Source organism: Dermacoccus sp. GAS27A (assembly GCF_044909235.1).
Lineage (GTDB): Bacteria > Actinomycetota > Actinomycetes > Actinomycetales > Dermatophilaceae > Dermacoccus > Dermacoccus nishinomiyaensis.
Window position 1 is genome coordinate 111,690 of record NZ_JBIYDW010000006.1, and the last position, 57,671, is coordinate 169,360.

The following is a 57,671-nucleotide window of genomic DNA, read 5'->3' on the forward strand; positions in this document are numbered from 1 at the left end:
CTACGTCGCCGAAGGCATAGCCCGCAACCCGGCTGCGGGCCTAGTAGTGCGCGCCGTCGCGACGGACACGACCGATGCTCCGACGTTCGAGCTCGCCAACGGAGTGGTCGTGCCCCAGGCCGGCGCGATCGCCGACGTCGTCGACGCCGTGCACCGCTACGAGGCCAGCACGATCATCGTCGCCGGCCATAACCGCATCAACCGCAAGCAGCTGCGCGAACTCGGCTGGCAGCTCGAGGACACCACCATCCGCCTCGCCCTCGCCAGCCGCATGACGGACGTCGCAGGCCCCCGCATCCATTGGCACCCCATCGAAGGGTTGCCGCTCATGAGCGTCGAGATGCCCCGCTACAGCGGCGTCAAGTACTCCCTCAAACGGGCCTTCGACCTCGTCATCGCCACCGGGATGGTCGTCCTCGTCGCCCCGATCCTGTTCGCCATCGCCATCGCCGTCCGCCTCGACAGCCCCGGGCCCATCTTCTTCCGCCAGACCCGAGTAGGCGTCAACGGAACGCTGTTCAAGATGACCAAGTTCCGCTCGATGGCCGTCGACGCCGAAGCGCGCCTCGCCGGACTCGAACGACAGAACGAAGGCTCCGGCCTACTGTTCAAGATGAAAGACGACCCCCGCACCACCCGCGTCGGCGCCTTCATCCGCCGCTACAGCCTCGACGAACTGCCACAACTGTTCGACGTCATCGCCGGCAGCATGTCACTCGTCGGACCACGCCCCCCACTGCCCCGCGAGGTCGAAGCCTACGACCACCACGTCCACCGCCGCCTCAACGTCAAGCCAGGCATCACTGGACCCTGGCAGGTCGGCGGACGCTCGAACCTCTCCTGGCAAGAATCCGTGCGCAAGGACCTCTACTACGTCGAGAACTGGTCCCTGTCCGGCGACCTCGTCATCATGTTCAAGACCCTCCGCGCCGTCCTCGCACGCGACGGCGCGTACTGACATTCCCTTGTCTCGCCTTCCGGCCGGCCCCCGAAGGGGGGTCAGAACGTGGTTGTCGGGACGACGAACGCCCCACGTCGACGACGTGAGGCGCTCGAAGGTGCGATGAGGGCCGTCAGACGGAGAGCCAGTCCTGCCAACCGGCGTGAAGCACGAGCCACGCCATGAGGCCGTAGCCCGCCTGGCCGGGGTGGTAGCCGTCGCTGGCGGCAAGATCCGACTGCCACTGATCGTGCCCGAGCAGCGGGCGGAAGCAGTCGACATACGTCACGCCACGACGCGCGCAGACGTCCGCGTGCGCGTCGACGAGCACCTCGAGCTTCGCGTTCATCTCCGGGTCGCTCGTGGGCGGCGGGCCGACGACGAACGTCGCGATGCCGTTCGTCGACGCATCGTCGAGGATGTTCGCGAGGTTGAGGCGCGAACGTGCTGTCGTCAGACCCTGCGCGGCGTCGTTCGTGCCGAAGCCGATGACGAGTCGGCGCTCGTTGCAGTTCTTCCACCGCAGCGCCGCCTCACCCCGCCAGCGCGCGAGGACGTCAGAGGAACTGTCGCCGCGCACGCCGAGGTTGTACGTCGTCAGCCTGACGCCCTCGTGCGGCGTACGCGCGACGACCCGCGAGACCCACCCCAGGGCCTTCGGGTCGCCGTAGCCGTTGACGAAGCTGTCGCCGACGAAGACGAGGCCGACACGGCGCTCACCCTCGGCGACGTGGAAATCGGCGCTCGGCCGGAACTCGGGCTCGCTGCCTTCGGTGGGGTAGGACACGCTACGACCGCCTTCACTCACTCGTCATCGTCGTCGTCGAGCCGTGCCAACCATGTGGCGAGGCGCTCGACGGGGATCTCGAACTCCGGGTTGAGGTCGACGAAATGACGCAGCTGCTCCGCGAGCCACTCGAACGTCACGTCTTCTTCGCCGCGGCGCGCCGCGAGCTCCTCGATACCCCGATCCGTGAAATACACGCGCCCAGCTTATCGTCCGTCAGCTCGGTGCCCACCCCGCAAGCGTCGCGCGCCCACGACGAAGCGGTGCCCACCCCGCGTGGGGGAGGGCACCGCTTCATCAGGAACGCACCATCAACGGCTGCTCACGTGAACCTCAGCGCGCGAACGCCTGCTCCATGAGCTCCGCGTTCTGCGCGGCGTGACGCTTGTTGTTGCCGGTCGCGGGCGACGCGGACGCCGGACGCGACACGACGCGCAGACGTCGCGTCTCGCCGTGGCTCTCGAGCAGGTCGGGCAGGTTGAAGTACATGAACGGCCAGGCGCCCTGGTTCTTCGGCTCGTCCTGCACCCACACGATCTCGGCGTTCGGGTACGCCGAGACCGCCTCGGCGATCTCCTTGGCCGGGATCGGCGCGAGCTGCTCGACACGCACGATGGCGGTCGTGTCGTCACCGCGCTTCTCACGTTCCGCCTCGAGGTCGTAGACCACGCGGCTCGAGGCGAGCAGCACCCGCTCGACCTTCGAACCGTCGAGCTGCTTCTGGTCCTTCAGCACCGGCTCGAACTGGCCCGAGGTGAAGTCGGCCGGCGAGCTCGTCGCGGCCTTCACGCGCAGCAGCTGCTTCGGCGTGAAGACGATGAGCGGCTTGCGCGGTCGCGCGTGCGCCTGGCGACGCAGCAGGTGGAAGTACGACGCCGGCGTCGACGGGTAAGCGATCGTCATGTTGTCCTCGGCGAACAGCTGCAGGAAGCGCTCGATGCGCGCCGAGCTGTGGTCCGGACCCTGACCCTCGTAGCCGTGCGGCAGCAGCAGCACGACGGAGCTGCGCTGCGCCCACTTCTGCTCCGAGCTCGAGATGAATTCGTCGATGATGGTCTGCGCACCGTCGACGAAGTCACCGAACTGCGCCTCCCACAGCACGAGCGCGTCGGGACGCTCGACCGAGTAGCCATACTCGAAGCCCATCGCGGCGTACTCGCTGAGCAGCGAGTCGTAGATCCACAGCCACGCCTGGTCATCCGTGAGGTAACGCAGCGGCGTCCACTCGTTGCCGTTCGCCTTGTCGATGAGGACGGCGTGACGCTGCACGAACGTGCCGCGTCGGGTGTCCTGACCGGACAGACGCACCGGCGTGCCGTCCATGAGTAGCGAACCGAACGCGATGAGCTCGCCCATGGCCCAGTCGATGCCGCCGTCCTTGACCATCGCCGTGCGACGCTCGAGCAGCTGCTTGAGCTTCGGGTGCAGCGTGAAGCCCTCCGGCGGGTTCGTCCACACCGCGCCGATGCGCTCGAGAGCGGCCTCGGTGATCGCGGAGGAACGGCCCGAGGAGTAGGCGCTCTTCGCGTCGTCCTCGAGCTGAGCGGACGGGCGCTCGAGGCCGCCGTGGCCCTCGGCGTCGGTGCCCTGGCTGGAATCGGACGAAGCGCTCTGCGCGGCGCTGTCGGCAGCGGCCTTCTTCGTCGCCTCCTTCGTCTCGACGAAGACGCGCTCGAGCTGCTGCTGGTAGTCCTTGAGCAGTTCGTCGGCACGCTCCTGGTCCATGTCGCCGCGGCCGACGAGGGCCTCGGCGTACAGGCGACGCACGGACTTCTTCGCCTCGATCAGCTTGTACATGAGCGGCTGCGTCATCGACGGGTCGTCGCCCTCGTTGTGACCGCGGCGGCGGTAGCACACCATGTCGATGACGACGTCCTTGTTGAACGTCTGGCGGTACTCGAACGCGAGTTCCGCGACGCGGACGCAGGCCTCCGGGTCGTCACCGTTGACGTGGAAGATCGGCGCCTGCACCATGCGCGCGACGTCCGTCGAGTACGTCGATGAACGCGACGAGCTCGGCGCGGTCGTGAAGCCGACCTGGTTGTTGATGACGACGTGGATCGTGCCGCCGGTTCGGTAGCCGCGCAGCTGCGACAGGTTCAACGTCTCGGCGACGATGCCCTGGCCCGCGAACGCGGCGTCGCCGTGGAGCAGGATCGGCAGCACCGTGAACGCCGTGCCGGCGAGGTTGATGCGGTCCTGCTTGGCACGGGCGATGCCCTCGAGCACCGGGTCGACGGCCTCGAGGTGGCTCGGGTTGGCGGCGAGGTAGACCTTCGTGTGGTTGCCCTCATCGGAGACGAACTCGCCCTCGGTGCCGAGGTGGTACTTGACGTCACCGGAGCCCTGCACCGAGTTGGGAGCGGCGGTGCCCTCGAACTCGCGGAAGATCTGGCCGTACGACTTGCCCGCGATGTTGGCGAGCACGTTGAGACGGCCACGGTGCGGCATGCCGATCGCGGCCTCTTCGAGGCCGGCGTCCGCGGCCTCCGACAGGATGCGGTCGAGGATCGCGATGACGGACTCGCCGCCTTCGAGGCTGAAGCGCTTCTGGCCGACGAACTTCGTCTGCAGGAACGTCTCGAACGCCTCGGCTTGGTTGAGCTTGCGCAGGATGCGCTCCTGCTCGTCCGACGTCGGCTTCGAGTACGTCTTCTCCAGCTTGTTCTGCATCCAGGCCCGCTCCTCGGGGTTCTGGATGTGCATGTACTCGACGCCGACCGTGCGGCAGTACGAGTCACGCAGGATGCCGAGGATCTTGCGCAGCTTGAGGAAGTTGGCGCCGCCGAAACCGCCCGTGGCGAACGTGCGGTCGAGATCCCACAGCGTCAGGCCGTGGCTCGTGACGTCGAGGTCGGGGTGACGACGCTGCTTGTACTCGAGCGGGTCGGTGTCGGCCATGAGGTGACCGCGCACGCGGTAGGCGTGGATGAGCTCCTGCACGCGCGCGACCTTGTTGATGTCGTCGTCGTGGTTGGCAGAGATGTCCTGCACCCAGCGCACCGGCTCGTAGGGGATGCGCAGCGACTCGAAGATCTCGTCGTAGAAGTTGTTCTCACCGAGCAGCAGCTGGTGGATCTGACGCAGGAACTCCCCGGACGTCGCACCTTGGATGATGCGGTGGTCGTAGGTCGAGGTGATCGTCAGGATCTTGCTGACGGCGTTGCGGTTGAGCGTCTCCTCGCTCGCGCCCTGCCACTCGGCGGGGTAGTCGAGTGCGCCGACACCGATGATGGCGCCCGCGCCCTTCATCAGACGCGGCACCGAGTGCACCGTGCCGATGCCACCGGGGTTGGTCAGCGAGATCGTCGTGCCCGCGTAGTCCTCGAGCGTCAGCTTGTTGTTGCGCGCCTTCTTGACCATCTCTTCGTACGCGGCCCAGAACTGCGCGAACGTCATCGCCTCGGCGCCCTTGATCGACGGCACGACGAGCGTGCGCGAACCGTCGGGCTTCTGCAGGTCGATGGCGAGGCCGAAGTTGATGTGCCCCGGCTGGTGCAGGACGGGCTTGCCCTTCTCGTCGACCGAGAGGGAAGCGTTCATCTCCGGCATGACGCGCAGCGCCTTGATGATGGCGTAGCCGATGATGTGGGTGAAGCTCACCTTGCCGCCGCGGCCGCGGGCGAGGTTCGAGTTGATGACGATGCGGTTGTCGATCAGCGCCTTCGCAGGGACGGCGCGGACCGACGTCGCGGTCGGGACCTCGATCGAGGCCTCCATGTTCTGCACGATCTTGGCGGCGATGCCCTTGAGCGGGGTGTCCTTGTCGTCCGCCGCCGGCACGTCACCGAGGGCGCCGTCGCCCTGGTCGCGCGGCGTCGGCAGCGGTGTGTGGCCCTCGGCCTGCTTCGGGTCGAGCTTCTGCGGCTCGCTCTCGGCGGTGCGCGTCGGCTCGGCGGCCTGCTGTGCAGGCGCCTCCTGCTGGTCGCGCGGTGCCTCGGCGGCCATCGGCTTCTCGGTTCGGGGAGCGGCCTTAGCGCCCGAGCCCGACGTGGACGTGGACGTGGAGGCCGGCGCCGAGGAGTTCGACGAGCCCGGCTGATAGGTCGCGAAGAACTCCTGCCATGCGGCATCCACGGAGTTCTTGTCCTTGCTGTACTGCTCGAAGAGTTCCTCGACGAGCCACTCGTTCGCGCCGAAGTCGTCGTGCTCAGAGCTGGGGGACTGGGATGACACGCAGATGCGCCTCTTTCATTCGCGTCGATTCACGTACACGTGCGGGAGGCGTCCCGTTGCCCCCGCCATGACGCGGCGCGTGGCCGTGTCAGGCAGGAGCGAGGTGAACCACTCCACTGCCGTGTGGTACACGGCATACGTTGCCACCCTATCGCTCCCGCGCCGCCGCCGCGAGAGGCGGTCGGTGGTGAGGTGGCCCACCCCGGCGCGAGACTGCGCGGGCCTCGCCGGTCGAGGCCGGCCCGGGGGGTGGAACGAGCCCGGTGAACGGCTGCGCCCGTGGTAATTTCACTGCGTCATGACGCAGTGGATATTGATCCTCCTCGGAGTTGTCCTCACGCTCGGAACGGCACTGTTCGTCGCCACCGAGTTCTCTCTCGTCGCGCTGGATCGTCACTCCGTCCAGCGCGCCATCGACGACGGCGACGAACGCGCCCGCCCCGTCCTCGCCTCGCTGCGCGGGTTGTCGACGCAGCTGTCGGCCGCGCAGGTCGGCATCACCCTCACGACGCTGATCCTCGGCTTCATCGTCGAACCCAGCGTCGGTGCGTTGCTGCGCACCCCGTTGGCGGCCATCGGCGTCACCGGCGGCGCGGCCTCGGCGACCTCGACCGTCCTCGCGATGGTTCTCGCCTCCGCCTTCTCGATGATCTTCGGTGAACTCGTCCCGCAGTTCCTTGGTATCTCCGCGCCTCTTCGCGTCGCCAAGATCGTCGCGCGGCCCGTACAGGTGTTCGCCGCCCTCTTCAAGCCGCTCATCGTCGTGCTCAACGGATCGGCGAACCTGCTGCTGCGCTCCATGGGCATCGAACCGCAGGAGGAACTGTCCGCCGCCCGCACGCCGCAGGAGCTGAGCTCCATGGTGCGTCGCAGCGCCGAGGCCGGCACGATCGAGGAGGGCACCGCGCACCTGCTGACGCGCTCGCTCAACTTCGGTGAGCGCACCGCGTCCGACGTCATGAGCCCGCGCGTGCGCTGCGAGGCCGTCGATCGCGACGCGACGGCGGATGACGTCGTCCGGCTCGCGAGGTCGACGGGCCACTCGCGCTTCCCGGTGCTGGGGGAGGACTGGGACGACGTCCACGGTGTCGTCCACGTCAAGAAGGCCATCGCCGTGCCCGTCGAACGCCGCGGCGATGTGCCCGTCACCGCTCTCATGGTCAAGCCGACTTTCGTGCCCGAGACGATCACGCTCGAACCGCTGCTCGTGCTCCTGCGTGGCGCGGGGCTGCAGCTCGCCATCGTCATCGACGAGTACTCCGGAACCTCGGGCCTGGTGTCGCTCGAGGACGTCATCGAAGAGATCGTCGGTGAGGTCAGCGACGAGCACGACAAGCTGCACGACGCGAGCCGTCACCTGCCCGACGGGTCCTGGACGGTGCCCGGGCTGTGGCGCCCCGACGAGGTCGTCGATCGCATCGGCGCGCCCGTGCCCGACGATCGCGCCTACGAGACGCTCGGTGGTTACGTCATGCAACAGGTCGGCCGCATTCCCGAGGTCGGGGACGAACTCATGCTGCCGGGATGGCGCCTGCGCGTCGTGTCGATGGACGGCCGGCGTGTCAACCGCGTCCGGTTCACCCCGGCGGTGCAGGGGCAGTCGATGGACGATGTCATCGGCGGCGCAACCCGGGCCGGTGAGGCCCGATGATGCTCTGGATCTCGCTCCTGCTGCTGCTCGGCAACGCGTTCTTCGTGGGCGCCGAGTTCGCCGTCATGGCAGCGCGGCGCTCGCAGCTCGAACCGATGGCCGCGGAGGGCTCGAAGCGCGCCTCTGCGGCGTTGGAGGCCCTCGAGAACGTCGCCTCGCTGCTCGCCTGCGCGCAGCTCGGCATCACGGTCTGCTCGGTGCTGCTGGGTGCCGTCGCCGAGGACGCGGTGCACCACCTCATCGCCGGCCCCCTCGAGGCGACGGGCATGCCGGACGGGCTGACGCACGTCGTCAGCCTGCTGCTCGCGCTGCTCATCGTCGCGTACTTCCACGTCGTGCTCGGTGAGATGGTGCCGAAGAACCTCGCCATCGCCGGGCCCGACCGGGCAGCGTTGCTGCTCGCGCCCGCACTGCTGTGGGTGACGAAGGCGATCCGCCCGCTCGTCACGGTGCTCGAGAACGTCAGCAAGGCCATCGTGCGACGCATGGGCATCGAACCGCAGGACGAGGCGGCCTCGACGTTCTCGACCGAGGAGGTCGAGATGATCGTCGAGGAGTCGCACCGAGAGGGTCTGCTCGAGTCGGGGCAGGAGCGCCGCGTGCGTGAGGCGCTGGAGTTCACCGACAAGGTCGCGAGCGACGTGGCCGTGCCGCTCGACTCGCTCGTCACGCTCTCGTTGGGCGCGACGCCCGCCGATGTCGACGCGATGGTCGCCAAGCACGGGTTCTCGCGCTTCCCGGTCATGACGACGTCGGGGGAGCTGCGCGGTTACATCCACCTCAAGGACGTGCTGTACGCGCAGGACGAGGCGTACACCGAGCCTGTTCCGCCGCGCCGCATCCGGCTGCTCGCGACGGTGCGTCCCGGGGACGAGGTCGAGGACGTGCTCGTCACGATGCAGAACTCGGGCGCGCACCTCGCGCGCGTCGTCGGTGACGACGGGCGCACGAGCGGTGTCGTGTTCCTCGAGGACGTGCTCGAGGAACTCGTCGGCGAGGTCGCGGACGCGACGCAGCGCTTCGACGCGCGCGCGTTGGCCGGAGCGTCGCGGGCCGAGTCGGCGTCGGTCGTCCGGGCTGACCAGGCGCGCCCGCGCGCGTGATGATGCCCGCCGTCGCCGGGAACTGCTGGTAAGGTGTCGTCTCGCGCTCATGGAGCGCATGCCCCCTTAGCTCAGGGGATAGAGCACCGCCCTCCGGAGGCGGGAGCGCAGGTTCGAATCCTGCAGGGGGCACAAGACGAACGGAGGCCCGATCCATCCGCGCCAAGCGCCGCCGGATCGGGCCTCCGTTCGTCTTGTGTCAAGCTCGAAAAATTCGGGAGGACGACGAGCGTAGCGAGGAGGACGGGTCCTGCAGGGGGCGTTGTCGTAGCCTGCGATCAAGCTGGCGTGGCATACCCTGGCCCGGTGATGTCGGCAGATCCTTGGGTAGCGCTGGATCGCGACGTCGGGGTGTCCGTCGCCTTTTCCGTGGATGCCGACGGGCGGGTCGTCACCCCTGCGCCGCGTGTCGCGGCGTCGCGCGAGCGCTCCGCCACCCATCGAGATGACTTGGGCAGGGCTCAGCGGATCGCCGCACTCATCACCGCGCACCTGGGGCTGTCGGCCGTGGCTCGACCCTCTGGTGGAAACATCGAGGTCGACCTGTCGTCGGACGGGTGGCTCGGTCGCTGCGGGGCCGAGACGGGCATCATCGCCGGCGCGGCCACAGACGTCCGCCGCGCCCGCCCGCCGCTGCGCGCCTTCGGCCAGAGCCTCACCTGGGACGCCGTCGCACAGGACGTCGGCCGCGACGCGCTCGTGTGGGCGTCGCTGCTCAGTGCGTCCAAGACGCCACCGCTGACGTTGGGGCAGCGCCTCGACGACCTGTCGAGCCGCCGCGACGCGAACCTTGTCGCTCGTGCCCGCCGTGCCCAGGCAGCCGCGATGATACGGCTCGAGGCCGCGACCGAACTGCTCGACAGCGGCGCCCTTGACGCCGACACCTTCGACGTAGAGCCCCTGGCCTACGCAGACGGCGCCGACACCCCGGCCCGCGACGACCTCGCCGTCGACGGTTCTGCCGCTCTCTCTCGTTCGCCGGACGGTGGGGACCACGTCACCCCCGCACCCTTGCGGGTGGCTGTTCTCCTCACCTCCCGGGCGTTTCACGACGCGGCGCGCACCGGCCGCACCCGTCCTGCGTTGCTCGCGATCGACGATCTGGCGGTGGCGATGCTGCGTCACGTCGAGGCTGCGCCCGTCACGCGGACGGATGTGCCCGCGCTGAGCGCGGCCCGTAGCATCGTGCGAGAAACCCTGGACGCTGCCTGCGTCGCAGCGCCCGTGCCGTACTGAACGCGTCGATCCTCGATGCGGCCGGCGGCGGTGGGCGTGCGATCGCTGCGGGTCCGATCCGCGCGCAGCGGGGGCTGCCGGGCCGTCTCGGCGCAGCGCCGTCCCCCTCGCGAGAAGGCAGCAAGGAGACCACGTGAGCGTCAGGTCGGCCGCCCCCACGGGCGCCCTCGAGCAGATCGTGTGGCCGCGCACCGCGCGCCGCCGTGATGACGGCGTCGTCGAGATCGCCGGCATCGGCCTCGACGAGATCGCCGAACGTTTCGGCACGCCGGCGTACGTCATCGACGAGGCCGACGTCCGCAGCCGGGCCCGTGCCTACCGTGAGGCGTTCGCGCGTGCGTTCGCGGCCATCGGCACCCAGGCGGACGTGTACTACGCGGGCAAGGCGTTCCTGTCGTCGCACGTCGCGCAGTGGGTCACCGAGGAGGGGCTGCGCCTCGACGTCTGCTCGGGGGGTGAGCTCGCGATCGCGAAGAAGGCGGGCGTGCCGGGCGAGAACATCGGCATGCACGGCAACAACAAGGGCGTCGCCGAGATCAACGACGCCCTCGCGTACGGCGTCGGGCGCATCGTCGTCGACTCGTTCGAGGAGATCGACCGCGTCGCCGACGCCGCTGCGCGCCACGGCATCACGGCGCCTGTCATGATCCGCGTCAAGCTCGGCGTCGAGGCGCACACTCACGAGTTCATCGCGACGGCGCACGAGGACCAGAAGTTCGGTTTCTCCGCCGCCGACGGCCAGATCGGTGACGCCGTCGCTCGCGTCCTCGCCCGCCCGGAGCTTCACCTGCTCGGCTTCCACAGCCACATCGGCAGCCAGATCTTCGAGTCCGCTGGCTTCAAGGAGGCCGCGACGCGCCTCATCGCCCTGCAGTTGCAGGTCGCGAAGGAGCACGGCGTCGAACTGCCGGAGCTCGACCTCGGCGGCGGTTTCGGCATCGCCTACCTGCCCAGCGACGCACCGCTCGACCCCGCCGAGATGGCGATGCAGCTCGCCGGCATCGTGCGCGAGGCGTGCCGGAACGCCGACGTCGCGGTGCCGCGCGTCTCGATCGAGCCGGGCCGCAGCATCGTCGGCCCCGGCGGCGTGACGCTCTACCGCGTCGGTACGGTGAAGCTCGTTCAGGCGAGCGACGACCTCGTGCGCACGTACGTCAGCGTCGACGGTGGCATGAGCGACAACGCGCGCCCCGCGCTCTACCAGGCCGACTATCACGCGGCGCTCGCGAACCGCGGCGGCAGCGACGAGCTGACGCCGACCCGCATCGTCGGCAAGCACTGTGAGAGCGGCGACGTCGTCGTGCGCGACATCGACTTCCCGTCCGACACCCGTGACGGCGACCTCGTCGTCGTCGCCGCGACCGGCGCCTACTGTCGTGCGCTGGCCTCGCAGTACAACCACGTCCCGCGCCCGCCCGTCATCGCCGTCGCGGACGGCGACGCTCGCGTGCTGCTGCGCCGCGAGACGATCGACGACCTGCTCGCCCTCGAAGGGGAATGACATGACCACCACCGCATCCGCCATGCCGGCCGACTCGACGACCCCGCGCGAGCCGATCACGATCGCGCTGCTCGGCAGCGGCGTCGTCGGCACGTCCGTCGCCCGCGAGCTGACCCAGAACGCCGCCGATTTCGAGGCCCGTATCGGTGCGCCGCTGCAGATCGTCGGCGTCGCGGTGCGCGACACGCGCAAGGACCGCTCGGAGACGGGCCTGCCGGCCGACGCCTTCACGACGGACGCGCAGGCGCTCGTCGACGGTGCCGACATCGTCGTCGAGCTCATGGGTGGTGACGAGCCCGCCAAGAGCCTCATCACGCGCGCCCTGAGCAACGGCTCGAGCGTCGTCACGGCCAACAAGGCCCTGCTCGGCAGCGATGGCCCGGAGCTGTACCAGCTCGCGATGGATCACGGCGTCGACCTGTCCTACGAGGCCGCCGTCGCGGGCGCCATCCCGCTCATCCGTCCGTTGCGCGAGTCGCTCGCGGGCGATGAGGTGACGAAGGTGCTCGGCATCGTCAACGGCACGACGAACTTCATCCTCGACAAGATGCACCGCACCGGCGCCGACCTGCGGGACGTGCTCGCCGAGGCGCAGGAGCTCGGTTACGCCGAGGCCGACCCGACGGCCGACGTCGAGGGTTACGACGCGCAGGCGAAGGCCGCCATCCTCGCCTCCCTCGCGTTCCACACGCGCGTGCGCACGAGTGACGTGCACGTCGAGGGCATCATGAACATCACGGCGGAGGACATCACCGCCGCACGCCGCGCGGGCTGCGTCATCAAGCTGCTCGCGATCGCCGAGAAGGTCGAACGCGGCGAGGCAGACGGGGGAGCGGGCGTCAACGTCCGCGTTCACCCCGTCCTGCTGTCGCGCTCGCACCCGCTCGCGAGCGTGCATGAAGCTTTCAACGCGATCTTCGTCGAGACGAAGCTCGCCGGGGAGCTGATGTTCTACGGCCGCGGGGCGGGCGGCGACCCGACGGCGTCAGCCGTCCTCGGCGACATCGTCCAGGCCGCGCACCACCGCGTCACCGGCGGGCGCGGCTCGGGGGAATCGGCCTACGCCGACCTGCCGATCCTGCCGATCGGCGAATCCCTGACGCGTTACGTCGTTCGCGTCGAGGTCGCCGACGAACCGGGCGTCCTCGGGCGCGTGACGAGCGCGTTCGGCGAGCACGGCGTCTCCATCGAGAGCATGCGCCAGGGCGTGCGCCGCTCCGAGGATGGCCTCGCCTCCCTCACCTTCATGACCCACCAGGCGCCGGAGGCCGCGCTCGCGGCCACGGTCGACTCGATCAAGAAGCTCGCGGACGTCGACTGCGTCTCGTCCGTGCTTCGCGCAGAAGGAAACTGACATGGCTCACCTGTGGCGCGGCGTCATCACCGAGTACGCCGAACGACTTCCGATGCTCGACGGTGCTCCCGTCGTCACGCTCGGGGAGGGCGGCACTCCGCTCATCCCGGCGGAGAAGCTGAGCGAGCGGGTCGGTGCGCGCGTGTTCGTCAAGTACGAGGGCCTCAACCCGACCGGTTCGTTCAAGGACCGCGGCATGACGACGGCGATGTCGATGGCCGCGAAGAACGGCGCGAAGGCCGTCATCTGTGCCTCGACGGGCAACACGTCCGCCTCCGCCGCGGCCTACGCGACGAAGGCCGGCATGACGTGCGCCGTCCTCGTGCCCGACGGCAAGATCGCGATGGGCAAGCTCAGCCAGGCCATCGCGCACGGCGCGCAGCTGCTGCAGGTCGACGGCAACTTCGACAACTGCCTCGACGTCGCGCGCAAGCTTGCCGAGAGCTACCCCGTAGAGCTCGTCAACTCCGTCAACCCGGCCCGCATCGAGGGCCAGAAGACGGCCAGCTTCGAGATCGTCGACGCGCTCGGCGACGCGCCCGACATCCATGTCCTGCCCGTCGGCAACGCCGGCAACATCACGGGTTATTGGAAGGGCTACCGCGAGTACGCGGCGCCGTTCACGACCGCCGACGGCCGCGAGCTCGCCGCCGTCGCGACGAAGACCCCGGCGATGTGGGGCTTCCAGGCCGAGGGCGCCGCGCCGCTCGTCGCGGGCCACCCGTTCGACGAGCCGGAGACGATCGCAACGGCCATCCGCATCGGCAACCCCGCATCGTGGAAGCAGGCCGAGCAGGCCCGCGACGACTCGGGCGGCGTCATCGACGCCGTCAGCGACGACGAGATCCTCGCCGCGCACCGCATCCTGTCGAGCGAGGAGGGCATCTTCGTCGAACCGGCGTCGGCCGCCTCGATCGCCGGGCTGCTCAAGATGAGTGACGCGGGCCGCGTGCCCGCGGGCGCGACCATCGTCTGCACCGTCACCGGGCACGGCCTGAAGGATCCGCAGTGGGCCCTGCGCGGCGCCGACGGCGACGACATCCAGCCCGAGCGCGTCTCCGCCGACGCCTACTCCGTGGCGCGCGCGCTCGGCCTCGACGCCTGACGATGGCCCGTTCGCTCAGCGCCTCCCGCCTCCGGCCGAGCCGCACGCCTCAGGTCGGGTCGACGGCGCACGTTCGCGTGCCCGCGAGCACGGCGAACCTCGGGCCGGGTTTCGACTCGATCGGCATGGCCCTCGACGTCTGGGACGACGCGCGCGCCGAGGTGACGGACGGCGGCCTCGTCGTCGACGCGCGCGGCAGCGGCGCCGGTGAGGTGCCGCTCGACGGCTCGCACCTCGTCGTGCGCTCGATGGGGGCGGCATGGGAAGCGCTCGACGTCGCGCCGCCCGCAGGGCTGGAGCTGAGGTACACAGGCGCCGTGCCGCACTCGCGCGGCCTGGGCAGTTCGGCGACGGCGATCGTCGCGGGCGTCGCGCTCGCGACGGCGCTCGCCGGGCACGATCTCGACGACGCCGCGACGCTCGCGTTCGTCAATGACGTCGCCTCGAGCATCGAGGGCCACCCCGACAACGCGTCGGCCTCCGTCTACGGCAGCGTGACGGTGAGCTGGGCCGACGTGCTCGAGGGCCCCGACGCGCCGCGCGACTGGCACACCGCCGTCCTGCGCCCGCACCCCGATGTCGTGCCCGTCGTCATCGTCCCGGCGCAGCGCCTGTCGACGGCGACGGCTCGCGCCGCGTTGCCCGAGAGCGTCCCGCTCGCCGTGGCAGCGCGCAATTCGGGGCGCGCAGCGCTGCTGGCTCACGCGATCACCACCGAGCCGTCGCTACTCATGCCCGCGACGCTCGATGCCCTGCACCAGGAGCAGCGCCGTTCGGCCTACCCGGATTCGATGGCGCTCGTCGACGCGCTGCGTGACGCCGGCGTCCCCGCCGTCATCTCGGGCGCGGGTCCGACGGTGCTCGCGCTGGCATCACGTTTCGCCCTGAGCGCGGTGCACGATGTCGCTGGGGGCGGCGAGGTGCTCGAACTGAGCGTTCCGACGCGCGGAATCACCCCCATGTCGCGCTGATCCGCCGCCGGGGTGTACCGTTTTGGTGCACCCGGGTGGTGCTCGAGTTCGACCATGCCACACGACGCGACGCTGTCGTCGCGCCAGGCCCGTGACCTCTGGGTCACCGTTCTCGCCTCAGCCTCGCTGCAGGTCATCATTCGCTTCCAGGTGCGCTGTTCCCGTCTGTGCTGTCATTCCGACGGCGGGAACCAGGGGTCTGATCTGAACGGCCCCTGAACTTCATCCCGCCCGCGCTCTTCGTCGCGGGCCGAACGAGGGGGAAGGAACCTTCGTGTCAGAACAACCGTCTGCGCCCGCCCCGGCCCAGAGCAGCCCGCGCGGAGCGCTCTCCGCGATGCGTCTCGACGAACTCAAGCAGCTCGCGCAGAGCATGGGCATTCCCGGCATCTCCAAGATGCGCAAGGTCGACCTCGTGACGGCGATCCGCGCCGCGCGCGCCGAGGCCAACGGTGTCGGCGGCAGCCGCGCCAAGGCCGCGGGCGTCACCTCGACCGCTCCGACGGCCCGTCGCGCCACGAGCGAGCAGGCCGAGGCTGCGCCGTCCGCCACCGAGGCGCCCCGCCGTGAGCAGGGCGACGCTCCGGCGCCGCAGGATGACGAGCCCCGCCGCGCCACTCGTGACGCCGGCGCCCGCGAAGGCGACGCTGCCTCCCGCGAGGGTGAGCGTTCCACGCGCGACGAACAGGAGCAGCCGCGCGAGCAGCGCACCCGTCGTGGCCGCCGCGGTGGCGAGGAGCGCAAGCGCGCCTCCGAGAACTCAGGTTCCGACCAGGGCGACGCTCAGCGTGAAGGTGCCGCGCAGGACACCGGCTCCGAGAACGACGCCGACGGCAAGACCGTCGACGCCAAGGACGACGCCTCGAACGGCGAGAGCCGTGGCCGTCGTGACGGCGAACGCGACGAGCGTCGTCAGCGCCGTGAGAACGGCTCGAACGAGCCCTCCGGTGACAAGAACTCCGACGGCGACGCTCGCCGCGAGCGTCGCGACAACAGCGACAGCGCCTCGGGCGAGAACGGCCGTGACAAGCGCGACGAGCATGAGAACGGCCGTGACAAGCGCGACAACCGCGACTCCGGCAACAACAGCGGCAACGGCGGCTCCAACCGTCGCGAGCGCAACAACGAGCGCAACCACAACAACGATGACGACGAGCGCGGTGGCCGTCGTCGCCGTCAGCGCGGCCGCGACCGCGACCGCGACCGGGGCGAGCGCGGCAACAACCGTCGCGGGCGCAACCGCGACTACGACGACGACGCTCCCGAGGTGCGCGAGGACGACGTCCTCATCCCCGTCGCGGGCATCGTCGACGTCCTCGACAACTACGCCTTCGTGCGCACGACCGGTTACCTCGCCGGCCCGACGGACGTCTACGTCCCGATGAACATCGTGAAGAAGAACGGGCTGCGCAAGGGTGACGCCGTCACCGGCGCGGTGCGTGCGCTGCGCGAGGGTGAGCAGTTGCCGGCGCGTCAGAAGTTCAACGCGCTCGTGCGTCTCGACTCCGTCAACGGCATGACGGTGGAGCAGGCGAAGAAGCGTGTCGAGTTCGGCAAGCTGACGCCGCTGTACCCGCAGGAGCGCCTGCGTCTCGAGACGACCCCGAACGTGCTGACGACTCGCATGATCGACCTCGTCTCGCCTGTCGGCAAGGGCCAGCGTGGCCTCATCGTCGCCCCGGCGAAGGCGGGCAAGACGATGGTCATGCAGTCGATCGCCAACGCGATCACGACGAACAACCCCGAGTGCCACCTCATGGTCGTCCTCGTCGACGAGCGTCCCGAAGAGGTCACCGACATGCAGCGCGCGGTCAAGGGTGAGGTCATCGCCTCCACCTTCGACCGTCCGGCGACGGACCACACGACGGTCGCGGAGCTCGCCATCGAGCGTGCCAAGCGCCTCGTCGAGATGGGCCACGACGTCGTCGTGCTGCTCGACTCGATCACGAAGCTCGGGCGTGCCTACAACCTTGCCGCCCCGGCGAGCGGTCGCATCCTGTCCGGTGGTGTCGACTCGGCTGCGCTGTACCCGCCGAAGAAGTTCTTCGGTGCGGCGCGCAACATCGAGAACGGCGGCTCGTTGACGATCCTCGCGACGGCTCTCGTCGAGACGGGTTCGAAGATGGACGAGGTCATCTTCGAGGAGTTCAAGGGCACCGGCAACATGGAGCTCAAGCTCGACCGTCAGCTCGCGAACCGCCGCATCTTCCCGGCCGTCGACGTCAACAACTCGTCGACGCGTCGCGAGGAGATCCTGCTGTCGGGCGAAGAGCTCAAGATCATGTGGAAGCTGCGTCGCGTGCTCGCCGCCCTCGACCAGCAGCAGGCTGTCGAACTGCTCATCGACCGCCTCAAGAAGACGAAGAGCAACGTCGAGTTCCTCATGCAGGTGCAGCAGACGTCGAACATCAAGCTCGACGACGAGGACAACTGATCCACGTCTGAAGGCACCTGACGACGTCACCTGACGACGCCCCCGAGACCCGACGCCCCTGCGGCGAGTGGTCACGGGGGTGCTCGTGTCGGGCGGGGTGGCGGCGGGAATGATTCGTCCCACCTCGATGTTTTGAACCATGTCAGGCGATCTGGCAAGATTGTTTGTTGGCTTCCGGTTCACGTCCACCATCCCGGTGATGACGACCCGGCGGCATCCTCGACAGCTAGGAGAACCCCGTGAAGAAGAACCTTCACCCCGAGTACACCGCCACGACGGTGTCCTGCACCTGCGGCAACACGTTCGAGACGCGCAGCACGTCGAAGAGCGACAAGATGAACGTCGAAGTGTGCTCCAACTGCCACCCCTTCTACACCGGCAAGCAGAAGCTCATGGACACGGGTGGTCGTGTCGCCCGCTTCCAGGCTCGCTACGGCAAGAAGGACGCCAAGTAGTCTTCGCACCACGCCGACCCCAGCCCATCAGGGCGGGGTCGGCGTTTTGCATCCCCGTGGACGCCGCCTGCTGGCGCTGCGCCCCCATCACCTCAGTCCGCGAGGAGCGTCATGCTTGATTCCGCCGCCACGATCGTCGCCGAGTACGACGATCTCGAGAAGCAGCTGGCCGAACCGGCGACGCATGCGGACCCGACGCTGATGCGCCGCCTCAACAAGCGTTACGCGGCCCTCGCACCGACCGTCGCCGCTTATCACGCCTGGAAGCGCGCGCAGGACGACCTCGGTGCGGCAGAAGAGCTGGCCGACGAGGACGCCGCGTTCGCCGCGGAGCTGCCGGCGTTGCAGACCCATCTGGATGCGAGCGCCGACAAACTGCGCACGCTCCTGCTGCCGCGCGACGAGGACGATGAGCGCGATGTCGTCCTCGAGGTCAAGGCCGGCGAGGGCGGCGCCGAGTCGGCGCTGTTCGCCGGCGACCTCGTCCGCATGTACCTGCGTTACGCGGAACGCCGCGGTTGGAAGGCCGAGATTGCCGACGCGACCGACGCCGATCTCGGCGGGTACAAAGACGCCCGCATCACGGTCCGCGCGAAGGGGCTGCCCGAACCGGGCGAGGCCCCGTGGGCGCGCCTCAAGTACGAAGGCGGCGTGCACCGCGTGCAGCGCGTGCCCGTCACCGAGAGTCAGGGCCGCATCCACACGAGCGCGGCGGGCGTCCTCGTCATGCCGGATCTCGACGAGGACGACGACGAGATCGAGTTCGGCCCGAACGACCTCAAGATCGACGTCTATCGCAGCTCCGGCCCGGGTGGGCAGAGTGTCAACACGACCGACTCGGCCGTGCGCATCACCCACCTGCCGACGGGTGTCGTCGTCAGCTGCCAGAACGAGAAGTCGCAGCTGCAGAACAAGGAGTCCGCGCTGCGCGTGCTCAAGGCGCGGCTGCGTCAGATGGAGATCGAGCGCAAGGAAGCGGAGGCCTCGGCCGCGCGCAAGTCGCAGGTGCGCACGGTCGACCGCAGTGAGCGCATCCGCACCTACAACTTCCCCGAGAACCGGATCGCAGATCACCGCACGGGCTACAAGTCGTACAACCTCGACGCGGTGATCGACGGCGATCTCGACGCCGTCGTCCAGTCGGCGCTCGACGCCGACGAGGCGGCGCGTCTCGCAGCAGTGGGGGAGTCGGGGGCGTGACGGCGTTGCGCACGACGCTGCGTCGTGCTGCGGCGCGGCTCGCGGACGCCGGCATCGAATCCGCGGATCGTGATGCGGCGCTGCTGCTCGCTCATGTTCTCGGGTGCGAGCTGGGCGAGGTGCGCCGTCGCGAGGTGCTCGGCCACGAGCTCAGCGACGGGGACATGGCCCGCTTCGAGGCGCTGGTCGACGAGCGCGCACGGCGTGTTCCGCTGCAGCACCTGACGGGTCGGGCGCCTTTCCGCAGCCTGGAGTTGCGTGTCGGCCCTGGCGTGTTCGTGCCGCGCCCCGAGACGGAGATGCTCGTCGATGCCGCCCTCGAGGCGGCCCCGCACGGGGGGCGCATCGTCGATCTGTGTACCGGATCGGGCGCCATCGCCCTGGCGATCAAGGCCGAGCGTCCCGACCTCGAGGTCTACGCCGTCGAGCTCTCCGAAGAAGCGGCCGCGTGGGCAGCGTTGAACTGCAAGCAGATTGGCCTCACTGTCAACTTGAGCGTTGAGGATGCGCGCCAGGCTCTACCTGAGCTCGAGGGTAGTTTCGACGTCGTCGTGAGCAACCCGCCGTACGTGCCCACCGGCATGGTGCCGATCGACCCCGAGGTTGCCGAGCACGACCCTGAGATTGCGCTGTACGGCGGTAGCGAGGACGGCCTTCGCTTTCCGCTCGAGATCGCCGAACGCGCCGCGCACCTGCTGAAGCCCGGCGGTCTGCTCGTCATTGAGCATGCAGACGCCCAGGGCGAATCCCTGCCCGAGGCGCTGCTCGATCGGCGTGGTTTCGAGTGGGCGCGGGACGAGGCCGACCTCGCCGGCAAGCCCCGCATGACGCTGGCCCGCCGTGAGGGCGGTTCGCGCTTCGAGGTGCCCACAAGCCCCGCAGAACGCCCGGTGAGGCGCCGCGCGACCGTCAGGCTGCTCGTGCTCGACCACGCCGGCGACGTGCTCCTCTACGAGGATTCCGACCAGGGCCTCACCCCGCCCGCGACGTGGTGGTCGACCCCGGGTGGCGGCATCGACCCCGGAGAGAGCGAACGCGACGCCGCGGTGCGTGAGTTGTTCGAGGAGACCGGTTTGCAGGTCGAGGCCGATGCCTTCGTCGGGCCGATCGCGCGGCGCCGCGTCGTCCACGGGTACTCCGATTCGGTCGTGCGTCAGGACGACGTGTTCTACGCCGTGCGCACGACACGCTTCGAGCCCGACCCGGGGGCGCTCACGCCCGAGGAGCAGGTGACGATGCAGCGCTGGCGCTGGTGGTCGGTTCGCGACCTCGAGACGACGAGCGAACGAGTGTGGCCGCGCGAGCTCGCGGCCCTCGTCAGCGCCCGGGCGACGCCGGACGCGACAGCGGGTAGCGCCACGTCTGTCGACGAACTGCAGCCCGACGACACCGTCGCACTCGACGACGTCGAGGAGTCGACCGTCCCTCTCGCCCTCGGCCACCGCTGAGGCACACACCGCGAGGTCGGCGTCAGGGCCTACGCCTCTTCTGATGTCGGTCTCGCACCGCCCCGCCCTGCGTCTCGGCCACCGCCACGATGTTGGCCGAGGACGCCGCGTCAGCGCGCTGGTGCGGCCTCGCCGACCGGCGGCGAGGACGTGTGCCCGCCACGGGCCCGGGCTTAGAGTGGGAGCCGAATCGCGCCGCCCGCAGCGTGCTGGGCGGCCTCGGACGTGAGGAACGCACCATGGGGATCTTCGATCGTCTCTTCGGCCGTGGGGGAGCCCAGCCGGGCTTCGGTCAGCAGCAGGGATACGGGCAGCCCGCGTATCCGGCGCAGGGCAACCAGCAGCAGGGGTATGCCCAGCAGGGCTACCCGCGGCAGGCGTCGAGCGCGCCTCGACAGACGCCGGGCGCGTCGATGACCGAGGACGAGCGCGCCATCGCCCGCTACGAGTACATGCTCAAGACGGCTCCGCCGGAGGAGATCGAGAAGGCGCACGCCGAGGCGTTCGCCAAGTTGACGCCGGAGCAGCGTCAGCAGGTGCTCACGCGTCTCGCGACCGACAGCCCGCAGGATGCTCCGCAGAGCGCAGACCCGCAGGCGCTGGCGCGGGCTGCGACTCGGGCCGAGATGCGTCAGCCCGGGTTCCTCCAGAGCTCGTTCGGTGGTTACGGCATGGGCGGCGGCTTCGGTCGCGGCGGCATGGGGATGGGGATGGGCGGCATGGGCTCGATGCTGCTCACGAGCGTCGCCGGCGCCTTCGTCGGCACCGCCATCGCCGATGCGATGTTCGACGACTGGGGCAACGACTTCGATTCCCACGACATGCAGGACGCATATCAGGATGGCTACCAGGACGGTGGGGGCGACGGCGGCGGAAACGACGTTGCCGACGGTGGCGGATTCGACGGCGGCCAGGACTTCGCCGGGGGCAGCGACTTCGGCGGGTTCGACGGGGGCGACTTCGGTGGGGGAGACTTCGGGGGCGACATGGGTGGTTTCGACTTCTAGGAGAGTGGCGTGAGCCCCGTTTTCGACGTTTCCGGTTCGGATGAGCGCGACCCCGCCATCGAGGCGGCGCATGCTGCCGTCGGCGAGGGCAAACTCGTCGTCCTGCCCACCGACACGGTGTACGGCGTCGGCGCCGACCCCTTCAACCCTGACGGCGTCGCGGCGCTGCTCGCGGCGAAGGGGCGTGGGCGCGACAAGCCGCCGGCCGTCCTCGTGCCGAACCCGGCGACGGTCGAGGGCCTCGCGATGAACGTGCCGTCCTACGCGCGTCGCCTCATGGAGCGCTTCTGGCCGGGCGGGCTGACGTTGATCTTCCGTGCGCAGCCGTCGCTCATGTGGGATCTGGGTGACACGAACGGCACGGTCGGGTTGCGCATGCCCGATCACGAGATCGCGCTCGAACTGCTGCAGGCGACGGGGCCGCTCGCGGTCAGCTCGGCGAACCGCACGGGCCAGCCGCCGGTCACGACGATCACGGAGGCCGGTTTCGCGTTCGGCCCGGCGGTCGAGGTCTATCTCGACGGGGGAACGTGCGACGACGGGTTGCCCAGCACGATCCTCGACTGCACCAAGCCCGACCCCGTCATGCTGCGCCGCGGCACGATCACTCCGGCACAGCTGCGTGAGGTGCTCGGGCCCATCGACCTGCTCGACTCGACGGGTGCGCCGCTGTCCGAGACACCCCAGGATGCCCCGGAAACGGACAACCCGCAGCAGCACGAGTCGGCCTCGAACCCCGCGCCCGAGTCGACCGACGACGAGCGCACGGCCGAACGTCAGCGTCTCGAGGCCATGGGCGCTCGCGCGCGGGCGGGCGAGGCGACGCAGGCCATCCCGCTCGGCGGCATCGGTGCGGAACCGCCGTTCGAGCCCGAGAGCGTGACGAGCGTGGAGCTTCCTGGCCGCCCGGGCGAGCAGAACCACTAAGGTTGCGAGCATGACGACCCCGTTCTACGGCTCCGACTACGCCGCCCTCGAATCCTTCGACCCCGACATCGCCGGTGTCCTCATCTCCGAGCTCGACCGCCTGCGCGGCGGCCTGCAGCTCATCGCGAGTGAGAACATGTCCAGCCCGGCCGTCCTCACCGCGCTCGGTTCGACGCTGAGCAACAAGTACGCCGAGGGTTACCCCGGCCGTCGCTACTACGGTGGCTGCGCCGAGGTCGACAAGGCCGAGACGATCGCCATCGAGCGTGCGAAGGCGCTGTTCGACGCCGAGCACGCCAACGTCCAGCCCCACTCGGGTGCCTCGGCGAACCAGGCCGTGTACGGCGCGTTCATGAACCCCGGTGACACCATCCTCGCGATGAGCCTGCCCATGGGCGGCCACCTCACGCACGGCACGAAGGTGTCCTTCTCGGGCAAGTGGTTCAACGCCGTCGGCTACGGCGTCGACCCCGAGACGGAGGACATCGACTACGACGAGGTCGAGCGTCTCGCCAAGGAGCACAAGCCGAAGGTCATCCTCGCGGGCGGCTCCGCCATCCCGCGTCTCATCGACTTCGAGCGCTTCCGCGCCATCGCCGACGAGGTCGGCGCGATCTTCTGGGTCGACGCGGCTCACTTCATCGGTCTCGTCGCCGGCAAGGCGATTCCGTCGCCGGTGCCGCACGCCGACGTCGTCTCGTTCACGACGCACAAGGTGCTGCGCGGCCCCCGCTCGGGCGCCATCGTCTGCAAGGAAGAGCACGCGAAGGCGATCGACAAGGCCGTCTTCCCGATGATGCAGGGTGGCCCGCAGATGCACACGATCGCGGCGAAGGCCGTGAACTTCAAGGAGTGCGCGACGCCCGAGTACCAGCAGTACGCGAAGGACGTCATCGCCAACTCGCAGCGTCTCGCCGAGGGGCTCAAGGCCAAGGGCATCCGTCCGACGACGGGCGGCACCGACACGCACCTGTCGCTGCTCGATCTGCGTGACGTCGACGTCACCGGCGCCGACGCCGAACTGCGCTGCGACGTCGCGGGCATCACGCTCAACAAGAACGCGATCCCGTTCGACCCGCAGAAGCCGAACATCGCCTCGGGCATCCGCGTCGGCACCCCGTCCGTCACGACGCAGGGCATGGGCCTTGCCGAGATGGACGTCATCGCCGACGTCATCCACCGCGCCGTCACCGAGACGGACGGCACGCCCGAGCACCCCGTCGCGCAGGAGATCCGCGAGCAGGTCACCGATCTCGTCACGCGTTTCCCCGCCTACCCCCGCTGAAATCTGACCGCCTGCCGTGCGTGAGTACGTCCTCATCAGCGTCGTCGCTGCGATCGTCACGTTCGTGATGACGCCGCTCGCACGGTGGGCGGCAGTTCGCTTCGGGGCGGTGACGCAGGTGCGTGCGCGTGACGTGCACGCCCTGCCGATCCCGCGGCTCGGGGGAGTGGCGCTGTTCGTCGGTTTCCTCGCGGCCGTCGGTGTCGCCTCGCGGCTGCCGTACCTGTCGCACGTGTTCGACAGTCGCGAAGCCATCGGCACGACGATCGCCGCGGCCATGATGTGCGGGCTCGGCGCGTGGGACGACTTCGCCGAGCTCAACTGGGCCATCAAGTTCGGTGGTCAGGCGCTCGCGGCCTGCGTCCTCGTCGTCTCGGGCGTGCAGTTCCTCTTCCTGCCGCTGGGGGAGCAGACCGTCCTGCCGACGCCGGTGCTCGTCGTGCTGTCGGTGCTCGTCATTCTCGTCATCGTCAACGCCGTGAACTGGGTTGACGGTCTCGACGGTCTCGCAGCCGGCATGGTGGGCATCGCCTCGTTCTCGTTCTTCGTCTACGCCTACCAACAGGCCGTGCAGTGGGGCGACAAGTCGGTGTTCACGACGTCAGCCTTCATCGCGGCGGCGACGGTGGGTGTCTGCGTCGGCTTCCTGCCGCACAACTTTCATCCGGCGCGGTTGTTCATGGGGGACGCCGGCTCGTTGCTCCTCGGCACGCTCATCGCGGCCGCCACGATCTCGTTCGCCGGCAACCTCGACCCGGCGGCCGTCTCCGGTTCGGGTGACGCCTCCGTCGCGTTCCTGTTGCCGCTGCTCGTGCCCCTCGCGATCCTCGCGGTGCCGCTGTGGGATTTCGCCGCGGCCATCGTGCGTCGCCTGCGCTCCGGGCAGAAACCGTGGGAGGCGGACGGTCGCCACCTGCACCACCGCATGCTGAAGATCGGGCACACGCACCGCGCGGCCGTGCTCATCCTCTACCTGTGGTCGATCGGCATCGCCCTCGGCCTCGTCTCGATGGCGTACTGGCCCGTCGAGCGCTCGCTCGCCGCCCTCACGGGGCTGACGGTCCTCGCCTTCGCGCTGACGTGGGGGCTGCCCCGTTGGCGGCGCCGCAGGGCCTTGTGATAGTTTTCACAAGCAGGTTCAGGTGATGGATTCACCCTGGTGACGAGCCCGAACCCGACGACGTGATCCCCGCGCCAACGCAGATTGTGAGCCCTTCCTCCATGGACTCCGCCTCCACCTCGCACCCGGTGACCAACGTGTCGCCGTTCGCTGCGATGCTGCGTGATTCGCTCGTGCCGAGTGCCGCAGTGGGCGTCGTCTGCGCGGTCGTGTTCGCGGTGCTCAACGGCGTGGCCGGGGGAGTGTCGTCACTGTTCGGCACGGTTCTCGCCCTCGCCTTCTTCGCGAGCGGTCTGCTCGTCCTTCGTACGCTGCGCACGCTCAGCCCGGTCGCCATCATGGCTGCGGCGATGGCGGTCTTCTTCGCCCAGGTGATCGTTCTCGGCGTCGTCCTCGTCCTCGCGACGAAGGTGGAATCCCTCGACGGGCCTGCAACGGGCATCACCGTCGCCATCGTGGTCGTGGCCTGGCAGATCTTCCAGGTGCGCTCGTTCATGCGGACGCGGCAGTACGTCTACGACCCGGACGCGTCAGGCGCTTCGACGACGAGCGGCGGCTCCCAGTGAACCGCGGCACAGCGTCGGGTAGGATGCGCAGTGTCTCCGGCGTGCACCTCGAGCCGCCGACCAGCCCGAGAGGGCAGGGGCGGTGCCACTGCAACAGACACACTGAACTTTTTTGCTGGATGCTGACTGAGGAGAATTTGTGAGCTTCATCGCGGGCGCTGCCCTAGTTGCCGACGGGGAGTCGTTCAAGTCCCCGGGCACGAGCGATTTCTGGTGGCCCCTGATCGGTGGCGACAGCAACTGGGCCATCACGCGCCCCGCCGTGGTCCTCCTCGTGTCGGCGCTGCTCATCGGCTGGTTCTTCGTCAGCGTGACAGGCAAGAATCTCTCGGTCGTGCCCAGCAAGCGCCAGTTCATGGCCGAGGGCGTCTACGGCTTCGTGCGCAACACGATCGGCCGCGACATCATCGGCTCGAAGGACTTCCTGCGCTTTCTGCCGCTGCTGCTGACCTGCTTCACGCTGATCCTGTTCAACAACGTGGCCGGCATCATCCCCTTCATCCAGTACCCGAGCACGGGTCGCATCGCGTTCCCGATCGTCCTCACGGTCATCGTGTACATCACGTACCACGTCGCGGCGGTCAAGGCGAAGGGTGGCTTCGGCAAGTACATGGGCTCGCTCATCCCCCCGGGCCTGCCGGGGTGGCTCAAGCCGATCATGTTCGTGCTCGAGTTCCTCACCTACTTCATCATCCGCCCGCTGACGCTCGCGCTGCGACTCTTCGGCAACATGATGGCCGGACACCTCATGCTCCTCGTGTTCATCGTCGGCGGTGAGTACCTCCTCCTGCACGGCGGCAACATCGGCCTCAACGGAGCCGGCGTCCTCTCGTTCGCGGCTGCCATCGTGATGACCTTCTTCGAGCTGCTCATCGAGTTCCTGCAGGCCTTCATCTTCACCATGCTTGCCGCCCTGTACATCGCAGACGCGGTCTCCGATCACCACTGATCGGCACTCTGTACCCCTTCTGAACCTCAGCGACACCGGGAACAGGTCCCGGTGCCACTCGAAAGGAAAAGCACATGACCGGCAACATCGGTAACCTCGCGTTCCTCGGCTACGGCCTCGCTGCGATCGGCCCCGGCATCGGTATCGGTCTGATCTTCGCCGCCTACATCAACGGTGTGGCGCGTCAGCCCGAGGCTCGCAACATGCTGCAGACCATCGCCTTCACCGGCATGGCCCTCACCGAGGCCCTCGCCATCCTTGGTCTGGTCTTCGCGTTCGTCTTCAAGGGCTGAGCTCTTTCCTCGAACTGACCAGTCCCCCCAACAGATAGGAAGCCAAGGTGTTCCTCGCATCTGAAGGTGCAGGTTGGCCGGAGAAGCTGCCGCTGCTCCCGCACCCCGCCGAGATGATCATCGGGCTCATCGCCTTCGCGATCCTGTACTGGCTGTACAAGACGAAGGTCGTTCCGAACATGGAGCGCATGTACGCGGAGCGTACGGCGTCCATCGAGGGCGGCATCGCCAAGGCGGAGGAGGCCCAGAAGGAGGCCGCCGCCGCCAAGCAGCAGTACGAGTCGCAGCTCGCCGACGCGCGTGCTGAGGCGGCCAAGATCCGCGAGGACGCCCGCGCCCAGGGTGCGGCCATCATCGCGGAGAGCCGTGAGCAGGCCGGCGCTGAAGCCGCCCGCATCACCGAGAACGCGACGAAGCAGATCGCGGCCGAGCGTCAGCAGGCCTCTGTCCAGCTGCGCAGCGAGGTCGGTGGCCTGTCCACCGAGCTCGCCAGCCGCATCGTCGGTGAGTCGCTGCACGACGAAGCCCGTCAGAAGGGCATCGTCGACCGGTTCCTCGCCGAGCTCGAGGCGGGCAAGATCCGTCCCGAGTCCGCCACCGCCGGCTCCGAGGCCGCCGCCTCGAGCGCAGGCAGCACGCGGGTCGAAGCCTGATGCAGGGTTCGTCGAGGACGGCTCTCTCCGCGGCCCGGCAGGTGCTCAACGGCACCCTGTCCGGCCCCGGTGACCCTATGAACACGGCTCGTGAGCTCTTCGCGGTCGTCGACGTCATCGATTCCAACGCGACGCTGCGTCGCGCGCTGGGTGACCCGTCGCGCGAGAGCGAGGCCAAGCGTGGCCTCGTCCAGCGTCTGTTCAGCGGCAAGATCGGCTACGACGCGATGGCGGTCATGACGGCTGTCGCCGGTGAACGCTGGTCGAGCGAGCGCGACCTCAGTGACGCTCTGGAGCGTCTTGCGGTCGAGGCCGCCACCGCTTCGGCGGAGAAGGCCGGTCGCGCGGATGCTTTCGAGAACGAGCTGTTCCGCTTCGAGCGGACCGTCGCCTCCGACGCGGGCCTCAGCGATGCCCTGTCCGACCGCTCTCGCAGCGGTGCGGACAAGGCTGGGCTCGTCGCTCGTCTGCTCGAGGGCAAGGTCGCCCCCGAGACGGCGCTGCTCGCCACTCGCGCCGCAGGCTCCCCCCGTGGGCGTCGTTTCGACCGGGCCATCGAGGAGTTCCTCGAGGGCGTGGCCGGGCGCCGCGGCCAGTCGAGCGCGATCGTCACGAGCGCGGTCGAGCTGACCCCGGAGCAGAACGAGCGGCTGCGCGCGGCTCTGACGAAGATGTACGGCAAGCCCGTGCAGACGAACGTCGTCATCGACCCCTCGGTCGTCGGCGGCATCAAGGTGGCTGTCGGTGACGACGTCATCGACGGAACGATCGCGCGTCGCCTCGACGAGGCCCGCGCGCACCTGTCCGGCTGATCGACGCCCAAAGAACTGCCGCATCCGCGGCCCTGAGCCAAGAAGCACGGCGCCCGATGCGGGCCCATGACAAGGAGTGATGATGACGGAGCTTTCGATCCGTCCGGAGGAGATCCGGGATGCACTGAACGGTTACGTTCAGTCCTACGAGCCCGGCGCGGCCTCCCGTGAAGAGGTCGGCCGCGTCGTCGATGCCGCTGACGGCATCGCACACGTCGAGGGTCTTCCCTCGGCCATGACCAACGAGCTGCTTCAGTTCGAAGACGGCACGCTCGGTATCGCCCAGAACCTCGACGTCCACGAGATCGGCGTCGTCATCCTGGGTGAGTTCGGCGGCATCGAAGAAGGCCAGAGCGTCAAGCGCACGGGCGAGGTCCTCTCGGTTCCCGTCGGTGACGCGTTCATGGGCCGCGTCGTCAACCCGCTCGGTCAGCCGATCGACGGCCTGGGCGACATCGAGGCCGAAGGCCGTCGCGCCCTCGAGCTGCAGGCGCCCACCGTCGTCCAGCGCAAGTCGGTCCACGAGCCGCTCATGACGGGCATCAAGGCGATCGACGCCATGACGCCGGTCGGTCGCGGTCAGCGTCAGCTGATCATCGGTGACCGCAAGACGGGCAAGACGACGATCGCCACCGACACGATCATCAACCAGAAGCAGAACTGGGAGACGGGCGACCCGTCGAAGCAGGTTCGCTGCATCTACGTCGCCGTCGGTCAGAAGAACTCGACCGTCGCCGAGGTCCGCGCCACGCTCGAAGAGGCCGGCGCGATGGAGTACACGACGATCGTCAACGCTCCGGCGGGTGACGCGGCGGGCTTCAAGTACCTCGCTCCGTTCACCGGTTCGGCCATCGGCCAGCACTGGATGTACCAGGGCAAGCACGTCCTCATCGTGTTCGACGACCTGAGCAAGCAGGCTGAGGCCTACCGCGCCATGTCGCTGCTGCTGCGCCGTCCGCCGGGCCGCGAGGCCTACCCGGGTGACGTGTTCTACCTGCACTCGCGTCTGCTCGAGCGTTGCGCAAAGCTGTCGGACGACCTTGGTGCCGGTTCGATGACGGGTCTGCCGATCATCGAGACGAAGGCCGGCGACGTCTCGGCCTACATCCCGACTAACGTCATCTCGATCACGGACGGCCAGATCTTCCTCCAGGCCGACCTGTTCAACGCCAACCAGCGCCCGGCCGTGGACGTGGGTATCTCCGTGTCGCGTGTCGGTGGCGCGGCCATGACGAAGGCCATGAAGGCCGTCACCGGCTCGATCAAGGTCGACCTCGCGCAGTTCCGCGAGATGCAGGCGTTCGCCATGTTCGCCTCCGACCTCGACGCCGCGTCGCGCCGTCAGCTCGCTCGCGGTGAGCGTCTCATGGAGATGTTCAAGCAGCCGCAGAACAGCCCGTACCCGGTCGAGGACCAGGTCGCGTCGCTGTGGGCCGGTACGACGGGCAAGTTCGACGACGTCAAGACCGAGGACGTGCAGCGCTTCGAGGCCGAGTGGCTCGAGTACATGCACCGCAACCACGGCGAGTTCATGATGGCGATCCGCGAGAGCGGCAAGCTGGCCGACGACGGCAAGGACGTCTTCGCCGGTGCGATGGACGACTTCCGCAAGCAGTTCCAGGCGTCGTCCGACCACGGTGGTGAGGGTTCCGAGCAGTTCGACGAGATCGCTGCGGACCACATCAACCAGGAGAAGATCACCAAGCACAAGCCGTGATCTTCGTGATCGCACCTCGGCGGGTGTGACGAGCACCCGCCGGGGTCGGCCGCCAGGTCGACACCACCACCCAAGCCAGCACCAGTACAGAGAGGCGGAAAGCTATGGGAGCGCAGCAGCGGGTCTACCGCCAGCGCATCCGGTCCGTCCAGGCGACCAAGAAGATCACGCGCGCGATGGAGCTCATCGCTGCCTCGCGCGTGGTCAAGGCGCGCGAGGCCGTCGCGAAGTCGACGCCCTACGCCGTGGCCCTGACCCGAGCCGTCTCCTCGGTCGCGTCCTCCACGTCGGACATCGACCACGCACTGACGACGGAGCGCGAGAACGTCAAGCGCGCCGGCGTCCTCATCGTCACGGCTGACCGCGGCCTCGCCGGCTCGTACTCGGTCAACGCGATGAAGGAAGCCCAGCAGCTCATCACCAAGCTCGAGCACGAGGGCAAGGAGGTCGTCCCCTACCTCGTCGGCCGCAAGGGCGTGAGCTACTACAAGTTCCGCCGTCGCGAGTACGAGGCAGAGTGGACCGGCTTCACCGACAGCCCCAAGTTCGAGAACGCCGAGGAGATCGGTGAGCGTCTGACCGCCGACTTCCACGCCGGTGCCGAGGGTGGCGGGGTCGACGAACTGCACGTCGTCTACACCGAGTTCCAGTCGATGGTGACGCAGCAAGCCCGTGTCATCCGTCTGCTGCCGCTCGAGGTGGCCGAGGGTCAGCTCGACCTCGACGGCGACGGCAAGCCCGACGGACCGCTTCCGCTCTACGACTTCGAGCCGAACGCCGAGGGCGTGCTCGATGCGCTGCTGCCGAAGTACGTCACGGCTCGCATCTTCAACGCGCTCCTGCAGTCGGCCGCTTCCGAGCTCGCTGCCCGCCAGCGCGCGATGAAGTCCGCCACGGACAACGCGACCGAACTCATCAAGACCTACACCCGACTGGCCAACCAGGCCCGTCAGGCCGAGATTACGCAAGAGATCAGCGAGATCGTGGGTGGCGCCAGCGCCCTCGCCGATGCCAGCTGACCGCCTTCACGTAAAGGAATCCTCATGACTGCCACCATCAACGAAAGCGCAACCGCGGCCCCGGCCGCGGGCGGCGTGGGCCGCGTCTCGCGCGTCATCGGCCCGGTCGTCGACGTCGAGTTCTCGGCCGACACGATGCCGGAGGTCTACAACCTTCTGACGCTCGAGGTCTCGCTCAACGGCGAGAAGAAGAACATCAACCTCGAGGTCGCCCAGCACATCGGTGACTCGATGGTTCGCGCCATCTCGCTGCAGCCGACGGACGGCATCGTCCGCGGCTCCGAGGTGCGCGACTCCGGCGGGCCGATCTCCGTGCCGGTCGGCGACGTCACCCTCGGTCACGTCTTCAACGCGACGGGTGACTGCCTCGACCTCGAGGAGGGCGAGAAGCTCGAGGTCAACGAGCGCTGGGGCATCCACCGCACGGCGCCCGCGTTCGACCAGCTCGAGTCCAAGACGACGATGTTCGAGACGGGCATCAAGGTCATCGACCTGCTGACCCCGTACGTCCAGGGCGGAAAGATCGGTCTGTTCGGTGGTGCCGGTGTCGGCAAGACCGTTCTGATCCAGGAGATGATCGCTCGAGTCGCTCGCAACCACGGTGGTGTGTCCGTGTTCGCCGGTGTCGGTGAGCGCACCCGTGAGGGCAACGACCTCATGGTCGAGATGGAAGAGGCCGGCGTCCTCGGCCAGACCGCGCTCGTGTTCGGCCAGATGGACGAGCCGCCGGGAACGCGTCTTCGCGTCGCCCTGTCGGCGCTGACGATGGCGGAGTACTTCCGCGACGTGCAGAAGCAGGACGTGTTGCTGTTCATCGACAACATCTTCCGCTTCACGCAGGCCGGTTCCGAGGTCTCCACGCTGCTCGGCCGCATGCCGTCCGCCGTGGGTTACCAGCCGACGCTGGCTGACGAGATGGGTGTGCTCCAGGAGCGCATCACCTCGACGCGTGGTCACTCGATCACGTCGATGCAGGCCATCTACGTGCCGGCCGACGACTACACCGACCCGGCCCCGGCGACGACGTTCGCGCACCTCGATGCGACGACCGAGCTCTCGCGTGACATCGCGTCGATGGGTATCTACCCGGCCGTGGACCCGCTGACGTCGACGTCGCGCATCCTCGACCCGCGTTACATCTCGAAGGAGCACTACGAGACGGCGGTTCGCATCAAGTCGATCCTGCAGCGCAACAAGGAACTGCAGGACATCATCGCGATCCTCGGTATCGACGAGCTCTCCGAAGAGGACAAGATCCTCGTCAACCGCGCTCGCCGTATCCAGCGCTTCCTGTCGCAGAACACCTACGTCGCCAAGCAGTTCACCGGCATCGAGGGTTCGACGGTGTCGCTGCAGGACTCGATCGAGGCCTTCACGAAGATCGCGGACGGCGACTACGACCACGTCCCCGAGCAGGCCTTCTTCATGTGTGGTGGCCTCGACGACGTCGAGCGTCAGGCCGCGGAGCTGGCCAAGCAGGACTGATTTGCGCGCCGCGGCGGGGATGACCCGAGGCGGCGAGTGAGAACGACGAAGGGCTGGGGGTTTTCGACCCCCGGCCCTTCGTCGTGCATCGTGAGCAGGGCGCGTCGTTGAGTCGCGGCGCGCAGGAATGAGGAGCAGGGATGGATCTGGGTCTGAAGTGGCGGGTGCGTGAGGACGACCTCACGCGCGGTGACGCGGTCGTCGCGCCGGACGAGCGCTTGGCGTGGCCGAAGACGATCGGCATCGGCATGCAGCACGTCGTCGCGATGTTCGGTGCGACGTTCCTCGTGCCGCTGCTGACGGGCTTCCCGCCGTCGACGACGCTGTTCTTCTCCGGCGTCGGCACGGTCGTCTTCCTGCTGCTGACGGCGGGGCGCGTGCCGAGCTACCTCGGCTCGTCGTTCGCGTTCATCGCGCCGCTGACGGCCGCGACGAAGGCGCACGACATGGCGACGGCGCTGGGCGGCGTCGTCATGGCGGGCCTGGCTCTGGCGCTCGTCGGGCTCGTCGTCCAGGTCGCCGGCGACGGCTGGTTGCGTGCGCTCATGCCGCCGGTCGTCACGGGCACGATCGTCGCGCTCATCGGCCTCAACCTCGCGCCTGCGGCCAAGGGCAACTTCATGAAGGCGCCTGTGACGGCGCTCGTCACCCTGGTCGTCATCCTCGCGGTGACGGTGCTCGCGAAGGGGCTGCTCGGGCGCCTCAGCATCCTCATCGGTGTGCTCACCGGGTATCTCGTCGCGTGCCTGCGCGGTGAGGTCGACTTCGACGCCGTGGATTCCGCCGCCTGGATCGGACTGCCGCACTTCGCGTCGCCGTCGTTCTCGTGGTCGGTCGTCGGGCTGTTCGTGCCGGTCGTGCTCGTGCTGATCGCGGAGAACATCGGCCACGTGAAGTCGGTCGCGCAGATGACGGACCGCAACCTCGACGACGTCTCGGGGCGTGCGCTGCTCGGTGACGGCCTCGCCACGACGCTCGCCGGCTTCGGTGGCGGCTCGGGCACGACGACGTATGCCGAGAACATCGGCGTCATGGCGGCGACGAAGGTGTATTCGACGGCGGCCTACTGGGTCGCGGCCATCACAGCGATCGGGCTGTCGTTCCTGCCGAAGTTCGGCGCGATCATCTCGACGATCCCGCCCGGCGTCCTCGGGGGAGCGGCGACGGTCCTCTACGGCATGATCGGCATGCTCGGCGTGCGCATCTGGATGGAGAACCGCGTCGACTTCGCCAACCCCGTCAACCTCATGACGGCTGCGGTCGCGCTCATCGTCGGCATCGCCGACTACACGTGGACGATCGGTGACGTCGCCTTTGCCGGCATCGCCCTCGGTACCTTCGCCGCGGTCGTCGTGTTCCACCTCATGCGCGCCGGGGCGCGGGTTTCGGGGGCGCTCGCCGATCCGCTCGCGCCGCTGCCGCACGAAGGTGCGTCCGTCGCGGGCGCGTCGGCCGAGGCCGACGCGCATGCGGACGGGCGTCGCTGACGACCCCTGTCACACGGGCGTGCACACCCACCGGGTGGGCCGCGCGCCCCGGCCCGATTCGCCCGCTATCATGGGGGAAATCACCGACTCGAAGAGGAAGCCCGCATGAGCACCCTGAACGTCAAGTTCGTCGCTGCCGACCGTGAGGTCTGGGAGGGCGAGGCGAGCCGCCTGATCGCACGGACCACCGAAGGCGAGATCGGCATCCTGCCGGGTCATCAGCCGATCCTGTCCGTCCTCGTCGAGGGCGACGTCGTCGTCGTGCCCGCGCAGGGCGAGCGCCGTACGGTCAAGATCGACGGCGGATTCCTCTCCGTCGACAAGGACGTGGTGACGGTCGTCGCTCAGCACGTCGAGATGGCCGGGGTCTGAGGCGGTTTCGAACCATGGATTCAGCGATGACGGCCGGCGAGATCACTCTCGCGCTGGCCGCCATCGTGGTCTTGCTGGCTCTGGCGGCGATGGTGCTTCGCACGCGCGCCATCGGCCGCGACGGCAACCTCGCCGTCATGGCGGTTCGCTACCCCGGCGCGTCGTGGCGCACCGGGATGGTGCGGTACCGCCACGATCGTCTCGAGTGGTTCTCGTTCCGCTCGATGACGATGTCGCCGCGGCGCACCTGGGCGCGCGGCGACTTCTTCCTCGGTTCGCGCGCTCAGCTCGCGGACGGTGACCGCCCGGCGGCCCTGTCGGGTGACGCGGTGAGCGTCGACGTGCGCTGCGGTGAAGAGGCCTTCACCATCGCCATGGCGCCCGGTGACTACACCGCGATGCGCTCGTGGAGCGAGTCCGCACCGCCCGGATTGCACACGGACGCCCTGGTCTGAGACCCCCGTCCGGCGTCTCTGACGGTCGACGCCCCGCCCAGCGGCATTGCTTTCGCGGCCTCGACCGCCGCGATGGTCGGGTTTGGCACGGAGAGCGCGCCTCCTTCCCAAGGCCGCCCTGTCGGCCGCATCCCACGTCTGGAGCGGGCTGGGGCTCAGCGCCCCCCGCCGGGCTGCCACAACACGTCGCCCGGGCCTTGGGCGTTGGCGTAGCGCGCGAACACGAACAGGGCGTCCGAGAGCCGGTTGAGGTACCTGGCCGTCAGCGGGTTGACGCCGCCGGGACGCTCGTCGTCGGGCTCGGCGCTCTCGCTCCCGTGGGCGTCGATGGCCGCCCAGCAGGCACGCTCGGCGCGCCGCACGACCGTCCGCGCGAGGTGGAGATAGGCCGCCGCCTGAGTGCCGCCGGCGAGGACGAAGGAACGCAGCGTCGGCAGGTCGGCACCGAACTCGTCGCAGGCGGTCTCGAGTTCGTCGATCCACTCCTGCTGGACGCGCAGGGGAGGGTGCGCGGGCTGCGTCACGAGGGGTGTCGACAGGTCGGCGCCGACGTCGAACAGGTCGTTCTGGATGCGCAGGAGCACTGGGCGCAGCCGCTCAGGCAGATCGGGGGCACACGTGAGCGCGAGGCCGAGCGCGGCGCCGGCCTCGTCCGCGTCGGCGTAGGCGACGAGGCGCGTGTCGTTCTTCGACGTCCGGCTGAAGTCGCCGAGGCCCGTGCTCCCGTCGTCACCGGTGCGGGTGTAGATCGTGCTGAGAACCACCATGCCCCCACTGTTTCACGTACGCCCGATGGGAGGCGTTCAGACCGTGACCACTTCGTTACGCCGTGCGGCGAACGTTCACCCGGCGCCGTGCGTCTTTACCAATGACGGCACCCGCCGGAGGCGACGCCTCCACGCCGGGTGGGGCGCGCGACGCGCCGGCCGTCCACGAACAGCTCGGCCCGCACGGGCGAGTGACGAGGGGGGCGATCATGGCCGAGACGACGAGGCGCACGCACGCGTCGCGCTCCGAGACACTCGCGATGGGTGCGCACCTCGTCATCGACCACCCCGTCCCCGGGCGGGAGATCATCATCAACGGCCCCGTCAGCGCACGCACGAGCGACCGCGTCCGCACGGCATTGCACACCGCACTGGCGGGCGGTGACGGCGACCTCGTCGTCCACCTGGCCAACGCGCAGGTGTGGGATGCGGCCGGGCTGGGCGTCATCGTCGGCGCGCATCACCGAGCCGAGCGTCAGGGGCGTCGCCTCGTCGTCGCCGACGCGTCTCCGCGTCTGTGCCGTCTGCTCCCGGGTACCCGGCTCGACCGTGTCATGAACGTCTCCGGCGCCTGCGGCTACGTCCCGCTGGCGCGCACGGCCTGACGCGCACTGCCTGACGCGTGGCGAAGCCACGACGCACGCGTGCGCCCGGCCTCGCGACCTGAGCACCCGGAACCTCGAGGCGGATCAGAACAGCCGGCGCTCGGAGTCGTCGATGCCCTTCAGCGCGTCGTAGTCGAGCACGACGCAGCGGATGCCGCGATCCTCTGCGAGCGTGCGGGCCTGCGGTTTGATCGTCTGGGCGGCAAAGACGCCGCTGACGGGGGCGAGGTGCGGGTCGCGGTTGAGTAGTTCGAGGTAGCGCGTCAGTTGCTCGACGCCGTCGATCGTGCCGTGGCGCTTGAGTTCGACGGCGACGGTGGCTCCGCCCGAGTCCTTGCACATGATGTCGACCGGCCCGATCGCCGTCATGTATTCGCGCCGCATCAACGTGTAGCCCTCACCGAGGGTCTCGATGTGCTGCGCGAGCAGCTTCTGCAGCTGCGCCTCCACGCCGTCCTTGACGAGGCCCGGGTCGACGCCGAGGTCATGGGCCGAGTCGTGATGGACGGTGTGCAACCGGATGCGCAGCCGGTCGTCCGACTTGCCGTGCTGCACGAGCCACACGCTCGTCACGCCGTCGGCGACCTCGACGTCCTCGGGTTCGACCTCGGCCATCGTGCACGGCGGCGCCATCCAGTTCAGCGGCTTGTAGGAGCCGCCGTCGGAGTGGACAAGCACCGAGCCGTCGGCCTTGACCATGAGCAGGCGCTTGGCGAGGGGGAGGTGGGCCTGCAGGCGCCCCTCGTAGTCGACGCTGCATTCGGCAATCACGATTCGCACCGGACAACCTTACGCGTCGGGCTCCGACTGCCCGGCCAGGACGAAGCAGCTGCCGAGCGTGACGACGAACCCCGCGATGGCAAGCGGCCACGTGCCGCCGCGCACGGCGTCACCGAGCAGGGCGAGGCCGATGGCAGCGGGCACCACCGTCTCGATGGCGAAGGTGATGGCGGCGACGGACGTCGCCTCTCCCGCGTCGAGGGCGAAGCCGTAGGCGGTCATCGCGATGATGCCGTGGGCGATGAGCACCCAGAACGGCCAGCTCGCGATCGTGTGCAGGACGTTGCCGTCCCACGGCAGGATGCGCGCGCCGATCGCGATACCTGCGAATCCGAGCCCCGCGGTGACGGCGAGAAGCGCGCTGTTGCGGGCGCGATACGCCGCGTACCCGAACGGCACGAGGAGGGCCGCGGCCACGAGCGCGGCGGGTGCCAGCCATGTCGGCACCCCGGTGGCGTGACCCTCCTTGGCGCAGACGGCGAGCATGACGAGACCGACGCCGACTCCGACGAGCGCCATGATCTCGCGTCGCGTCAGCTTGGCGTGCAGGACGACGACGGCGAGCACGGCCGTCACCGCGACCGACCCGGCGATGACCGACTGCACGAGGAACAGTGGCAGGGTGCGCAGGGCACCGCTCGAGGCGAGGAAGGCCACACCGTCGAGCGCGAGGCCGACGCCGTACAGCCAGCCGAAGCGCGCACGGGTGATGAGGTCGGCGCCGTCGGGCGCCTCCCTCATGCGCGCCACGCCGATCGCCTGGACGATCGTCGCTCCGCCGTAGACGAGGGCGGCGACGAGGGCGCCGAGCAATCCGAAGATCATGAGGTCATCACGGGGTAGATCGTCCCACGAGCGGTTGGTCGTCGCATCTGAAAGACTGGGCGCATGATCAACACAGTGGGTGTCATCGGGCTCGGCACGATGGGTGCCGGCATCGTCGAAGTCTTCGCCAAGGCGGGGCTCAGCGTCATCGCCGTCGACGGTTCGGCGGAGCTCGCCGAGCGCGGCAAGGGGTTCCTCACGAAATCCCTCGGGCGTGCCCTGAGCAAGGGCAAGCTCTCCGAGAGTGAGCGTGACGAGATCGTCGGCCGCGTCGCGTTCGGCGACGACCTCGCCGCGATGAAGGACGCCGACCTCGTCATCGAGGCGGTGCCGGAGCTGCTCGAGATCAAGACGTCGATCTTCACGACGCTCGACGACATCGTTCGTGACGACTGTGTGCTCGCGACGAACACGTCGTCGCTGTCGATCACCGAGATCGCGAAGTCGACGAAGGAGCCGTCGCGCGTCATCGGCATGCACTTCTTCAACCCGGCGCCGGTGCTGCCGCTCGTCGAGGTCATCCACTCGCTGCTGACCGACGTGAAGCTCGTCGAGGACGTCCGCGAACTCGCCGTCCGCCTGGGCAAGAAGCCGGTCGTCGTCGGCGACCGTGCGGGCTTCGTCGCGAACGCGCTGCTCATCGCCTATCTCGCGCGTTCGATCCGCGCCTACGAGACGGGTCTCGCCTCCCGTGAGGACCTGGATGCTGCGATGGCGGCCGGTGTCGGCTTCCCGATGGGCCCGCTGACGCTGTGCGACCTCATCGGCCTCGACGTCGTCCACGAGGTCTGCGGCGTGCTGTACGACGCGACACATGACCCGAGCGTCGCGTCGCCGCCGCTGCTGCGTCAGATGGTGGCGGCCGGCTACCTCGGTCGCAAGAGTGGCAAGGGCTTCTACACGTACGAGGCGGCCGGTTCGGGCACCCTCGTCGCCGACGAGCGCACGCCCGGTGAGAGCAAGGCGCACAGTGGCCGCGTCGGTCTCGTCGGCGAGGGTGAGCTCGTCGACTCGCTCGCCGAGGAGATGTCGTCAGCGGGCCTCGAGCTCGTGCGGGTCACGGCGGCTGACGAGGCGTCGGCGCTCGAGGGCGTCACGTTCGTCTTCGCCGTCGACGGCGGCGTCGAGGATGACGGGTGCTGCGGCGGCTCGTGCGCCTGTGGTGACGAGTGCTCGTGCGGTCATGTCGAGGGCGACGTCTCCGAGCACGCGCTGCAGATCGAGGAGAAGCCGCTCATGCGCGCCGTGCGCGACGCGATCGGTGACGGCGGCGTCATCGCCACGCTCGGTGAGGGCGCGGCGTCGGAGGCCGCGACCGGTGAGCCGTCGCTCGATGCGTGCGTCGTTCCCGTCGTCCTGCGTGAGAAGCAGCGCGCCGGCCAGGTGCTCGAGATCGGCCGCAGCGTCGCCATCGCGGACGACGCGGTCGAGGCCGTTCGCTCGTTCGCCGCGGCTGCGGGCTGGACGCCGGTCGTCGGCAAGGACCGCGCGGGCCTCGTCGTCGACGCGCTGCTCTACCCACACCTCAACGACGCGGTGAAGATGTTGGACTCGGGCTACGCGAGCGTCGAGGACATCGACACGGCGATGAAGGCCGGCTGCGGTTACCCGAAGGGCCCATTCGAGTTGCTTGACGAGGCCAGCTACGACGACGTCTCCGGTGTGCTGTCGGAGATGTACTTCGAGGCGGGGGAGACGCACCTCGTGCCGTCGCCGCTGCTGACGGAGCACCTGCTCGCGGAGCGGTCCTTCCGAGGCTGATGCCACGGCGCAACAACAGAGCGCAGGACGAGACGCGCGGCGACGTGAGCCGCGCGTTTCGTCCTGTCGACACGGTGCAGACCTACGCGGGCGGCCAGTGGACGGTGCGGGTCCTGCGCGGCAACGCCGACGGCAAGATCTACACGTGCCCGGGGTGTCAGCAGCAGTTGGCGTCATCGCTGCCGCACGTCGTCGTGTGGCCGAATGATCGGCTGGGTGACGTGACGGATCGTCGTCACTGGCACACGAGTTGCTGGCGAGCGCGAGATCGCCGTCCGCCGCGGGGTTCGTGGCGGTGAGTGTGCGCTCGCGGTCGCATAGGGTCGAGGGCGGACGACGAAGCCCGGGTTTCGTCGTGATCGTCGAGGAGGGGCGTTGAGCCTGCAGGAGATTCGCTCGAACACGGTGCTCGCTGCGCGCCGTCAGGACGTCGAACTGCACACCGCCGACGGGTTGACGCTCGTCGGTGAGTTGGCGCTGCCGCTCGAGCGAGACCCGGTGGCCACGCTCGTCACGCTGCATCCGCTGCCGACGCACGGCGGTTTCATGGACAGCCATGTCTACAAGAAGGCCGCCAACCGGCTGCCGGCGCTCGCGGACATCGCGGTGCTGCGGTTCAACACGCGTGGCACGTCGTCGCCGCGCGGGACGTCGGAGGGTGCGTTCGACTCGGCTGACGGCGAGCGTTTCGACGTCGCCGCCGCCATCGAGTTCGCGGAGTTCCACGAGTCGCCGGCGCTGACCAATCGTTGGCTGGTGGGGTGGAGCTTCGGCACGGATCTGGCGCTCATGCACGGGCTCGATCCGTCGATCGAGGGCGCGATCCTGCTGTCGCCGCCGCTGCGGTGGTCGCAGCCCGAGCACCTGGCGGCGTGGGCCGAATCGCGCAAGCCGGTGACGGCGCTCGTGCCCGAACTGGATGACAACCTGCGCCCCGACGAGGCGCGCGAGCGGTTCGCGGCCATTCCGCAGGCTGACGTCATCGGCGTCGATGGCGCGAAGCACCTGTGGGTGGGGGAGAAGTACGTGCGGCGCGTGCTCGACGAGATCGTGCGCATCGTCGCGCCGTCGAAGCTGCCCGAGGGTGGCCTGCCGACCGAGGTCGACGCTTCGCTCGTGGTCGAGGGCTGAGTTGACACTGAAGCGGTGGGCGCCTCTGTGAGCCCGGGCACCCTTGGTGGCCGTCTCGGACCGGTTGTCGACATTGACGTTCTGCGCCGCGAGGTTCTGCACGTCGTTCTGCTACCCCCTGACCGGGGCATGACCACGTGCAGGGCCACCCCAGCTTGAGTGGTGCAGAAACGACGGCGGATTCAACCGGTCAACGCACCGCTGATGGTGTTCAGGCTATCGGCGTAAGCGTCGTGGGATGAGGCCCAGTCGAGGACTTTGCGGGGCCGTTCGTTGATTCGCGCGGCGATGGTGTCGAGGTCGGTCTGGGTGAAGGAGCGTAGGTCGGCGTTCTTCGCGAGGTACTGACGCAGCAACCGGTTCGTGTTTTCGTTCGTGCCGCGCTGCCATGGCGAGCGGGCGTCACAGAAGAACACTTGCATGCCCAGGGCGTGCGTCACCTGGTCGTGGAAGGCCATTTCTCGGCCGCGATCCCACGTCAACGACCGACGAAACTGCGGCGGCACGTCGGCGAGATTCTCGATGAGAGCGTCCCTGACGGCGTCAGCCTTGTACCCGTCGGGCAGGGCGACGACGCGCACCAGGCGGGTGGAGCGTTCGACGAGGGTGGCCACGGCTGATGGGCGTCGGCCCATGATGAGGTCACCTTCCCAATGGCCGACTTCGGCCCGGTCTTCGACGCTGGCGGGTCGATCGTGGATGGAGGTCATGTTCCGCAACACGCCGCGGCGTTGTCGGGGTTTCGCGACGCGCGCATGGCGCAGGGATCGCCCTGATCGCAGGAGGCTTCCCTGTCGTGGCGCACGGATCTGGCCGGTGTACAGGGCGTGGTAGATCGACTCGTGCGACAACGAATCCTGCTGTTCGCGCCGTAGCCAGTGGGCGATCTGGGTGGGTGACCACCCTCGTTCCAGCTTCGCCGCGACTAGGCTCGACAGCGCCGGGTCGCGGTGGAGGCGTGAGGGTTTCGGGCGGCGCGCGTTGCGCCACGCGCCCGCGTCAGCGATGGCCGCGCGATAGGTGCCGGGGCCGCCGTGGCGGGCGACTTCGCGGCTGATGCTCGTGTGATGCCGTCCCAGCCGAGCGGCGATGACACGGCACGATAAGCCGGCGGCGAGGCCGCGGGAGATCTCTTCACGTTCACTCAGCGACAGGTGCCGCCGGTTCCGGGCGCGCGGCGGCGGTTTCACTCCGCCATGGCGGCGCAGCAGCGTCCGGACTGGGGTTTGGCTGGCGCCGATCGTGCGGGCGATGAGCCTGATCGACTCACCCTTCGCCCACAACGCCCAGACGTTCTCCTGCTGCTCGTTCGACAACCCGGCCATGACACCCACGATCCCCTATCGGTGGTGGTGCGTTGACCGGTTGAACTCGCCACCGTTTGTGCACCAGTTCCTTCGCGGTTGAGCGCGACGTTTTGGCAGGCTTAGAGCCATGCCGGAAACAGAGGAGGCTCTCACCAGGACCGCCTACAACGTTGTGGCCGACGTGTACGCCGACCACTTCCGTACCACCGAAGGCGAACAGCCGATCGACTTGGCCATGATCGACCACTTCGTCGCACTCCTGCACGAGCCTCGCGTGGTCCTGGATGCTGGCTGCGGGGCAGGGCGAATGCTGCCCTATTTGGCTGGGCTCGGATGCCACCCGGAGGGCATCGACCTCTCACCCAACATGGTCCGCAGGGCACGAGCCGACCACCCTGACTTCACCGTCGCCGTGGGGAGCCTGACGCACCTGCCCTACGCAGACGAAGTCTTCGACGGCGTCTTTTCCTGGTACTCCACCATTCACAACCCGGATGAAGACCTCGAAGTCATGGTTGCGGAGATGGCCCGCGTACTGCGCCCGGAAGGGGTGCTGCTCCTCGGTTTCCAGGTGGGACACGGCATGCGCCGGGTAGGTCGCGGATATGCGGCACGCGGCTATGACGTGGTGATGACCAGATACCACCGAAGTGTCGAGAGCCTGACTACTCTCTTGGAGGAGCATGGACTCACGGTGAGCGCTCAACTGGAGCGGTCACCTGTGGGCTCGGAAGAAGACGCGCAAGCCGTGATCATCGCGCAGCGATCTCAGCCCGCCTGAATGGTGTGGCTCAAATGAACGGTTTCGTGGAGCGTGGAAACCAGCGCCCCTGCCCTAGGGAGAAGACGCAGTAGCGTGAGGGCGGCGCCACGAGGGCGTCGCGGCCAGCGGAGAGGACGCTCGTGGTCGACCTGTCCGTACTACCGGGCTTCCTCGGTGTCATTCTGGTGTTCCTCATCCCACCCGGCCCAGACATGGCGTACATGCTCGCGGTCGGACTCGAGGGAGGGCGCAGAGCCGCGCTCAAAGCGATCCTTGGCATCGCTACCGGAATGAGCGTCTACGCCGCCGCAGTCGTTGTTGGCCTGGGTGAGGTCGCCAGAAGTCACCCTGATTTGCTGACCGGCCTGAAGCTGCTTGGGGCTGCTTATCTGCTCTGGCTGTCGGTGACTACCGTGCGCCATGCTCGCGAGATGTCCACGATCGGCGACGTCGCCGCCGGGCGGTGGTACCTGCGGGGTCTGTCGGTCAGCCTGACGAACCCCAAGATCATCCTGTTCTTCCTCGCCGTCCTCCCGCGCTTCGCCGGCCACGCCACCAACACGACAGCGCAGATGGCCCTGCTCGGCACAGTCAACGTGTGCACCGAGTTCGTGCTCTACGGCACCATCGGTGCTCTCGCGGGCACTTTTCATGAGCGATTCACCAGCAGTCCGCGAGCTAGCGCGGCGTTGAACTACCTGGCGGCCACGGTCTACGCCGTTCTTGCCTGCGTCATCATCATCGAAGCCGTCCGACAGGTGTAGCTCAAACGAAAGGCTCTGCACCATCGCAGCGGTCCGGTAGCTCAACCCGCCGTTCGTGCGCCTGCGAGAGGCAGCTGCGCCGACAGTCGCAAGTCATCCACCCCCGGGCGATCTTCAAATGCGTCGGCGAACCGAGCCACCTCGGCGAACCCGAGCGCCGAATAGAGCGCAACAGCTCTCACGTTGGATGAGAGCACCCTGAGCCATACGCTGTCACCACCGCGGGCCTCAACTGCTGTCAGTGCAGCGTGTATGAGCTTCCGCGCTAGGCCTTGACGGCGGGCGATAGGTGCCACACCGAGCCCACCCACATACCACTGGCCGAACTCACTAGGTTCTCGTCGAATCTTGATGAACCCCAGCACTTCATCACCTTCAGCAGCGACCAGAACTTCGTCGACGAGCGTTCCTGTCGGCACTCCGAAGAAGGGGCGACCCGGGCTCCAGTGACTCCCCGGGTCGGTCATCGGCGACCAGCAAGCGTGGTCGATCTCGGCCAGACGCGGCCCGTCATCCACGCGAGCAGGGCGAACGCTTGCCATGACTCGACGCTACGCCCATCACTGTGACGTCGCAGGGGCCCAGCGACGGATGTTCCTGGCGCAGCTGAAACGACGGACTCTGCTCTACGCTCCCCACTGGCTCTTGGCCCGCCATCACGCGGTGAGTCAGCGCGGATCTGTAGAGAGCAGCGCAAAGATGAGAGTGTCAGTCCATTCGCCCTTGCTCCAGCAGTCCTGCAGGTGATGGGCCTCTTGCCTCATTCCCACTGACGCCGCCAGACGCGCCCATGCCTCATTTCGGGCATCCATCTGCGCAACGAGACGGTGCAGGGCGTACTCATCGAAGGCAAAGCGGATGACCGCGCGAACGGCCTCGCGGGCATACCCGTGGCCACCGTGGCTGGGGTCGAGCACCCATCCGATCTCTGCGACGTGGTGGGGCTGGTCGGTGAACCACACGCTGACGTCGCCAATGCTCTGCTCGCCCTTGTCGATAGTGAGCGACAGCGCACCAGATGGCCCCTCGAGACCGTTCTTCGTCATGCGTTTGGTCAGGTTCTCCTGCGCCTGCTGGGGCGTCCAGGGGTCTTCGAGAAGGAAGCGCGCGACATCGGGGCGAGCGTAAAGGGACGCCATCCATCCCACGTCGTCGGAACGGTAGCGGCGCAGCGCTAGGCGCTCAGTGCGAAGCGGCCATGAGGGCTGAGTGGGCATAGAGCGATCCTCCCACCGCGGCCCAGGCCGACCCCGTCGTGGAGAACTGGCTGCCCAACTACCATGGCATCGGCCTCACCCACCTCACCGCCGAGCAGCCACGTCAGCGGCTCGACCGGTGGAGCGCCGCGTTGCTCGCCACGCAGAACGTGTGGCTCAAACGAAGGTTTTTGCACCATCGGGTCGACCTCGTGGCTCAACCCACCGTTTTCGCATCGGCATCCCTGATCTCAGTGATCCCGTCCCTGGCTGCTACACCCCGCCTGCGGCCCTCAGGTGAGGGCGGTGAGCAAAGCGGCTGACAACAGCCCCCCGGCGATGACCCAAGCGATGACGCTCACGGTGGTCCGAGTGCCGAAGCTGCGTGCCACCATGACCAGCGACGGGATGCTGAGCGCCGGCAAGGTGATGAGCAGAACCCCCGCAACACCAAGACTCGCGCCAGCGGCACTCAAACCGGCGACGACGGGAATCTCCCCACCGGTGGGGATGACGAGCAGGGCGCCGACCACACCGACGAGGAGCAAGGCCAGAAGGCCAGACCCGTTCCCTAGGTGGGTGAAGTCGGACAGCCACCCGGAGAACAAACCGGTCAGTGCGACGAGGATCAGGTACTCAGGCACAACGATGGCGACATAACGCGTGAGGGCTTTAGCGAAGCGCCACGGCATGTCAGCGACGCCCTGCGGGTCGTGGTCGACGTCGACGAGTTCGTCGGCATCGACCTCGCGTGCTTGACGTTGAGCAATGAAGGCGGCACCCAGGACGACGACGACGCCGACGACGGCGCGGGTGGAGACCACTTGCCAGGACATCGTCAGACCGAGGAAAAGCATGACAGCGGGGTTGAGTAGCGGGTTAGCGAGCCAGTACGCCATCACCGCACCCGCGGGTGCACCGCGGCGACGCAAACCGATTGCCACCGGCGCGGTACAGCAGGTACACATCATGCTCGGCAGGGCGAGTAGCCCGCCACTGAGGCCTTGGCCCCATGAGCTGCGGCGGCTCATGGCGTTCAACAGGAGCCGTTTCGGGATGAATGCTTCGAGTGCTGAGGCCACCAAGATCGCGACGAGCGCGGCCTTCCACACGGCTTTGACGTAGGCGCGGGTGAAATCGAGGGCTCCATGCCAGCTTGGCGCGTCACCGGGGTGGCCGGCCTCGCCGAAGATGGCCTTGCCACTCCACGCACCCGATTTCGCGAGGGCGTGAGCTTTGTCGTCATACGGGATCCACTTGGCCCACGCCAGCCCGATCACAACGATTACCAGGGTCAGGCCTACCCCCACGATGGTCACGCTACGACTCGGCCCCTGGCGTCCATCACGGCCCGAGTCGAGATGGGCGTCTGAGGTGGAAAGAGTGCTCACCAGCATGTTTCCTTCGTGTCATCGGGCGTGAGATTCTTGCGGCGCCCTGGCCAAGCGAGACGTGTGAAGCTGCGTAGCGCCATGTCCGTCGCCGTCACAACGGTAGTCCTGCCCCATACGCACGTTCCAGCACACTGTCCGCGCCGCTTGCCTAGGCGCAGCCTTTGCGGGGCACGGTCGTCGGGCGACGACGCTGCGCGCCTGAACACGTCACACCCCTCCGGGGCAGCAGCACCTGACGAGCTACGCACACCCATCGCGACGTAGCTCAAACGAACGTTCCTGATACGACGCCGAGCCTTGGGGTAGAAACGATGGGCTGCCTCAGTGTCCTTCAGCCGCCGGCTCGACGAGTTCGACGAGCACGCCGCCGGCATCCTTGGGGTGGATGAAGTTGATGCGGCTGCCGCCGGTGCCGATCTTCGGCGCGTCGTAGAGCAACCGCATGCCGCGCTCGCGCAGCGTCGCGCACACGGCGTCGAGATCGCGGACGCGGTAGGCGAGCTGCTGCATGCCGGGGCCGGAGCGGTCGAGGAACTTCGCGATGCTCGACTCCGGCGACAGCGGCGCGAGCAGCTGGATGTGGCTGTGCGGGGCATCGGCCGGGCCGACCGTCATCATCGCCTCACGCACGCCCTGCTCGTCGTTCGTCTCGGTGTGCGCGCACGTCATGCCGTACGTCGACTCGTAGAAACGGATGGCGGCATCGAGGTCGGACACCGCGATGCCGACGTGGTCGATGGCCTCGAACAAGTGCGTGATTTCGCCGGTCATGACGTCACTCTATGGTTTGCTTGGACGAGGAAGCCGGGTTAACGACGATTAACTCGGGCGATCGACACGAACCGGCGGCCGTGCGGCACCGTGACCCACGCCCGCCCGCTCACTGGAGGAACCATGACCGACACCACCGCCGTCATCGTCGCCGGAGCGCGCACCCCGATGGGTCGCCTGCTCGGCTCGCTCAAGGGCTTCTCAGGTGCCGACCTCGGTGGCCTCGCCATCAAGGGTGCGCTCGAGAAGGCCGGCGTCAAGGGCGACCAGGTCGACTACGTCATCATGGGCCAGGTGCTGACGGCCGGCGCCGGCCAGATCCCCGCGCGCCAGGCCGCCGTCAAGGGCGGCATCCCGATGGACGTGCCGGCGCTGACGATCAACAAGGTCTGCCTGTCCGGGCTCGACGCCGTGGCGCTCGCGGCCCAGCTGATCCGCGCGGGCGAGTTCGACGTCGTCGTCGCGGGCGGCCAGGAGTCGATGACGAACGCGCCGCACCTGCTCGAGAAGTCGCGCGAGGGCTACAAGTACGGCGACGTGACGATGCGCGACCACATGGCCTTCGACGGACTGTGGGACGCTTTCACCGACCAGGCGATGGGCAACCTCACCGAGCAGGCCAACGCCGGCGACGTCGAGTTCAGCCGCGAAGAGCAGGACTCGTTCTCGGCCGCCTCTCACCAGAAGGCCGCCGCGGCCTGGGAGAAGGGCCTCTTCGACGACGAGGTCATCCCCGTCGAGATCCCGCAGCGCAAGGGCGAGCCAGTCGTGTTCAAGAACGACGAGGGTATCCGCGCCGACACGACGACTGAGTCGCTCGGCAAGCTGCGCCCCGCCTTCAGCAAGGACGGCACGATCACGGCAGGCTCCGCCTCCCAGATCAGCGACGGTGCCGCGGCGCTCGTCGTCATGAGCAAGACGAAGGCCCAGGAGCTGGGCCTGACCTGGATCGCCGAGGTCGGCGCGCACGGCGTCGTCGCCGGCCCCGACTCGACGCTGCAGAGCCAGCCGGCGCGCGCAATCGCGAAGGCCTGCGAGAAGGAGGGCCTCACGCCGGCCGACCTCGACGTGGTCGAGATCAACGAGGCGTTCGCCGCCGTCGGCCTGGCCTCGACGAAGGAACTCGGCCTCGACGCGGAGAAGGTCAACCCCAACGGCGGCGCCATCGCGATTGGCCACCCGATCGGCATGTCGGGCGCGCGTCTCGTGCTGACCCTCGCCCACGAACTCAAACGCCGCGGTGGTGGCGTCGGTGCTGCTGCCCTGTGCGGCGGTGGCGGCCAGGGTGATGCGCTCATCGTGCGCGTCGACGCCTGAGCGCTGACCAGGACACGGCCTGAGCATGCCGCGTGAGATCGTCGTCGACCCACTTGTCACGCGGATGCGTGACGGTGACCGGCGCGCCCTCGCGCGGTTGCTCACAGCCATCGAGAACGACCACCCGGCGCTGCCGGAACTGGGTGCAGCCATCGCCCAGTTCACGGGCCACGCCCAGATCATCGGTCTGACGGGGCCGCCCGGCGTCGGCAAGTCGACGTCGACGGACGCACTCGTCGCGGCCTATCGCGCGCACGGCCTCAGCGTCGCGGTGCTCGCGGTCGACCCCTCGTCGCCGTTCTCCGGTGGCGCGCTGCTCGGCGACCGCATCCGCATGGTCGGTCACTCGGGTGATTCCGGGGTGTTCGTCCGCTCGATGGCGACCCGCGGCCACCTCGGCGGGCTGTCGGCGGCGGCGCCCGCTGCACTGCGGCTGCTCGACGCCGCCGGCTTCGACATCCTGCTCGTCGAGACGGTGGGCGTTGGCCAGTCGGAGGTGCACATCGCCTCGCTCGCCGACACGACGATCGTCCTGCTCGCGCCCGGGGCCGGAGATTCCATCCAGGCCGCGAAGGCCGGGGTCCTCGAGATCGCGGACGTCTTCGTCGTCAACAAGGCCGATCACGACGGCGCGGCGGCGACCGTGCGCGACCTGCGCGCCATGATCTCGCTCGGCCAGACGGGGGAGCCGGGGCAGTGGCGCCCACCGATCGTCACGACGGTCGCAGAACGCGGCGAAGGGGCGGCGGACGTCATCGACGCCATCGCGACCCACCGAGCGTGGCTGAGCGAGCACGACGAGCTGAGCCTGCGTCGCCGACGTCGGGCTGCGGGCGAGATCGAAGAGCTCGCGTTGCGGCGACTGCGTGAGCGCTGGGAACGCCCCAACGCCGAGGTGAAGCTCGAGGATCTCGCTGAGGCTGTCGCTCGAGGGGTTCTGGACCCCTACGCCGCGGCGCAGGCCGTCGCGGGTTGAGGGTGAGGGGCTCGATGCGCGTCCCGAAACCGCGCGAGAGCCCATGGCGGCGAGGCGTCGCAAGAGCGAGTTCGGACGTGCGTCGACGGCCGGTATCAGCTCTGATTCCGCGGAATATCGGGGTTGTCGGCGCCGGTGCCTACACTCGGAGCATGAAGCCTCCCACGCCCGTCATCATGCTCATCGCGGCCGCTGAGCACGCCGAAGAGATGCGGGAAGAATTCGCCCACCGCTACGCTGCCGACTACGACCTGCAACTCGCCACGACGCTCAGCGAATCGATGACGATGGCGCAGGGCCTCAACGCGCGCGGCCTCCCGGTCGCGATGTTCGCCGCGACGACGCAGGTGGGCGACGCGACGGGCCTCGTCACGCTGCAGTGCCTGCATGCCGTCATGCCGGCGGCCAAGCGGGTCATGGTGCGCCTGCGCAGCGAACCGTGGGCGGTCGAGGAGCAGCGCGTCGCGCAGATCAGCGGCCAGATCGAGGCCGCGCTCCTGCTGCCGAGCGGCCCGCGCGACGAGGAGTTTCACACCGCCGTCACCGAGCTGCTCTCGGACTGGGGGTGGTCGGCGGGTGGCCCCGAGATCGAGCTCGTCAACATCGTGGCGCCCCCAGGCGACCCCAACGTCGGGGTGCTGCGCGACTTCCTCGATCGCCAGGGCATCCCGACGGGGGTCTGGCCGCCGGAGGCTCCGCACGCAGCCAAGACGCTCGAGATGGCGCGTTCGCAGGGCATCGAGATCGCCTATCCGCTCGTGCGCATCGCCGAGCGCGAGGTTCACGCCAACCCTGACGTCCGTGTGCTCGGGCGCGCCTTCGGCGCCACCGTCGACGAGTTGGGTGAGGGCCACGTCGTCGACCTTGCGATCGTCGGTGCGGGCCCGGCCGGCCTCGCTGCCGCGGTGTACGGCGCGAGCGAGGGGCTGAGCACAGCCGTCATCGAGGCCGACGCCGTGGGCGGGCAGGCCGGTACGAGCGCGATGATCCGCAACTATCTGGGCTTTCCCCGCGGCATCTCGGGCATGCGCCTCGCGCAGCGCGCACGGTTCCAGGCCACTCGGTTCGGCGCGGGCATCTACTCGGCCACCGAGGTCACCGGTTTCACGCCCGGCTATCGCGGCGAACCGCACGTGCTCGAGACCGACGATGGGCCGGTCTGCGCCCGCGCCGTTCTCATCTCGACGGGCGTGGCCTACCGTCGCCTGGGCGTCGAGGAGGTCGAAGGCTTCGTCGGACGCGGCGTGTACTACGGCGCGGCGTCGTCGGCTGCCCGCGAGTGCGAGGGCGGGCACGTCCTCGTCGTCGGCGGCGGCAACTCGGCGGGCCAGGCCGCCATCCACCTCTCACGCTTCGCGCGCTCCGTCAGCATCGTCGTGCGTCGCGACGGGCTCGCGGAGACGATGTCGGATTACCTCATCCGCGAGATCGAGGCGAACCCGCGAATCGTCGTCAAGACGAATGCGGAGATCGTCGGGGCGAGCGGCACCGATCGGCTGCAGCACGTGACGATCCGCTTCAACGAGAAGGACCAGGAGCTGACGGTTCCCGCCTGCGGGCTGTTCCTCCTGCTCGGCGCGCACCCGTGCGCCGACTGGCTCGACGGCACCGTGGCGCGTGACGCCAAGGGTTTCGTGCTCACCGGTCGTGACGTGCCGCAGGAGTTCTGGCGTGACGGGCTGCCCCCGGAAGCGCTCGCGACGAGCGTGCCTGGCGTGTTCGCCGCAGGCGACATCCGCGCCGGGTCGATGAAGCGCGTCGCCGCGGCGTCGGGTGAGGGCGCGGGGGCCGTGACGCTCGTTCACCACTGGCTCGAGGCCGTCGTGACGGGGACCTGCGACCCGGACGCCTGCGCGAGCTGATCCTGCCGGGCCCAAGACGCGACGCTCGTCGCACGCCGCGCGCGGTGGCCGACGTGCGAACCTGACTGCATCGTTCCCATCACCTTCGAGGAGATCATCATGCTCGTCGCTTTCTCCGTCGCACCGTCGACGACGGACGACCCGGACGGTTCCGTCAGCGAGGCGGTGGCCGCAGCCATCCGCGTCGTGCGTGAGTCGGGCATCCCGAACCGCACCGACTCGATGTTCACGACCCTCGAGGGGGAGTGGGACGAGTGCATGGACGTCATCAAGCGCGCCTGCGAGGCCGTCCAAGTCGCGTCCCCGCGCGTCTCGCTCGTGCTGAAGGCCGACATCCGCCCGGGCTACACCGGCCAGCTCGACGCGAAGGTCGAGCGCGTCGAAGCCCGGCTCGCCGAGTCGAACTGACGCCCGGGCCTCGCCGGGCGCGGATAATGACCACGAGAGAGGACGTCGACATGACCATCGACGAGCGCTACGAGATCCGTGGCCTGACAAGCGATGACGCCGACGAGCTCGCCCAGCTCCACGTCACGATCTGGCGCGACACCTACACCGGGCTCATCCCGCAGGAGAAGCTCGACGGGCTCGATCCCGTCGACGGTGCGAAGCGCTGGCGCGCGTGGTTGACCTCCGCCGAGGCGCCTCGGGTCGTCGGGGCATTCGACCGCTCGAGCGGTGCGCTCGTCGGGTGGATCTGCATCGGCAAGGCCCGCGACGACGACGCGCCCGCGGACGTCGAACTGCAGGTGCTCAATCTCGACACGGCGCACCACGGCACGGGCCTCGCGCACGAACTCATGACACGCGAACTCGGCGACCAAGAGGCCTACCTCTGGGTCGTCGACGGCAACGAGCGTGCGCAGGCTTTCTACCGCAAGCACGGGTTCGAACTCGACGGCGTCGGCAAGGACGACACCTCGGGTTCGTACGACCTGCGGATGGTGCGCCCGCGGGGCTGACGGCCCGGGCGCGAGGACCCGCCGCGGAGTGACGGTCCGACCCGAGGGACGCGCCTCGCCACGTGTGGCCAGGTGTTCGCTGTGCGCGATCATGCGTCGCCCGCCCCGGTGCGCCCTGCAACAATGAGGGCATGTCGAATCAGCCGTTGAACGCCGCGTCGCTGCGCGGTGCCGTTGACCTGTCCTCGCTCAAGAAGCCGCAGGGCGGCGCTCCTGCCGGGCGCCCCGCATCGGCCGCTGGCGCACCGACCGGCAGCGCCGGCGCTGCGGCGCCGGCAAACGCGCCGAGCGCTGCGAATCCCGGGCAGGCCCCCATGCCGCAGGGCGCCGACGACGCCGTCATCGCCGAGACGTTCCGTCACGACGGTCTTGTCGTCGACGTGACAGCCGAGAACTTCCAGGGCCTCGTGCAGCAGTCGGTGCAGCACCCCGTCATCATCGCGATCTGGGCGGGTTCGCAGCCGGCGTCCCTGGCGCCCGTCGCTTCGCTCGCGCGCGCGGTGCGCGCGCAAGAAGGGCGCGTCCTCATGGGCGTCGCCGACCTCGACACCGCGCCCGAGATCGGTCAGGTCTTCGCTCAGCTTTCGCAGCAGGCCGCGCAGCAGGGCCAGCCGGGGCAGATTCTCGCGGCGGCCTTCGTCCAGGGCCAGCCGATCCCGATCCCGCCTGTCGTCGAAGACGCGCAGACGCGCGAGCTCGTCGACCAGATCGTCCAAATCGCTGTGCAGAACGGTCTTGCGGGCCGCGTGGCGAACTACGACCCGAACGCAGCGGGCAAGGCCGGCGCTGAGGGCGGCGAGCAGGCCGAGCCCGAGCTGCCGCCGCTGCACCAGCTCGCGTACGAGTCGATCGACAAGGGCGACTACGACGGCGCCATCGCCGCGTTCGAGCAGGCACTGACGGAGAACCCGAAGGACGAGGAGGCGCGTCTCGCCCTCGGCCAGGTCAAGCTCATGCAGCGCACGCAAGGCGTCGACCTCCAGGCTGCACGTGACGCCGCCGCGAAGAACCCGGCCGACGTCACCGCGCAGACGCAGGTCGCCGACCTCGATGTCCTCGGTGGCCACGTCGAAGACGCGTTCGCGCGTCTCGTCGACGTCGTCAAGGCGACCTCCGGCGACGAGCGCAACGCCGCGCGCGAGCACCTCATCGGGCTGTTCGACGTCGTCGGCGCCACCGATCCGCGCGTCAAGAAGGCACGCACGGCGCTGATGTCGGCGCTGTACTGACAGCCCCGACGGGCCGGGCGACGTCTGGCAACGACGCACTGACCCCTTGCGTGCAAGTGCCCCGGGTGCACGTGCACGCAGGCACGTAGCCGCCCTGCTGTCGGCAGTGGGTGACGGACGCGAAGGGCTCGCTCCACCTGGAGCGAGCCCTTCGTTCGTGTTGTGACGGAACCGAGCCTCAGTTGCCCAGGGCTGCCGCGACGACGTCCTTCGCCTCAGCCTGCACCTGTGCAAGGTGCTCGGGGCCCTGGAACGACTCGGCGTAGATCTTGTAGACGTCCTCGGTCCCCGACGGGCGCGCGGCGAACCAGGCCGAATCAGTGACGACCTTGAGGCCGCCGATTTTCGCGCCGTTGCCGGGCGCCTCCGTGAGCTTGGCGATGATGGGCTCGCCGGCCAGCGTGTCCGCCGTGACGGCCTCGGGCGTCAGTGCACCGAGCTTGGCCTTCTCCTCGCGCGTGGCGGGGGCGTCGACGCGCGCGTACGCGGGTTCGCCGTGCTTCGCCGTCAGCTCGCCGTAGAGCTGCGACGGCGACTTGCCCGTCGTCGCCTTGATCTCCGAGGCGAGCAGCGCGAGCAGGATGCCGTCCTTGTCCGTCGTCCAGACGGAGCCGTCGAAGCGGCAGAACGACGCGCCCGCCGACTCCTCACCGCCGAACGGGCCCGAACCGTCGAGCAGGCCCGGCACGAACCACTTGAACCCGACGGGCACCTCGACGAGCGTGCGGCCGAGGTCATCGGCGACGCGGTCGATCATCGAACTGCTGACGAGCGTCTTGCCGATGAACCCGTCCTGGCGCCACTGCGGGCGCGCGCCACCGTAGAGGTACTGGATCGCGACCGACAGGAAGTGGTTGGGGTTCATGAGCCCCGCGTCGGGCGTGACGATGCCGTGACGGTCCGAATCAGCGTCGTTGCCCGTCGCGATGTCGTACTCGTCGCGCTCGCCGATGAGCGACGCCATCGCGTTGGGGGAGGAGCAGTCCATGCGGATCTTCTCGTCCCAGTCGAGCGTCATGAAGCGCCACGTCGGGTCGACGAGCGGGTTGACGACGGTGAGGTCGAGCCCGTGACGCTCCGCGATCTCACCCCAGTACGCGACGGCGGCGCCGCCGAGCGGGTCGGCGCCTATGCGCACGCCGGCGCGCTTGATCGCGTCGAGGTCGACGACGTTCGGCAGGTCGTCGACGTACGTGCCGAGGAAGTCGTAGCGCTGGACCTTGCCCATCGCCTGCGTCAGCGGCACGCGCTTGACACGCTTGAGCCCGTCACGGATGTGCTCGTTCGCCGCGGCCGCGATGACCTTCGTCGCGTCCGAGTCGGCCGGGCCACCGTGCGGCGGGTTGTACTTGAACCCGCCGTCGGCGGGCGGGTTGTGCGAGGGCGTCACGACGATGCCGTCGGCGAGACCCGAGCCGTTCGTCAGATCCTTGCCCTTGTTCGCGCGCAGGATGGCGTGGCTGACGGCGGGCGTCGGCGTGTAACCGTCACGATCGTCGATGAGGACGAGGACGTCATTGGCGACGAGCACCTCGATGGCGCTCGCCCATGCGGGCTCGGACAAGGCGTGGGTGTCGCGGCCGAGGAACAACGGCCCGTCGAAGCCCTGCGAGCGGCGGTAGTCGACGATCGCCTGCGTCGTGGCGAGGATGTGCGCCTCGTTGAACGCGGTCTTGAGGCTCGAACCGCGGTGCCCCGACGTGCCGAACGCCACCTGCTGGTCGACGTTCTCAGGGTCGGGCGTCAGCGTGTAGTACGCCGTGACGAGGTGGGGGACGTCGATCAGGTCACGAGGTTCGGCCAACTGGCCCGCGCGGTTGCTCATGCCTTCATCCTGCCCTCTTTGAGCGGCGACGTAAACGCCCGAACCGATGCCTCGAGCGAGGCGGGGCAGACGTGACGAGGCCGGCGGCACCCCTGGCGGGTACGGCCGGCCTCATGCGCTCGATCGAGCGGGTCGTCAGTCGCGCTGACGCGTCTGGTCGACGGCGTCGCGAGCCTCGTCGTCGGCGCCCCAGCGGCCACCCTCGACGTCCTCGTCGAGGCCGCCACCGGGCGTGCCGGTGATGCCCTTGAGGTGCTCGACGGGCTCGTCACCCGTCTCGTCCTCGCCGGCCGGCGTGAAGGCACGCTCGTGCGCCTTCGACTCGGTCTGCTCGACGTCGAAACCACCCTCGTCCGCGTGGTCGACGGGGTGCGTCGCCGGGATGCCGGTGCGCGAGCGCGCCTGCTGGTCGCCGGCCGCTCCCTGAGCGTCCTCGGCCTGCGCGCCGCCTCGCGAACCGTCGAGCGGCTGATCGAGTGCGCCCGGGTTGCCTGCGGCGTCCTCGAGCGGCGCGCCCGCGATGAGGGCCTCGGACGGCTGCTTGTCGGACGAACTCGTCGCTGCGTTCTGGTCGCTCATCGTGTTCTCCTGTCGTGCCGTTGCGGTGGACGATGAATCGGCGCCACCGGCCTGCTCGGTAGCGGTGTGCGCAGCCACCTGCGTCATGTCGGGGCGCGTCGCCGGCTCGAACCACACGACACCGAGCGGCGGCATCGTGATCTCGGCCGAGTACGGCTGACCGTCCCAGGGGATCTCCTCGGCCTCGACCGAACCCAGGTTACCGACGCCCGAGCCGCCGTACGCCTCGGCGTCGGTGTTGACGATCTCGTTCCACGTACCAAGGTGGGGAAGGCCCACGCGGACGCCGTGGTGCGGGTTGCCGGCGAAGTTCGCGGCGATCGCGACGACGGGGCGGTACCCGTCAGCTTCGGCGGGCGCGAATCGCAGCCACGTGTAGGCGTTGCGGCCCGCGTCGTCGGCGTTGATCCACGAGAAGCCCTCCTCCGAGTGGTCGAGAGCCCACAGGGCCGGGCGCTCGCGGTAGGCGCGGTTGAGGTCCTTCATCATCGCGTGCACGCCGTAGTGCGCGGGCTGGTCGAGCAACCACCAATCGAGGCTGCGACCGTCGGCCCACTCGGCCTCCTGCGCGAACTCCGAACCCATGAAGAGCAGCTGCTTGCCGGGGTGGGCCCACATGTACGCGAGGTAGGCGCGCACGTTGGCGAGCTGCTGCCAGCGATCACCGGGCATCTTGCGCAGCAGGCTGCCCTTGCCGTGAACGACCTCGTCGTGGCTGACGGGCAGCACGAACTGCTCGCTGAACGCGTAGACGAGCGCGAACGTCAGGTCGTGGTGATGATGCTGACGGTAGATCGGCTCACGTGCGACGTAGTCGAGCGAGTCGTGCATCCAGCCCATGTTCCACTTGAGCCCGAAGCCCAGGCCGCCGGTGTCCGTCGAGCGGGTGATGCCCGGCCACGACGTCGACTCCTCGGCGATGATGACGGCACCCGGCGTGCGCTTGTACGCCGTCGCGTTCGTCTCCTGCAGCAGCTGCACGGCTTCGAGGTTCTCCTGGCCGCCGAACTTGTTCGGCACCCATTCGCCGTCCTTGCGGGCGTAGTTGAGGTACAGCATCGAGGCGACACCGTCGACGCGCAGACCGTCGGCGTGGAACTCCTCGAGCCAGTACAGCGCGTTGGCGACGAGGAAGTTGCGCACCTGCGGGCGGCCGTAGTCGAAGATGTTCGAACCCCACTCGGGGTGCCAGCCCTTGCGCGGGTCCGGGTGCTCGTAGAGCGCCTGGCCGTCGAAACGGGCGAGCGCCCACTCGTCGGTGGCGAAGTGGCCGGGAACCCAGTCGAGGATGACGCCGATGCCCTCCTGATGGAGGCGGTCGACGAGGAACTTGAAGTCGTCCGGGTCGCCGAAGCGGCTGTTCGGCGCGTAGTAGCTCGTGACGTGATAGCCCCAGCTCGGCGGGTACGGGTGCTCCATCACGGGCATGAACTCGACGTGCGTGAAGCCCAGATCCTTGACGTAGTTGACGAGGTGCTCGGCCATCTCGCGGTAGCTGAGCCCCTGACGCCACGAACCGAGGTGCACCTCGTACGTCGACATCGGGCCGTGGTGCGCGTTCGTCTCGGCGCGCTTCGTCATCCACGCGTCGTCGTTCCACTCGTAGTGCGAGCTCGTCACCTTCGACGCCGTCGCGGGCGCCGTCTCCGCGAGGCGCGCCATCGGGTCGGCCTTCGCGCGACGCACGCCGTCGCTGCACAGGATCTCGAACTTGTACGCGGTGCCCTCGCGCACGTCGGGGACGAACAGCTCCCACACGCCCGACTCCCCGAGCGTGCGCATGCCGTGGCCGACACCGTCCCAGTGGTTGAAGTCGCCGACGACGCGCACGGCCTTGGCATTGGGCGCCCAGACGGCGAACGCGGTGCCCGTGACGTCACCCTTGATGCTCGGGTAGGTGCGCACGTGGGCGCCGAGGACGTTCCACAGCTCTTCGTGGCGCCCCTCGCCGATGAGGTGGAGGTCGATCTCGCCGAGGGTCGGCATGAAGCGGTACGGGTCGTCGCCGCGGTGCTCGCTGCGGTCGTCATACGTCGTGATGACGCGGTAGTCGGGCATGTACTCACCCGCAATCGCGCCGGCCCAGATGCCGTCGTGCTCGTGCGTGAGCTCGAGCACAGTCTCGCCCATGTCGATGACGACGCCACGCGCCATCGGGCGCACGACGCGGAACGTGATGACGCCGTTCTCGACATGCGCGCCGAGCACACGGTGCGGGTCACGGTGCTCACCGGCGACGACGGCGTCGAGTTCGCTCACCTCGACGCGCGACGGCGTGACGGCGGGCGAGGCGGCGCCGAGGGCGCTCGCGTCGGTGGTCGAAGCGTCGCTCGTCTCACCGGCGGCGCT

Annotated in this window: 52 protein-coding genes and 1 tRNA gene (2 of these 53 cut by a window edge); 40 read left to right on the forward strand and 13 right to left on the reverse strand. The window is 68.7% G+C overall.

Annotated features, from left to right (window positions below; translation table 11 throughout):
• On the forward strand, window positions 1–958 hold the 3' portion of the coding sequence (locus tag ABH936_RS08050; protein WP_083607387.1) for a sugar transferase. It extends 515 nt beyond the left edge of the window; the window shows 958 of its 1,473 coding nt (coding positions 516–1,473); the start codon falls outside the window, past its left edge; its stop codon occupies window positions 956–958.
• A gap of 115 nt (window positions 959–1,073) precedes the next feature.
• On the opposite strand, the gene ABH936_RS08055 is transcribed toward ABH936_RS08050, so the two are convergent.
• The 3 genes from ABH936_RS08055 to ABH936_RS08065 all read right to left on the reverse strand — a co-directional run bounded on the left by ABH936_RS08055 (window position 1,074) and on the right by ABH936_RS08065 (window position 5,903).
• Window positions 1,074–1,727: a GDSL-type esterase/lipase family protein gene (locus ABH936_RS08055; protein WP_006945919.1), complete on the reverse strand. Its 654-nt coding sequence runs from the start codon at window positions 1,725–1,727 to the stop codon at window positions 1,074–1,076.
• Window positions 1,728–1,744: 17 nt separating this feature from the next.
• Window positions 1,745–1,924 carry a DUF6104 family protein gene (locus ABH936_RS08060; RefSeq protein ID WP_006946035.1) on the reverse strand — a complete coding sequence of 60 codons (180 nt, stop codon included), beginning with the start codon at window positions 1,922–1,924 and terminating at the stop codon, window positions 1,745–1,747.
• Between the two features lie 136 nt (window positions 1,925–2,060).
• Window positions 2,061–5,903: a multifunctional oxoglutarate decarboxylase/oxoglutarate dehydrogenase thiamine pyrophosphate-binding subunit/dihydrolipoyllysine-residue succinyltransferase subunit gene (locus ABH936_RS08065; RefSeq protein WP_074040417.1), complete on the reverse strand. Its 3,843-nt coding sequence runs from the start codon at window positions 5,901–5,903 to the stop codon at window positions 2,061–2,063.
• 298 nt (window positions 5,904–6,201) lie between these two features.
• Here ABH936_RS08065 and ABH936_RS08070 point away from each other — a divergent pair, with 298 nt between their 5' ends.
• From ABH936_RS08070 to ABH936_RS08200, 27 genes are all read left to right on the forward strand, one after another.
• Window positions 6,202–7,554: a hemolysin family protein gene (locus ABH936_RS08070; protein ID WP_006946029.1), complete on the forward strand. Its 1,353-nt coding sequence runs from the start codon at window positions 6,202–6,204 to the stop codon at window positions 7,552–7,554.
• A complete protein-coding gene (locus ABH936_RS08075) occupies window positions 7,551–8,657 on the forward strand; it encodes a hemolysin family protein (protein WP_006945979.1) in 1,107 nt (368 codons plus the stop codon). The genes ABH936_RS08070 and ABH936_RS08075 overlap by 4 nt, the downstream gene beginning before the upstream one ends.
• Before the next feature lie 60 nt (window positions 8,658–8,717).
• A tRNA-Arg gene (locus tag ABH936_RS08080) sits at window positions 8,718–8,789 on the forward strand.
• Window positions 8,790–9,164: 375 nt separating this feature from the next.
• Entirely contained in the window at window positions 9,165–9,893 is a 729-nt protein-coding gene (locus tag ABH936_RS08085) for a hypothetical protein (protein WP_150112732.1), read from the forward strand.
• Between the two features lie 133 nt (window positions 9,894–10,026).
• Window positions 10,027–11,394 (forward strand): diaminopimelate decarboxylase, encoded by a 1,368-nt coding sequence (lysA, locus tag ABH936_RS08090; protein WP_165584508.1) that lies wholly within the window; start codon window positions 10,027–10,029, stop codon window positions 11,392–11,394.
• A 1-nt stretch (window position 11,395) separates the two neighbouring features.
• The gene (locus ABH936_RS08095) at window positions 11,396–12,748 is read left to right on the forward strand and encodes a homoserine dehydrogenase (RefSeq protein WP_136788684.1); all 1,353 of its coding nucleotides are present in this window, start codon (window positions 11,396–11,398) and stop codon (window positions 12,746–12,748) included.
• Window position 12,749: 1 nt separating this feature from the next.
• Window positions 12,750–13,853, forward strand: coding sequence for a threonine synthase (gene thrC / locus ABH936_RS08100; protein ID WP_038567355.1), 1,104 nt, complete (start codon window positions 12,750–12,752; stop codon window positions 13,851–13,853).
• 77 nt (window positions 13,854–13,930) lie between these two features.
• Entirely contained in the window at window positions 13,931–14,824 is an 894-nt protein-coding gene (locus ABH936_RS08105; protein ID WP_062257167.1) for a homoserine kinase, read from the forward strand.
• Between the two features lie 337 nt (window positions 14,825–15,161).
• Window positions 15,162–17,258, forward strand: a complete 2,097-nt coding sequence (gene rho / locus ABH936_RS08110) for a transcription termination factor Rho (RefSeq protein ID WP_281711748.1) — start codon at window positions 15,162–15,164, stop codon at window positions 17,256–17,258.
• 239 nt (window positions 17,259–17,497) lie between these two features.
• Complete coding sequence (gene rpmE, locus ABH936_RS08115; protein ID WP_006945964.1) at window positions 17,498–17,713, forward strand: 50S ribosomal protein L31; 216 nt, start codon at window positions 17,498–17,500, stop codon at window positions 17,711–17,713.
• 111 nt (window positions 17,714–17,824) lie between these two features.
• On the forward strand, window positions 17,825–18,913 hold the full coding sequence (gene prfA, locus ABH936_RS08120) for a peptide chain release factor 1 (RefSeq protein WP_404602985.1): 1,089 nt from the start codon (window positions 17,825–17,827) through the stop codon (window positions 18,911–18,913).
• On the forward strand, window positions 18,910–20,361 hold the full coding sequence (gene prmC / locus ABH936_RS08125) for a peptide chain release factor N(5)-glutamine methyltransferase (protein WP_404602986.1): 1,452 nt from the start codon (window positions 18,910–18,912) through the stop codon (window positions 20,359–20,361). The genes prfA and prmC overlap by 4 nt, the downstream gene beginning before the upstream one ends.
• Before the next feature lie 239 nt (window positions 20,362–20,600).
• Window positions 20,601–21,368, forward strand: a complete 768-nt coding sequence (locus ABH936_RS08130) for a hypothetical protein (protein WP_404602988.1) — start codon at window positions 20,601–20,603, stop codon at window positions 21,366–21,368.
• Window positions 21,369–21,377: 9 nt separating this feature from the next.
• Window positions 21,378–22,295, forward strand: a complete 918-nt coding sequence (locus tag ABH936_RS08135) for an L-threonylcarbamoyladenylate synthase (RefSeq protein ID WP_312294141.1) — start codon at window positions 21,378–21,380, stop codon at window positions 22,293–22,295.
• Window positions 22,296–22,305: 10 nt separating this feature from the next.
• A complete protein-coding gene (glyA, locus tag ABH936_RS08140) occupies window positions 22,306–23,580 on the forward strand; it encodes a serine hydroxymethyltransferase (protein ID WP_038570538.1) in 1,275 nt (424 codons plus the stop codon).
• Window positions 23,581–23,596: 16 nt separating this feature from the next.
• Complete coding sequence (locus tag ABH936_RS08145) at window positions 23,597–24,700, forward strand: MraY family glycosyltransferase (protein WP_404602989.1); 1,104 nt, start codon at window positions 23,597–23,599, stop codon at window positions 24,698–24,700.
• A gap of 101 nt (window positions 24,701–24,801) precedes the next feature.
• A complete protein-coding gene (locus tag ABH936_RS08150; RefSeq protein ID WP_062257498.1) occupies window positions 24,802–25,266 on the forward strand; it encodes a hypothetical protein in 465 nt (154 codons plus the stop codon).
• Window positions 25,267–25,405: 139 nt separating this feature from the next.
• On the forward strand, window positions 25,406–26,215 hold the full coding sequence (gene atpB / locus ABH936_RS08155) for a F0F1 ATP synthase subunit A (protein ID WP_404602991.1): 810 nt from the start codon (window positions 25,406–25,408) through the stop codon (window positions 26,213–26,215).
• Between the two features lie 74 nt (window positions 26,216–26,289).
• Complete coding sequence (atpE, locus tag ABH936_RS08160; protein ID WP_006945976.1) at window positions 26,290–26,508, forward strand: ATP synthase F0 subunit C; 219 nt, start codon at window positions 26,290–26,292, stop codon at window positions 26,506–26,508.
• 47 nt (window positions 26,509–26,555) lie between these two features.
• Complete coding sequence (locus tag ABH936_RS08165) at window positions 26,556–27,161, forward strand: F0F1 ATP synthase subunit B (RefSeq protein ID WP_241725347.1); 606 nt, start codon at window positions 26,556–26,558, stop codon at window positions 27,159–27,161.
• Entirely contained in the window at window positions 27,161–27,973 is an 813-nt protein-coding gene (locus tag ABH936_RS08170; RefSeq protein WP_404602992.1) for a F0F1 ATP synthase subunit delta, read from the forward strand. The genes ABH936_RS08165 and ABH936_RS08170 overlap by 1 nt, the downstream gene beginning before the upstream one ends.
• An 82-nt stretch (window positions 27,974–28,055) precedes the next feature.
• Complete coding sequence (atpA, locus tag ABH936_RS08175; protein ID WP_038570542.1) at window positions 28,056–29,690, forward strand: F0F1 ATP synthase subunit alpha; 1,635 nt, start codon at window positions 28,056–28,058, stop codon at window positions 29,688–29,690.
• A 104-nt stretch (window positions 29,691–29,794) separates the two neighbouring features.
• Entirely contained in the window at window positions 29,795–30,709 is a 915-nt protein-coding gene (locus ABH936_RS08180) for a F0F1 ATP synthase subunit gamma (RefSeq protein ID WP_006946039.1), read from the forward strand.
• Between the two features lie 24 nt (window positions 30,710–30,733).
• Window positions 30,734–32,194: a F0F1 ATP synthase subunit beta gene (atpD, locus tag ABH936_RS08185; RefSeq protein ID WP_006945923.1), complete on the forward strand. Its 1,461-nt coding sequence runs from the start codon at window positions 30,734–30,736 to the stop codon at window positions 32,192–32,194.
• A 140-nt stretch (window positions 32,195–32,334) separates the two neighbouring features.
• Window positions 32,335–33,681, forward strand: a complete 1,347-nt coding sequence (locus ABH936_RS08190) for a uracil-xanthine permease family protein (protein ID WP_144693350.1) — start codon at window positions 32,335–32,337, stop codon at window positions 33,679–33,681.
• A gap of 105 nt (window positions 33,682–33,786) precedes the next feature.
• Window positions 33,787–34,053 carry a F0F1 ATP synthase subunit epsilon gene (locus tag ABH936_RS08195; RefSeq protein WP_006945873.1) on the forward strand — a complete coding sequence of 89 codons (267 nt, stop codon included), beginning with the start codon at window positions 33,787–33,789 and terminating at the stop codon, window positions 34,051–34,053.
• A gap of 26 nt (window positions 34,054–34,079) precedes the next feature.
• On the forward strand, window positions 34,080–34,508 hold the full coding sequence (locus ABH936_RS08200; protein WP_186322151.1) for a DUF2550 family protein: 429 nt from the start codon (window positions 34,080–34,082) through the stop codon (window positions 34,506–34,508).
• A 155-nt stretch (window positions 34,509–34,663) separates the two neighbouring features.
• Here ABH936_RS08200 and ABH936_RS08205 read toward each other — a convergent pair whose 3' ends face one another.
• Window positions 34,664–35,275: a cob(I)yrinic acid a,c-diamide adenosyltransferase gene (locus ABH936_RS08205; RefSeq protein ID WP_144693346.1), complete on the reverse strand. Its 612-nt coding sequence runs from the start codon at window positions 35,273–35,275 to the stop codon at window positions 34,664–34,666.
• 209 nt (window positions 35,276–35,484) lie between these two features.
• On the opposite strand from ABH936_RS08205, the gene ABH936_RS08210 reads away from it, so the two are divergent.
• Window positions 35,485–35,880: an STAS domain-containing protein gene (locus ABH936_RS08210; RefSeq protein ID WP_186318469.1), complete on the forward strand. Its 396-nt coding sequence runs from the start codon at window positions 35,485–35,487 to the stop codon at window positions 35,878–35,880.
• A gap of 84 nt (window positions 35,881–35,964) precedes the next feature.
• Here ABH936_RS08210 and nucS read toward each other — a convergent pair whose 3' ends face one another.
• Window positions 35,965–36,660, reverse strand: a complete 696-nt coding sequence (gene nucS / locus ABH936_RS08215; RefSeq protein ID WP_006945990.1) for an endonuclease NucS — start codon at window positions 36,658–36,660, stop codon at window positions 35,965–35,967.
• Between the two features lie 9 nt (window positions 36,661–36,669).
• Window positions 36,670–37,485 carry a hypothetical protein gene (locus ABH936_RS08220; protein ID WP_074041234.1) on the reverse strand — a complete coding sequence of 272 codons (816 nt, stop codon included), beginning with the start codon at window positions 37,483–37,485 and terminating at the stop codon, window positions 36,670–36,672.
• Window positions 37,486–37,548: 63 nt separating this feature from the next.
• Between ABH936_RS08220 and ABH936_RS08225 the strand changes: the two genes are divergently transcribed.
• From ABH936_RS08225 to ABH936_RS08235, 3 genes are all read left to right on the forward strand, one after another.
• The gene (locus tag ABH936_RS08225; RefSeq protein WP_074041235.1) at window positions 37,549–39,246 is read left to right on the forward strand and encodes a 3-hydroxybutyryl-CoA dehydrogenase; all 1,698 of its coding nucleotides are present in this window, start codon (window positions 37,549–37,551) and stop codon (window positions 39,244–39,246) included.
• 44 nt (window positions 39,247–39,290) lie between these two features.
• The gene (locus ABH936_RS08230; protein WP_231729374.1) at window positions 39,291–39,545 is read left to right on the forward strand and encodes a hypothetical protein; all 255 of its coding nucleotides are present in this window, start codon (window positions 39,291–39,293) and stop codon (window positions 39,543–39,545) included.
• A gap of 76 nt (window positions 39,546–39,621) precedes the next feature.
• Complete coding sequence (locus tag ABH936_RS08235; protein WP_006946044.1) at window positions 39,622–40,377, forward strand: alpha/beta hydrolase; 756 nt, start codon at window positions 39,622–39,624, stop codon at window positions 40,375–40,377.
• 182 nt (window positions 40,378–40,559) lie between these two features.
• Here ABH936_RS08235 and ABH936_RS08240 read toward each other — a convergent pair whose 3' ends face one another.
• Complete coding sequence (locus ABH936_RS08240; protein ID WP_404602994.1) at window positions 40,560–41,693, reverse strand: IS30 family transposase; 1,134 nt, start codon at window positions 41,691–41,693, stop codon at window positions 40,560–40,562.
• Window positions 41,694–41,811: 118 nt separating this feature from the next.
• Between ABH936_RS08240 and ABH936_RS08245 the strand changes: the two genes are divergently transcribed.
• Together ABH936_RS08245 and ABH936_RS08250 are read left to right on the forward strand one after the other, a co-directional pair.
• Window positions 41,812–42,465 (forward strand): class I SAM-dependent methyltransferase, encoded by a 654-nt coding sequence (locus ABH936_RS08245; protein WP_136788678.1) that lies wholly within the window; start codon window positions 41,812–41,814, stop codon window positions 42,463–42,465.
• A gap of 122 nt (window positions 42,466–42,587) precedes the next feature.
• Window positions 42,588–43,211 (forward strand): LysE family translocator, encoded by a 624-nt coding sequence (locus ABH936_RS08250; RefSeq protein WP_404602995.1) that lies wholly within the window; start codon window positions 42,588–42,590, stop codon window positions 43,209–43,211.
• Between the two features lie 41 nt (window positions 43,212–43,252).
• On the opposite strand, the gene ABH936_RS08255 is transcribed toward ABH936_RS08250, so the two are convergent.
• The 4 genes from ABH936_RS08255 to mce all read right to left on the reverse strand — a co-directional run bounded on the left by ABH936_RS08255 (window position 43,253) and on the right by mce (window position 46,572).
• Window positions 43,253–43,753 (reverse strand): GNAT family N-acetyltransferase, encoded by a 501-nt coding sequence (locus ABH936_RS08255; RefSeq protein WP_404602996.1) that lies wholly within the window; start codon window positions 43,751–43,753, stop codon window positions 43,253–43,255.
• Window positions 43,754–43,879: 126 nt separating this feature from the next.
• The gene (locus tag ABH936_RS08260; RefSeq protein WP_404602997.1) at window positions 43,880–44,428 is read right to left on the reverse strand and encodes a GNAT family N-acetyltransferase; all 549 of its coding nucleotides are present in this window, start codon (window positions 44,426–44,428) and stop codon (window positions 43,880–43,882) included.
• Between the two features lie 272 nt (window positions 44,429–44,700).
• A complete protein-coding gene (locus ABH936_RS08265; protein ID WP_404602998.1) occupies window positions 44,701–45,804 on the reverse strand; it encodes a permease in 1,104 nt (367 codons plus the stop codon).
• Between the two features lie 318 nt (window positions 45,805–46,122).
• Complete coding sequence (gene mce, locus ABH936_RS08270; protein WP_040014772.1) at window positions 46,123–46,572, reverse strand: methylmalonyl-CoA epimerase; 450 nt, start codon at window positions 46,570–46,572, stop codon at window positions 46,123–46,125.
• 123 nt (window positions 46,573–46,695) lie between these two features.
• Between mce and ABH936_RS08275 the strand changes: the two genes are divergently transcribed.
• The 6 genes from ABH936_RS08275 to ABH936_RS08300 all read left to right on the forward strand — a co-directional run bounded on the left by ABH936_RS08275 (window position 46,696) and on the right by ABH936_RS08300 (window position 52,918).
• Window positions 46,696–47,889: an acetyl-CoA C-acetyltransferase gene (locus tag ABH936_RS08275; protein ID WP_062257749.1), complete on the forward strand. Its 1,194-nt coding sequence runs from the start codon at window positions 46,696–46,698 to the stop codon at window positions 47,887–47,889.
• A gap of 25 nt (window positions 47,890–47,914) precedes the next feature.
• Window positions 47,915–48,865, forward strand: a complete 951-nt coding sequence (meaB, locus tag ABH936_RS08280) for a methylmalonyl Co-A mutase-associated GTPase MeaB (protein ID WP_404602999.1) — start codon at window positions 47,915–47,917, stop codon at window positions 48,863–48,865.
• 152 nt (window positions 48,866–49,017) lie between these two features.
• Entirely contained in the window at window positions 49,018–50,727 is a 1,710-nt protein-coding gene (locus tag ABH936_RS08285) for an FAD-dependent oxidoreductase (RefSeq protein WP_404603000.1), read from the forward strand.
• A gap of 99 nt (window positions 50,728–50,826) precedes the next feature.
• The gene (locus ABH936_RS08290; RefSeq protein WP_165584796.1) at window positions 50,827–51,135 is read left to right on the forward strand and encodes a thiamine-binding protein; all 309 of its coding nucleotides are present in this window, start codon (window positions 50,827–50,829) and stop codon (window positions 51,133–51,135) included.
• A gap of 50 nt (window positions 51,136–51,185) precedes the next feature.
• A complete protein-coding gene (locus ABH936_RS08295; RefSeq protein WP_006946004.1) occupies window positions 51,186–51,689 on the forward strand; it encodes a GNAT family N-acetyltransferase in 504 nt (167 codons plus the stop codon).
• A gap of 131 nt (window positions 51,690–51,820) precedes the next feature.
• Window positions 51,821–52,918 carry a co-chaperone YbbN gene (locus ABH936_RS08300; protein WP_281711557.1) on the forward strand — a complete coding sequence of 366 codons (1,098 nt, stop codon included), beginning with the start codon at window positions 51,821–51,823 and terminating at the stop codon, window positions 52,916–52,918.
• 178 nt (window positions 52,919–53,096) lie between these two features.
• Here ABH936_RS08300 and pgm read toward each other — a convergent pair whose 3' ends face one another.
• Window positions 53,097–54,743: a phosphoglucomutase (alpha-D-glucose-1,6-bisphosphate-dependent) gene (gene pgm / locus ABH936_RS08305; RefSeq protein WP_404603001.1), complete on the reverse strand. Its 1,647-nt coding sequence runs from the start codon at window positions 54,741–54,743 to the stop codon at window positions 53,097–53,099.
• Between the two features lie 135 nt (window positions 54,744–54,878).
• Window positions 54,879–57,671: the 3' portion of a 1,4-alpha-glucan branching protein GlgB gene (gene glgB, locus ABH936_RS08310; protein WP_404603002.1), read on the reverse strand. Its footprint extends 1,716 nt past the window's final position; 2,793 of the gene's 4,509 nt are visible here — the last part of the coding sequence; the start codon falls outside the window, past its right edge; the stop codon is at window positions 54,879–54,881.

Bases quoted from the DNA above. Each gene is read 5' to 3' on its own strand.
- ABH936_RS08070 (WP_006946029.1), top strand. From the start codon at position 6,202: ATGACGCAGTGGATATTGATCCTCCTCGGAGTTGTCCTCACGCTCGGA.
- ABH936_RS08075 (WP_006945979.1), top strand. From the start codon at position 7,551: ATGATGCTCTGGATCTCGCTCCTGCTGCTGCTCGGCAACGCGTTCTTC.
- ABH936_RS08095 (WP_136788684.1), top strand. From the start codon at position 11,396: ATGACCACCACCGCATCCGCCATGCCGGCCGACTCGACGACCCCGCGC.
- thrC (WP_038567355.1), top strand. From the start codon at position 12,750: ATGGCTCACCTGTGGCGCGGCGTCATCACCGAGTACGCCGAACGACTT.
- rho (WP_281711748.1), top strand. From the start codon at position 15,162: ATGCGTCTCGACGAACTCAAGCAGCTCGCGCAGAGCATGGGCATTCCC.
- prfA (WP_404602985.1), top strand. From the start codon at position 17,825: ATGCTTGATTCCGCCGCCACGATCGTCGCCGAGTACGACGATCTCGAG.
- ABH936_RS08130 (WP_404602988.1), top strand. From the start codon at position 20,601: ATGGGGATCTTCGATCGTCTCTTCGGCCGTGGGGGAGCCCAGCCGGGC.
- glyA (WP_038570538.1), top strand. From the start codon at position 22,306: ATGACGACCCCGTTCTACGGCTCCGACTACGCCGCCCTCGAATCCTTC.
- ABH936_RS08150 (WP_062257498.1), top strand. From the start codon at position 24,802: ATGGACTCCGCCTCCACCTCGCACCCGGTGACCAACGTGTCGCCGTTC.
- atpE (WP_006945976.1), top strand. From the start codon at position 26,290: ATGACCGGCAACATCGGTAACCTCGCGTTCCTCGGCTACGGCCTCGCT.
- ABH936_RS08170 (WP_404602992.1), top strand. From the start codon at position 27,161: ATGCAGGGTTCGTCGAGGACGGCTCTCTCCGCGGCCCGGCAGGTGCTC.
- atpA (WP_038570542.1), top strand. From the start codon at position 28,056: ATGACGGAGCTTTCGATCCGTCCGGAGGAGATCCGGGATGCACTGAAC.
- ABH936_RS08180 (WP_006946039.1), top strand. From the start codon at position 29,795: ATGGGAGCGCAGCAGCGGGTCTACCGCCAGCGCATCCGGTCCGTCCAG.
- atpD (WP_006945923.1), top strand. From the start codon at position 30,734: ATGACTGCCACCATCAACGAAAGCGCAACCGCGGCCCCGGCCGCGGGC.
- ABH936_RS08190 (WP_144693350.1), top strand. From the start codon at position 32,335: ATGGATCTGGGTCTGAAGTGGCGGGTGCGTGAGGACGACCTCACGCGC.
- ABH936_RS08195 (WP_006945873.1), top strand. From the start codon at position 33,787: ATGAGCACCCTGAACGTCAAGTTCGTCGCTGCCGACCGTGAGGTCTGG.
- ABH936_RS08200 (WP_186322151.1), top strand. From the start codon at position 34,080: ATGACGGCCGGCGAGATCACTCTCGCGCTGGCCGCCATCGTGGTCTTG.
- ABH936_RS08205 (WP_144693346.1), bottom strand. From the start codon at position 35,275: ATGGTGGTTCTCAGCACGATCTACACCCGCACCGGTGACGACGGGAGC.
- ABH936_RS08210 (WP_186318469.1), top strand. From the start codon at position 35,485: ATGGCCGAGACGACGAGGCGCACGCACGCGTCGCGCTCCGAGACACTC.
- ABH936_RS08220 (WP_074041234.1), bottom strand. From the start codon at position 37,485: ATGATCTTCGGATTGCTCGGCGCCCTCGTCGCCGCCCTCGTCTACGGC.
- ABH936_RS08225 (WP_074041235.1), top strand. From the start codon at position 37,549: ATGATCAACACAGTGGGTGTCATCGGGCTCGGCACGATGGGTGCCGGC.
- ABH936_RS08245 (WP_136788678.1), top strand. From the start codon at position 41,812: ATGCCGGAAACAGAGGAGGCTCTCACCAGGACCGCCTACAACGTTGTG.
- ABH936_RS08255 (WP_404602996.1), bottom strand. From the start codon at position 43,753: ATGGCAAGCGTTCGCCCTGCTCGCGTGGATGACGGGCCGCGTCTGGCC.
- ABH936_RS08260 (WP_404602997.1), bottom strand. From the start codon at position 44,428: ATGCCCACTCAGCCCTCATGGCCGCTTCGCACTGAGCGCCTAGCGCTG.
- ABH936_RS08265 (WP_404602998.1), bottom strand. From the start codon at position 45,804: ATGCTGGTGAGCACTCTTTCCACCTCAGACGCCCATCTCGACTCGGGC.
- mce (WP_040014772.1), bottom strand. From the start codon at position 46,572: ATGACCGGCGAAATCACGCACTTGTTCGAGGCCATCGACCACGTCGGC.
- ABH936_RS08275 (WP_062257749.1), top strand. From the start codon at position 46,696: ATGACCGACACCACCGCCGTCATCGTCGCCGGAGCGCGCACCCCGATG.
- meaB (WP_404602999.1), top strand. From the start codon at position 47,915: ATGCCGCGTGAGATCGTCGTCGACCCACTTGTCACGCGGATGCGTGAC.
- ABH936_RS08285 (WP_404603000.1), top strand. From the start codon at position 49,018: ATGAAGCCTCCCACGCCCGTCATCATGCTCATCGCGGCCGCTGAGCAC.
- ABH936_RS08290 (WP_165584796.1), top strand. From the start codon at position 50,827: ATGCTCGTCGCTTTCTCCGTCGCACCGTCGACGACGGACGACCCGGAC.
- ABH936_RS08295 (WP_006946004.1), top strand. From the start codon at position 51,186: ATGACCATCGACGAGCGCTACGAGATCCGTGGCCTGACAAGCGATGAC.
- ABH936_RS08300 (WP_281711557.1), top strand. From the start codon at position 51,821: ATGTCGAATCAGCCGTTGAACGCCGCGTCGCTGCGCGGTGCCGTTGAC.
- pgm (WP_404603001.1), bottom strand. From the start codon at position 54,743: ATGAGCAACCGCGCGGGCCAGTTGGCCGAACCTCGTGACCTGATCGAC.